This is a genomic window from Pseudogemmobacter hezensis (assembly GCF_013155295.1).
Lineage (GTDB): Bacteria > Pseudomonadota > Alphaproteobacteria > Rhodobacterales > Rhodobacteraceae > Pseudogemmobacter > Pseudogemmobacter hezensis.
The window spans coordinates 1-50,056 of the sequence record NZ_JABJXT010000025.1 but is presented as its reverse complement, the minus strand read 5'-3'; the positions used below and the strand labels follow the sequence as shown (position 1 = coordinate 50,056).

At 62.2% G+C, this 50,056-nt stretch carries 53 protein-coding genes, 1 tRNA gene and 1 pseudogene; 20 read left to right on the top strand and 35 right to left on the bottom strand.

The annotated features are described in order from the left end of the window. Positions 1 to 139: 139 nt before the first annotated feature. The 3 genes from olsA to HOY34_RS19375 all read right to left on the bottom strand — a co-directional run bounded on the left by olsA (position 140) and on the right by HOY34_RS19375 (position 2,207). Positions 140 to 1,009, bottom strand: a complete 870-nt coding sequence (olsA, locus tag HOY34_RS19385) for a lyso-ornithine lipid O-acyltransferase (protein WP_216654844.1) — start codon at positions 1,007 to 1,009, stop codon at positions 140 to 142. Then, positions 1,006 to 1,788, bottom strand: coding sequence for an L-ornithine N(alpha)-acyltransferase (gene olsB, locus HOY34_RS19380; protein ID WP_172365912.1), 783 nt, complete (start codon positions 1,786 to 1,788; stop codon positions 1,006 to 1,008). Before olsB ends, olsA begins: the two co-directional genes overlap by 4 nt. 245 nt (positions 1,789 to 2,033) lie before the next feature. Then, a complete protein-coding gene (locus HOY34_RS19375) occupies positions 2,034 to 2,207 on the bottom strand; it encodes a DUF3553 domain-containing protein (protein WP_172365910.1) in 174 nt (57 codons plus the stop codon). Positions 2,208 to 2,232: 25 nt separating this feature from the next. Here HOY34_RS19375 and HOY34_RS19370 point away from each other — a divergent pair, with 25 nt between their 5' ends. After that, a complete protein-coding gene (locus HOY34_RS19370) occupies positions 2,233 to 2,841 on the top strand; it encodes a histidine phosphotransferase family protein (protein WP_172365909.1) in 609 nt (202 codons plus the stop codon). A gap of 94 nt (positions 2,842 to 2,935) precedes the next feature. Here the strand turns inward: HOY34_RS19370 and HOY34_RS19365 are convergent, their stop codons facing one another. From HOY34_RS19365 to HOY34_RS19340, 6 genes are all read right to left on the bottom strand, one after another. Continuing rightward, entirely contained in the window at positions 2,936 to 3,655 is a 720-nt protein-coding gene (locus tag HOY34_RS19365; protein WP_172365907.1) for a sulfate/molybdate ABC transporter ATP-binding protein, read from the bottom strand. An 86-nt stretch (positions 3,656 to 3,741) separates the two neighbouring features. Next, positions 3,742 to 4,656, bottom strand: a complete 915-nt coding sequence (cysW, locus tag HOY34_RS19360) for a sulfate ABC transporter permease subunit CysW (protein WP_172365905.1) — start codon at positions 4,654 to 4,656, stop codon at positions 3,742 to 3,744. Further along, positions 4,649 to 5,581, bottom strand: coding sequence for an ABC transporter permease (locus tag HOY34_RS19355; protein ID WP_172365903.1), 933 nt, complete (start codon positions 5,579 to 5,581; stop codon positions 4,649 to 4,651). The genes cysW and HOY34_RS19355 overlap by 8 nt, the downstream gene beginning before the upstream one ends. Before the next feature lie 11 nt (positions 5,582 to 5,592). After that, entirely contained in the window at positions 5,593 to 6,675 is a 1,083-nt protein-coding gene (locus HOY34_RS19350; protein WP_172365901.1) for a sulfate ABC transporter substrate-binding protein, read from the bottom strand. A gap of 112 nt (positions 6,676 to 6,787) precedes the next feature. Continuing rightward, complete coding sequence (locus HOY34_RS19345; protein WP_172365899.1) at positions 6,788 to 7,045, bottom strand: hypothetical protein; 258 nt, start codon at positions 7,043 to 7,045, stop codon at positions 6,788 to 6,790. A gap of 310 nt (positions 7,046 to 7,355) precedes the next feature. Then, positions 7,356 to 7,808: an RrF2 family transcriptional regulator gene (locus HOY34_RS19340; protein ID WP_172365897.1), complete on the bottom strand. Its 453-nt coding sequence runs from the start codon at positions 7,806 to 7,808 to the stop codon at positions 7,356 to 7,358. A 213-nt stretch (positions 7,809 to 8,021) separates the two neighbouring features. Here HOY34_RS19340 and HOY34_RS19335 point away from each other — a divergent pair, with 213 nt between their 5' ends. Then, entirely contained in the window at positions 8,022 to 8,495 is a 474-nt protein-coding gene (locus tag HOY34_RS19335; protein WP_172365895.1) for an Lrp/AsnC family transcriptional regulator, read from the top strand. A gap of 68 nt (positions 8,496 to 8,563) precedes the next feature. On the opposite strand, the gene HOY34_RS19330 is transcribed toward HOY34_RS19335, so the two are convergent. Continuing rightward, positions 8,564 to 9,169, bottom strand: a complete 606-nt coding sequence (locus HOY34_RS19330) for a LysE family translocator (RefSeq protein WP_172365893.1) — start codon at positions 9,167 to 9,169, stop codon at positions 8,564 to 8,566. Positions 9,170 to 9,241: 72 nt separating this feature from the next. Here HOY34_RS19330 and HOY34_RS19325 point away from each other — a divergent pair, with 72 nt between their 5' ends. Together HOY34_RS19325 and HOY34_RS19320 are read left to right on the top strand one after the other, a co-directional pair. Then, a complete protein-coding gene (locus tag HOY34_RS19325) occupies positions 9,242 to 9,694 on the top strand; it encodes an Lrp/AsnC family transcriptional regulator (protein WP_172365891.1) in 453 nt (150 codons plus the stop codon). A 171-nt stretch (positions 9,695 to 9,865) separates the two neighbouring features. Then, complete coding sequence (locus HOY34_RS19320) at positions 9,866 to 11,182, top strand: O-acetylhomoserine aminocarboxypropyltransferase/cysteine synthase family protein (RefSeq protein ID WP_172365889.1); 1,317 nt, start codon at positions 9,866 to 9,868, stop codon at positions 11,180 to 11,182. A 105-nt stretch (positions 11,183 to 11,287) separates the two neighbouring features. On the opposite strand, the gene HOY34_RS19315 is transcribed toward HOY34_RS19320, so the two are convergent. Next, positions 11,288 to 11,992, bottom strand: a complete 705-nt coding sequence (locus tag HOY34_RS19315) for an SIMPL domain-containing protein (RefSeq protein ID WP_172365887.1) — start codon at positions 11,990 to 11,992, stop codon at positions 11,288 to 11,290. Positions 11,993 to 12,163: 171 nt separating this feature from the next. On the opposite strand from HOY34_RS19315, the gene HOY34_RS19310 reads away from it, so the two are divergent. Further along, positions 12,164 to 15,682 (top strand): hypothetical protein, encoded by a 3,519-nt coding sequence (locus HOY34_RS19310; protein ID WP_172365885.1) that lies wholly within the window; start codon positions 12,164 to 12,166, stop codon positions 15,680 to 15,682. Positions 15,683 to 15,757: 75 nt separating this feature from the next. Here the strand turns inward: HOY34_RS19310 and cobT are convergent, their stop codons facing one another. Further along, the gene (cobT, locus tag HOY34_RS19305; RefSeq protein WP_253944559.1) at positions 15,758 to 16,795 is read right to left on the bottom strand and encodes a nicotinate-nucleotide--dimethylbenzimidazole phosphoribosyltransferase; all 1,038 of its coding nucleotides are present in this window, start codon (positions 16,793 to 16,795) and stop codon (positions 15,758 to 15,760) included. A 122-nt stretch (positions 16,796 to 16,917) separates the two neighbouring features. Here cobT and cobS point away from each other — a divergent pair, with 122 nt between their 5' ends. The 3 genes from cobS to HOY34_RS19290 all read left to right on the top strand — a co-directional run bounded on the left by cobS (position 16,918) and on the right by HOY34_RS19290 (position 18,773). After that, positions 16,918 to 17,667, top strand: coding sequence for an adenosylcobinamide-GDP ribazoletransferase (gene cobS, locus HOY34_RS19300; RefSeq protein ID WP_366926984.1), 750 nt, complete (start codon positions 16,918 to 16,920; stop codon positions 17,665 to 17,667). Between the two features lie 112 nt (positions 17,668 to 17,779). Next, the gene (nusB, locus tag HOY34_RS19295; protein ID WP_172365883.1) at positions 17,780 to 18,244 is read left to right on the top strand and encodes a transcription antitermination factor NusB; all 465 of its coding nucleotides are present in this window, start codon (positions 17,780 to 17,782) and stop codon (positions 18,242 to 18,244) included. A gap of 100 nt (positions 18,245 to 18,344) precedes the next feature. After that, positions 18,345 to 18,773: an META domain-containing protein gene (locus HOY34_RS19290; RefSeq protein ID WP_172365881.1), complete on the top strand. Its 429-nt coding sequence runs from the start codon at positions 18,345 to 18,347 to the stop codon at positions 18,771 to 18,773. Between the two features lie 75 nt (positions 18,774 to 18,848). Here the strand turns inward: HOY34_RS19290 and HOY34_RS19285 are convergent, their stop codons facing one another. Further along, positions 18,849 to 19,814, bottom strand: coding sequence for an alpha/beta fold hydrolase (locus HOY34_RS19285; protein WP_172365879.1), 966 nt, complete (start codon positions 19,812 to 19,814; stop codon positions 18,849 to 18,851). A gap of 7 nt (positions 19,815 to 19,821) precedes the next feature. Next, entirely contained in the window at positions 19,822 to 20,109 is a 288-nt protein-coding gene (locus HOY34_RS19280) for an SCP2 sterol-binding domain-containing protein (protein WP_172365877.1), read from the bottom strand. 78 nt (positions 20,110 to 20,187) lie between these two features. Here HOY34_RS19280 and HOY34_RS19275 point away from each other — a divergent pair, with 78 nt between their 5' ends. The 5 genes from HOY34_RS19275 to HOY34_RS19255 all read left to right on the top strand — a co-directional run bounded on the left by HOY34_RS19275 (position 20,188) and on the right by HOY34_RS19255 (position 25,378). Further along, positions 20,188 to 20,760, top strand: coding sequence for a tetratricopeptide repeat protein (locus tag HOY34_RS19275; RefSeq protein WP_172365875.1), 573 nt, complete (start codon positions 20,188 to 20,190; stop codon positions 20,758 to 20,760). 19 nt (positions 20,761 to 20,779) lie between these two features. Then, a complete protein-coding gene (locus tag HOY34_RS19270; protein ID WP_253944558.1) occupies positions 20,780 to 23,767 on the top strand; it encodes a helicase-related protein in 2,988 nt (995 codons plus the stop codon). 3 nt (positions 23,768 to 23,770) lie between these two features. Continuing rightward, the gene (locus tag HOY34_RS19265; protein ID WP_172365873.1) at positions 23,771 to 24,148 is read left to right on the top strand and encodes an RNA-binding S4 domain-containing protein; all 378 of its coding nucleotides are present in this window, start codon (positions 23,771 to 23,773) and stop codon (positions 24,146 to 24,148) included. 52 nt (positions 24,149 to 24,200) lie between these two features. Further along, on the top strand, positions 24,201 to 24,539 hold the full coding sequence (gene fdxA, locus HOY34_RS19260; protein ID WP_172365871.1) for a ferredoxin FdxA: 339 nt from the start codon (positions 24,201 to 24,203) through the stop codon (positions 24,537 to 24,539). 329 nt (positions 24,540 to 24,868) lie between these two features. Continuing rightward, entirely contained in the window at positions 24,869 to 25,378 is a 510-nt protein-coding gene (locus HOY34_RS19255) for a CarD family transcriptional regulator (RefSeq protein ID WP_172365869.1), read from the top strand. Positions 25,379 to 25,506: 128 nt separating this feature from the next. Here the strand turns inward: HOY34_RS19255 and HOY34_RS19250 are convergent, their stop codons facing one another. Further along, complete coding sequence (locus HOY34_RS19250) at positions 25,507 to 26,103, bottom strand: riboflavin synthase (protein ID WP_172365867.1); 597 nt, start codon at positions 26,101 to 26,103, stop codon at positions 25,507 to 25,509. Positions 26,104 to 26,315: 212 nt separating this feature from the next. Between HOY34_RS19250 and HOY34_RS19245 the strand changes: the two genes are divergently transcribed. The 3 genes from HOY34_RS19245 to HOY34_RS19235 all read left to right on the top strand — a co-directional run bounded on the left by HOY34_RS19245 (position 26,316) and on the right by HOY34_RS19235 (position 30,912). Beyond that, complete coding sequence (locus tag HOY34_RS19245; protein WP_172365920.1) at positions 26,316 to 27,605, top strand: capsule polysaccharide biogenesis protein; 1,290 nt, start codon at positions 26,316 to 26,318, stop codon at positions 27,603 to 27,605. A gap of 90 nt (positions 27,606 to 27,695) precedes the next feature. After that, positions 27,696 to 28,832, top strand: a complete 1,137-nt coding sequence (locus tag HOY34_RS19240) for a polysaccharide biosynthesis/export family protein (protein WP_172365865.1) — start codon at positions 27,696 to 27,698, stop codon at positions 28,830 to 28,832. 7 nt (positions 28,833 to 28,839) lie between these two features. Next, positions 28,840 to 30,912, top strand: a complete 2,073-nt coding sequence (locus HOY34_RS19235) for a capsule polysaccharide biogenesis protein (RefSeq protein WP_253944557.1) — start codon at positions 28,840 to 28,842, stop codon at positions 30,910 to 30,912. On the opposite strand, the gene HOY34_RS19230 is transcribed toward HOY34_RS19235, so the two are convergent. Together HOY34_RS19230 and ppk2 are read right to left on the bottom strand one after the other, a co-directional pair. Continuing rightward, a complete protein-coding gene (locus tag HOY34_RS19230; protein ID WP_436645243.1) occupies positions 30,868 to 32,259 on the bottom strand; it encodes an MATE family efflux transporter in 1,392 nt (463 codons plus the stop codon). The two genes, HOY34_RS19235 and HOY34_RS19230, sit on opposite strands and share 45 nt — an antisense overlap. A 67-nt stretch (positions 32,260 to 32,326) precedes the next feature. Further along, on the bottom strand, positions 32,327 to 33,334 hold the full coding sequence (gene ppk2 / locus HOY34_RS19225) for a polyphosphate kinase 2 (RefSeq protein ID WP_172365863.1): 1,008 nt from the start codon (positions 33,332 to 33,334) through the stop codon (positions 32,327 to 32,329). Between the two features lie 337 nt (positions 33,335 to 33,671). Between ppk2 and HOY34_RS19220 the strand changes: the two genes are divergently transcribed. Together HOY34_RS19220 and HOY34_RS19215 are read left to right on the top strand one after the other, a co-directional pair. Then, positions 33,672 to 34,331 carry a glutathione S-transferase family protein gene (locus HOY34_RS19220; RefSeq protein WP_172365861.1) on the top strand — a complete coding sequence of 220 codons (660 nt, stop codon included), beginning with the start codon at positions 33,672 to 33,674 and terminating at the stop codon, positions 34,329 to 34,331. A 223-nt stretch (positions 34,332 to 34,554) separates the two neighbouring features. Beyond that, on the top strand, positions 34,555 to 35,574 hold the full coding sequence (locus tag HOY34_RS19215) for an LLM class flavin-dependent oxidoreductase (protein ID WP_172365859.1): 1,020 nt from the start codon (positions 34,555 to 34,557) through the stop codon (positions 35,572 to 35,574). Between the two features lie 70 nt (positions 35,575 to 35,644). Here HOY34_RS19215 and HOY34_RS19210 read toward each other — a convergent pair whose 3' ends face one another. Further along, a complete protein-coding gene (locus HOY34_RS19210; protein WP_172365857.1) occupies positions 35,645 to 36,847 on the bottom strand; it encodes a BaiN/RdsA family NAD(P)/FAD-dependent oxidoreductase in 1,203 nt (400 codons plus the stop codon). Positions 36,848 to 36,922: 75 nt separating this feature from the next. Here HOY34_RS19210 and HOY34_RS19205 point away from each other — a divergent pair. Beyond that, positions 36,923 to 36,997: transfer RNA gene (locus HOY34_RS19205), tRNA-Gln, on the top strand. 394 nt (positions 36,998 to 37,391) lie between these two features. On the opposite strand, the gene HOY34_RS19200 is transcribed toward HOY34_RS19205, so the two are convergent. The 14 genes and pseudogenes from HOY34_RS19200 to HOY34_RS19135 form a co-directional block, all read right to left on the bottom strand. Then, positions 37,392 to 37,754, bottom strand: coding sequence for a hypothetical protein (locus tag HOY34_RS19200; RefSeq protein ID WP_172365855.1), 363 nt, complete (start codon positions 37,752 to 37,754; stop codon positions 37,392 to 37,394). Then, on the bottom strand, positions 37,754 to 37,990 hold the full coding sequence (locus HOY34_RS19195; protein ID WP_172365853.1) for a hypothetical protein: 237 nt from the start codon (positions 37,988 to 37,990) through the stop codon (positions 37,754 to 37,756). Before HOY34_RS19195 ends, HOY34_RS19200 begins: the two co-directional genes overlap by 1 nt. A gap of 98 nt (positions 37,991 to 38,088) precedes the next feature. Next, the gene (locus HOY34_RS19190; protein ID WP_172365851.1) at positions 38,089 to 38,610 is read right to left on the bottom strand and encodes a hypothetical protein; all 522 of its coding nucleotides are present in this window, start codon (positions 38,608 to 38,610) and stop codon (positions 38,089 to 38,091) included. A 92-nt stretch (positions 38,611 to 38,702) separates the two neighbouring features. Next, positions 38,703 to 38,897 (bottom strand): hypothetical protein, encoded by a 195-nt coding sequence (locus HOY34_RS19185; RefSeq protein ID WP_172365849.1) that lies wholly within the window; start codon positions 38,895 to 38,897, stop codon positions 38,703 to 38,705. A 248-nt stretch (positions 38,898 to 39,145) separates the two neighbouring features. Then, the gene (locus HOY34_RS19180; RefSeq protein WP_216654843.1) at positions 39,146 to 39,352 is read right to left on the bottom strand and encodes a hypothetical protein; all 207 of its coding nucleotides are present in this window, start codon (positions 39,350 to 39,352) and stop codon (positions 39,146 to 39,148) included. 688 nt (positions 39,353 to 40,040) lie between these two features. Then, entirely contained in the window at positions 40,041 to 42,425 is a 2,385-nt protein-coding gene (locus tag HOY34_RS19175; RefSeq protein WP_172365845.1) for a phage tail tape measure protein, read from the bottom strand. A gap of 15 nt (positions 42,426 to 42,440) precedes the next feature. Continuing rightward, positions 42,441 to 44,069: a terminase large subunit gene (locus tag HOY34_RS19170; protein WP_172365843.1), complete on the bottom strand. Its 1,629-nt coding sequence runs from the start codon at positions 44,067 to 44,069 to the stop codon at positions 42,441 to 42,443. A gap of 2 nt (positions 44,070 to 44,071) precedes the next feature. Then, a pseudogene (locus HOY34_RS19165) lies at positions 44,072 to 44,464 on the bottom strand (P27 family phage terminase small subunit). Further along, complete coding sequence (locus HOY34_RS19160; RefSeq protein ID WP_172365841.1) at positions 44,461 to 44,772, bottom strand: head-tail adaptor protein; 312 nt, start codon at positions 44,770 to 44,772, stop codon at positions 44,461 to 44,463. Before HOY34_RS19160 ends, HOY34_RS19165 begins: the two are co-directional and overlap by 4 nt. Continuing rightward, a complete protein-coding gene (gene gp17 / locus HOY34_RS19155) occupies positions 44,772 to 45,194 on the bottom strand; it encodes a tail completion protein gp17 (protein WP_172365839.1) in 423 nt (140 codons plus the stop codon). Before gp17 ends, HOY34_RS19160 begins: the two co-directional genes overlap by 1 nt. After that, positions 45,191 to 45,649 (bottom strand): HK97-gp10 family putative phage morphogenesis protein, encoded by a 459-nt coding sequence (locus HOY34_RS19150; protein WP_253944555.1) that lies wholly within the window; start codon positions 45,647 to 45,649, stop codon positions 45,191 to 45,193. The genes gp17 and HOY34_RS19150 overlap by 4 nt, the downstream gene beginning before the upstream one ends. Further along, positions 45,649 to 45,951: a head-tail connector protein gene (locus HOY34_RS19145; RefSeq protein WP_172365837.1), complete on the bottom strand. Its 303-nt coding sequence runs from the start codon at positions 45,949 to 45,951 to the stop codon at positions 45,649 to 45,651. The genes HOY34_RS19150 and HOY34_RS19145 overlap by 1 nt, the downstream gene beginning before the upstream one ends. A gap of 165 nt (positions 45,952 to 46,116) precedes the next feature. Beyond that, a complete protein-coding gene (locus HOY34_RS19140; protein ID WP_172365835.1) occupies positions 46,117 to 46,956 on the bottom strand; it encodes a Cfr10I/Bse634I family restriction endonuclease in 840 nt (279 codons plus the stop codon). Between the two features lie 103 nt (positions 46,957 to 47,059). Continuing rightward, positions 47,060 to 48,148, bottom strand: coding sequence for a DNA cytosine methyltransferase (locus HOY34_RS19135; protein WP_172365834.1), 1,089 nt, complete (start codon positions 48,146 to 48,148; stop codon positions 47,060 to 47,062). 121 nt (positions 48,149 to 48,269) lie between these two features. Between HOY34_RS19135 and HOY34_RS19130 the strand changes: the two genes are divergently transcribed. Further along, entirely contained in the window at positions 48,270 to 48,422 is a 153-nt protein-coding gene (locus HOY34_RS19130; protein ID WP_172365832.1) for a hypothetical protein, read from the top strand. A 102-nt stretch (positions 48,423 to 48,524) separates the two neighbouring features. Here HOY34_RS19130 and HOY34_RS19125 read toward each other — a convergent pair whose 3' ends face one another. The 3 genes from HOY34_RS19125 to HOY34_RS19115 are packed head-to-tail and all read right to left on the bottom strand — an operon-like array spanning position 48,525 to position 49,950. Next, the gene (locus HOY34_RS19125) at positions 48,525 to 48,872 is read right to left on the bottom strand and encodes an HNH endonuclease (protein ID WP_172365830.1); all 348 of its coding nucleotides are present in this window, start codon (positions 48,870 to 48,872) and stop codon (positions 48,525 to 48,527) included. Continuing rightward, positions 48,872 to 49,510, bottom strand: coding sequence for a tail assembly protein (locus tag HOY34_RS19120; RefSeq protein ID WP_172365828.1), 639 nt, complete (start codon positions 49,508 to 49,510; stop codon positions 48,872 to 48,874). The genes HOY34_RS19125 and HOY34_RS19120 overlap by 1 nt, the downstream gene beginning before the upstream one ends. After that, on the bottom strand, positions 49,507 to 49,950 hold the full coding sequence (locus HOY34_RS19115) for a hypothetical protein (RefSeq protein ID WP_172365826.1): 444 nt from the start codon (positions 49,948 to 49,950) through the stop codon (positions 49,507 to 49,509). The genes HOY34_RS19120 and HOY34_RS19115 overlap by 4 nt, the downstream gene beginning before the upstream one ends. Between the last annotated feature and the right edge of the window lie 106 nt (positions 49,951 to 50,056).

Genomic DNA, 50,056 nt, shown 5'->3' with positions numbered 1-50,056 from the left:
AGAAGCGCCCAGGCTCAAGCAACTAGGGACAGAATCGCGGCACATCCCCTCTTCTTCCCTGTGCTCTGCCAGGCGCGATGACACGCGAAGCGCATGGACATTGCCGAAGCAAAAGGCCCGGACGATGCCGGGCCTTCTGTCAGTCCTGTTCTGTCTCTGAGAAGCGCGCCACCGGATGCGCCGTTCGGATCACCCGCTCGCAATAGAGCGCCAGCTCTTTGCGCGAGGCGAAGGCATCAACCGGGACCTCGGGGTGCCAGATCACCTCGACCCGGCCCTGACGCCAGACCGCCAGCACCTTCAACAGATGGCTGGCGAAATCCATATCCCCCCACCAGCCGTAAAAGCTCGGATCGCGGTTGACGGGCGCGTGCCAGACCACGGTCACCGGCTGGATATGCAGCACCCGATCCAGGCCATGCGTATAGAAGGCCTGAAACAGCGTCGATTTGAACGGCAGAACCTGCTGGCTGTCGGTCGAGGTGCCCTCGGGGAAAAACAGCAGCTGATGCCCGGCGCGAAGCCGATCCTCGAACACAGTCTGCTGACGCCGCGCCTCGCTGCTTTTGCGGGTGATAAAGACGGTGCCGGTGACTTTGGCCAGCAGGCCGATGCCAGGCCAGGTTGCGACCTCGGCTTTGGCGACGAAATAGATGCTCTGCCCGGCATTCAGGGCGAAGATGTCCATCCAGCCGGCGTGATTGGCGACCACCGCCCCCTTTTGCCGCATCGGCTGGCCTTTGGTGGAATAGCCGATCCCCATGATCCGCAGCGCATTGCGGCAGACAAACCTGGTGATCAGCGGCGAGACCGGACGGTTGCGCCCGGCCAGCGGCCATTCGATCAGGCGGATCAGCGAATGCAGGATCAGCCCCAGGATCAGGAAAAGGATCAGGACAGTGCCGCGCAGCGCAATCAGCAGCCAGCCCGGCGCGGTGATGCGCGGATATAAGGGCCTGTCCCCATCGGGGCCGGGCGCATCGGCGTTAAGCTTTTCTGGGTCGTTCAATTTCCGGCCTGTTTGCGGGTGTAGAAATCGCGGTGGCGGGCCGACATCCGTCCGGTATCCATCAAGAGGCAGACATCGGTCGTATTGAAGGGCCGGTCGATAAAGGCACCATCCCCCACCATGCCGCCCAGCCGCAGATAGGCTTTGATCAGCGCAGGCATCGCCGCCATGGCCGAGGCACGGTCAAGCCCATCAGCGGGGATCAGATCCATCTCGGCCCGCCCGGGGGGCAAAGCCCGCACCCGGATCGCAGGCGGGGCCAGATGATGATGCCACAGCCAGGACAAAGGTTTCGCCAGCGCCGCCGTATCGGTGCCGTGGAAAGAGGCGGGGCCGAACATCACCTCGATCTCGCGCTCGAGCACATATTCCGCCAGCCCGTTCCACAACAGCAGCATCGCCGCCCCGCCCCGGTGATCGGGATGCACGCAGGTGCGGCCCAACTCCAGCAGGCGCCGCCCCGTCGCCCTGAGCGGCGAAAGATCATATTCGTCTTCCGAGTAGAAACGCCCGCCCTGGGGCAGCCTGTCATCGGGCAAAAGACGGTAAGCCCCCACGACATGGTCGCCACTGGCAGGCGGCACCCGTTTGTCGATCAGCACCAGATGATCAAAAAGCGCATCAAAGGAGTCGGTTTCCAGGCGCTGCGCATGGTCGATCAGACCGCCGCTTGCCCCCAGTTCCTCAACAAAGACCCGGTAGCGCAGGCGCTGCGCGCCGCGAATATCCGCCTCATCAACCGCAAGGCGCAATGTATATATGGTATCGTCAGCAAGCATATCGTCAGAAGGCGACTTTTATCTGAAGGAACGTCTCTGGCGCTGATGAACAGGCGCCCCCAGGCAATCGCGGGCCCCCGGTCATACTGATCCGGCTCTGCCTCAGACTTAGTCATGCAGCCGCCGCATTGCAAACGAAAGCTCTGTAACGGGCAGAACGCGCCTCCACCCCGGATGACGCGCCCTGCTGTTGCGCGAACGCTGCCGTTAAGCCTTGATATATCGAAAAAACAACTGCAGGTTGTTTATATAGTGAAATCAGGAAGCAAGTCGACATTACGGCTGTCAATCACCTGCTTTCCGGCATGTTCAAAGTTTACGGTAACGCGTCCACCGATATTCGACTGCACCTGCCCCAGCCCCCAGTCAGGCCGCGAAGGGCAGCGCACAAACATTCCCGGTTCCAGAAGTGAGTTCATCAAAAGCAATTCCTGAGGCTGTAAAATGCAAGACAAAACCGATCTCGCCGCGCTTATCGGATCACGGATCTGCCATGACCTTATCAGCCCAATAGGCGCGATCGGCAACGGGGTCGAGCTGATGCTGATGGATCGCGGCGCGGCCACCCCGGAACTGGCGCTGATCGCCGAAAGCGTCGCCAGCGCCAATGCCCGCATCCGCTTTTTCCGGGTGGCTTTCGGCATGGCGGGCGCGGATCAGCGGATCGCCCGCAGTGAGGTGACGGCGATCCTGGCCGCGATATCCATGGGCGGCAGGCTGCGCACCGAATGGAGCAGCGCCGCAGAGATCGACCGCCGCGATGTAAAACTGGCCTTCCTGCTGCTGCAATGCCTGGAAAGCGCCCTGCCCTATGGCGGCCGGATCCGCATCAGCCAGACAGAAACCGGCTGGCAGATAGAGGCCGAGGCCAGCCGCTCACGGATCGAGCCGCATTACTGGCAGATGCTGGATACAAACACCTCTGCCCCGCAGGATAGAGCAACCGTTCCCGCCTCTCATGTGCAATTCGCACTGGCGGTTGAGGCGATGCAGGCGCGCGGCCTGTCGGTCCGGCGCAACTTTGGTGAGACGTCTCTCTCCCTGGAATGGTGAGACAGAATGCCAATGGGGCCCCGGTTAAAGGGGCCCCATTGCAAGAAAGCCAGACCGCGCAGGCATGTCGCCTGACAAAGACCCGTTTTACCGCTTATGCCGCGATGAAACTGCGCACGAAATCTGTCGCCGGACGGGCGCGGATATCGGCGGGTTTGCCGATCTGCTCGATCCGCCCCATCGACATCACCACCACCAGATCGGCAAGTTCCATCGCCTCTTCCTGGTCATGGGTGACGAAAATCGTGGTCAGGCCGGTCTCGTCATGGATGTCACGCAGGCCCTGGCGCAGCTCTTTGCGCACTTTGGCATCCAGCGCCCCGAAGGGCTCATCCAACAAAAGCATGCGTGGCTCGATTGCCAGCGCCCGCGCCAGAGCCACGCGCTGACGCTGCCCGCCCGACAGCTGCGCCGGATAGCGCTTGCCGATATCGGGCAGCTGGATCAACTCCAGCAATTTGGTAACGCGGCGGGTGATTTCGGGATTTGAGGGGCGTTGCTGGCGGGGCCGGGCCCGCAGCCCATAGGCGATATTCTCAAACACCGTCATATGGCGAAACAGCGCGTAGGACTGAAAGACAAAGCCCGCCCGCCGTTCCTGCACCGTCAGATTGGTGGCGTCCTGCCCCTCAAACAGCACCCGCCCGGCGGTGGGAAATTCTAGCCCGCCCAGGATGCGCAGCAAGGTGGTCTTGCCCGAGCCCGAGGGCCCCAAAAGCGCCACCAGCGCCCCCGAGGGGATCGACAGCGAAACCGGGGTCAGCGCCGCGGTCGAGCCAAAATCTTTCGAGATCTCATCAATTTCAATTTTCATAACACATTCCCTGTCTCGGGCCCTGTCGGGGGATGGCGGGGGGCAGATACGCGCCCCTGTCCACCGGAAAAATGGATCTGGCGGATCTAGTGACCGCGCCGGCTGGCCGAAAGCGCGTCAGCGTGGCGGCTTTCCAGCCAGGTTTTCAAAAGCAGCGTCAGCAGCGCGAAGAAGGCCAGAAGCCCCGCCAGCGAAAAGGCCGCAACCGAGAGATATTCGTTGTAAAACATCTCGATACGCAAAGGCATCGTGGTGGCAGACTCTCGCTTGCCCGAGACGACCGCAACCGCGCCGAACTCGCCCATGGCGCGGGCATTGCACAAAAGCAGCCCGTAAAGCAGCGCCCAGCGGATATTGGGCAGGGTGACGGTAAAGAAGGTGCGCCACCCCGAGGCGCCCAGCGTCAGCGCGGCCTCTTCCTCGGCTCGGCCCTGCTCGATCATCACCGGGATCAGCTCGCGGGCGACGAAGGGGAAGGTGACGAACACCGTCGCCAGCACGATGCCCGGCAGCGCAAAGACAATCGGGAAACCATTGGCGACCAGCCAGGCCCCGATGGCGGTATTCGCGCCGAACAAAAGCACGATGCAAAGCCCGGCGACCACCGGCGAGACCGAGAAAGGCAGGTCGATCAGGGTGATCAGAAAGGCTTTGCCGCGAAAGTCGAATTTGGTGATGAACCAGGCGGCGGCGATGCCGAAAACCGCATTCAGCGGCACCACAATCGCCGCGACCAGCAGGGTTAATTTGATGGCCGAGATCGCCTCGCGGCTTTGCAGGCTTTTGACGGCCGCACCCCAGCCCTTGCTGAGGGCTTCGGCAAAAACGGCGGTCAGTGGTGCGAATACCAGAAGGATCAGGAAGAAGGCGGCGATGGCAATCAGCGACCAGCGCAACAGCAGCGGCTCATCGGTCGGGGCCTGAAAGCGGGCCTCATTTGGGTTGATCCCCGGCTGTGGCTGCGGCCGGTTTGCGGGGGAACCCGCTGCGAAATCAGACATATCCGATCCTCCGACGGCTCCAGACCTGGATCAGGTTGATCACCAGCAGCATGGCGAAAGAGATCACCAGCATGGCAATACCGATTGCGGCCGCATTGTCATAATTGAACTGCTCAAGCTGGATCACCACCAGCAAGGGCGCGATCTCGGTCAAAAGCGGCTTGTTTCCGGCGATGAAGATCACCGAGCCGTATTCGCCAACCGCCCGCGCCAGCGAAAGCGCGAACCCGGTCAGCGCCGCGGGCATCAGCATCGGCCAGATCACCCGCGCCAGCGTATAATAGCGGCTGGCCCCCAGGGTGGCCGAGGCCTCTTCGACCTCGCGCTCGATCTCATGGATCACCGGCTGCACGGTGCGGGCAACGAAGGGCAGCCCCACGAAAACCAGCGCGATAAAGATGCCGGGCGTCGCATAGGCGATGCGGGGCGGCACCTCAAAGACGAAGGCCTCAAAGCCCAGCGGCACCGCGACAAGGTTCAGAATATAGGCCGGAACCTCAAGCGCGATATTCAGCGCAGGCGCGATGTGATCCTTCCAGGCCGCCCCGAAAAGCCCGTTCGGCGCATAAAGCGCAGTCAGGGCGATCCCGGCCACCGCCGTCGGCAGCGCGAAGGGCAGATCAACCGCAGCATCCAGGATCCGCCGCCCCGGAAAGCTGTAGCGGGCCAGCACCCAGGCCAGGATCACCCCGAACACCAGGTTGAACAGCGCCGCATAAAGCGAGATGCGGAAGGACAGGAACAGCGCCTTCCAGACCCGCTCGCGGTGGATGGTGTCCCAGATGCCAGCGATGCCAAAACTGGCGCCCTGCAAAACCAGAGCGCCAATCGGCAGGATCACCACCAGAGACAGCATTGTGAGGGTGATCCCCGCCGACAGGCCAAGGCCCGGCATTGGGGATCGGTGAACCAGTGGCCTGCCCATGAGGTCGGTCCTTATTTGGCGGTATAGATCTGATCGAAAGTGCCGCCGTCACCGAAATGCTCGGGCTGTGCTTTTTCCCAGCCGCCGAAATCGGCAATCGTCACCAGGTCAAGTTTCGGGAAACGGGCCACATCCTCGGGATTTGCGGCTGAATCGTCCCAGGCACGGTAGAAGTGCTTAAAGGCAATCGCCTGGCCCTCGGGGGTGTAGAGGTAATTCAGATAGGCCTCGGCCAGCTTGCGCTGCTCATCGTTTTTGATGTTGCCCTCGACCAGGGCGACGGGCGGCTCGGTCAAGATCGAGACGCTGGGGACCACGATGTCAAAGGCGTCATCGCCCAGCTCTTCCAGCGCCAGATAGGCCTCATTCTCCCAGGCCAGCAGCACGTCACCGATCTCGCGTTGCACGAAAGTGGTGGTCGAGCCGCGCGCCCCGGTGTCGAGAACCGGCACATGCTCATAAAGTTTCTTCACGAATTCCTGCGGATCCTGGCCGTTCTTTTCCGCCCAGGCCCAGGCCGCCAGATAGTTCCAGCGCGCCCCGCCCGAGGTTTTCGGGTTCGGCGTGATCACCTCAACGCCCTCTTTCAGCAGATCGCCCCAGTCGTTCAGACCTTTGGGATTGCCGTTGCGCACCAGGAACACGATGGTCGAGGTATAGGGCGACGAGTTATGCGGCAGTTTCGCCTGCCAGTCTTTCGGCAGCTTGCCGGTCTCGGCCACGCGGTCGATGTCACCGCCAAGCGCCAGCGTCAGAACCTGCGCCTCAAGCCCCTCGACAACCGAACGCGCCTGAGCGCCTGAGCCACCATGCGAGGTCTCAATCGAAGGGGCTTCATTGCCCTGCTCGACCCAGTATTTCGCAAAAGCCTCGTTGAACTCGCGGTAAAGCTCGCGCGTCGGGTCATAAGAGACGTTCAGCAGGGCCTCTGCCTGAACAGGCGCAGCGCTGACCACGCCAGAGACCGCCAGCGCAATCGCCGCAACGGCACCGCGCAGAAAGCGGGCATTGCCAAGAAAACGCGAGACGCTAAGGCCGAAACCAGAGTGTTCGCCATCAAAGGTGGCTGCCGGGCGGGCGGTGGGATTGGTCATCGTAATCTCCTGAATATCATTCGATTCAACTGACGCAGCGCTTTGGCGCGGCAGGGGCATAAAAGGCGCGAGGCCAAAAATCGTATGCGGAAAGGTCATTCTGGTCCTCGGCTTAAGGCTCGATCGGGTCGACGCGGGCTTCCCAGATGCTGCGGTCACGTCCCGACAGCAGCTCGGCCACCGCCTCAGCGGGGCGACGGGTGAAGATGACCAGCGGCGTGCCGTTGACGCGATGCGTCATCCCGGTGCGGCGGTCGATCAGACGAACGACGCAGGTGCCCGACATGCCCTGGCCCTGGGCCAGACGGCCGATGGGGGTATATCCGGGATTGCCCGTTGCGGGCGTTCCGAAAGCGAATGCTGCGGTCATCCTGCAATCTCCTTGCGTCATTTGCCCGACACCCTGTCGGCCAATACCCATAATAACGACAGGATTACTCGTTATTTGCAAAGGAATATATCTGGCGAAATCCACCCCTGCGGGGGATGAAAATTCTACGGAATCCGGAAATCGGGGCGAAAAACCATCGTCTGCGGGAACTGCCCGGCCGTCAGGGCGCAGGAATCGGGTGCGCGGCCTGCAGCCTTACGCGCGGCGCACTGGCTGATTTTCAGGGGCCAGGGCGGCACATCCGCCGGGGGGGCTGTGAAACCTGCCCCAGGGCGTCTGGCGTCTGGCGTCAGGCGCCCATCACCTGCTCGGCCACCCGGTCAGAGCGCAGCATATCTTCCAGCGTCAGCGATTCGATGATCAGCAGATAGGACCAGAACACCTCGGCAAAGACCTTGCGGATCCGGCAGCTTGCCTCATCGGTGCAATCCTCGCAGCGCTGATAAGCGCGGCGCGACAGGCAGGGCAGCGGCGCAATGGGCCCGTCAATCAGCCTGAGCAGCTCTGATATAGAGACCTCGCCCGGCTTTTTGATCAGCGAATAGCCCCCCGAACGCCCGCGGGTCGAGGCAATCACCCCGGCATTTCGCACCTCAAGCAGGATATGCTCAAGAAACCGTTTCGGCGTGCCAGAGCGGCGAGCGATCTCTTCGATGGTCAGCGCCTTCGGCTCGGGCTGGCGCACCTCATCACCCAGGACGAGAAGGGCCTTCAGGGCATATTTCATCTTCTGGGTAATCATATGGGCAGCCTATGGAACCAGTCAGCGCGAATCAATCCGTCAGCGCGAGGATTTCCCCGGCCAGGCGCTTCATCTGGAATGATTGCCCGCGAAAAACAAGGGATTCCGGGTCAGTTTCCTTTGCTGGAATTAAAGACGATTTAACCAGTAGACAAAAGAGTATTTTTGCACCCAGAATGAGAACGAACCCACTGCCCTATGCCGGAGCAACAGATGGACAATCTCGATCTGATCGACCGTAAGATCGTCGCCGAGCTGATGCGCGACGCCACTTTGCCTGTGGCGCAGATCGCTGATCGCGTCGGCCTGTCGCAGACGCCGTGCTGGAAACGCATCCAGAAACTTGAGGCCAATGGCGTGCTGACGGGGCGCGTCGCGCTGGCCAATCCGGCGCGGCTGGGCTTTGGGCTGACGGTGTTCATCGGCATCGAGGCCCCCGATCACTCGGCCGCCTGGCGCGATGCCTTCTCAAAAGCCGTCGGCCAGTTCGCCGAGGTGATGGAGGTTTATCGCATGGCAGGCGAGATGGATTACCTGCTGCGCGTCTCGGTCGCCGATATGGAAAGCTTTGACCAGCTGTATAAGCGGCTGACCGATGCGGTGCCGATCAAGAACCTGACCTCGCATTTCTCGATGGAGCGGATGAAATTCTCGACCGCCTATCCGGTCGACACGCGCAACAGATAGGCCGCGAAACACCCCCGGTGAAAAACCAAAAGCCCCCGTGAATAGCCCTCGGCGCCGGGGGCTTTTCCTTATGAGGCCAGCTTCATGGTGATCACCGGCCAAAGCGACAGGATCAGCAAGACCGCCATCCCCCAGTTAAAGGCCCGCAGCCGTGCAGGCTCTGCCAGCCAGCGCCGCAACCCCTGCCCCGCTGCCGCCCAGAAAGATGTCGACGGCACCGAGACCGCCGCAAAGACCGCCGCCGCGATCAGCAGGGACGCCAGATCGGGATGCGGGATATAGGCCGCGACACCCCCAAGCGCCATCGCCCAGGCCTTGGGGTTGACCCATTGAAAAGCCGCCGCCTGCAAAAGCGTCATCGGGCGCGCCTTTGCCCCAGCCTCGCCGGGCGCTGCGGCATTGGCGATCTTCCAGGCCAGCCACAGCATATAGGCCACCGAAAGCAGTTTCAGCACCGTCAGCGCGGGCGGCCAGGCATGGAACAGCCCCGCAACACCCAGCCCCGTCAGCAGCACCAGGCTGACCACCCCCAGGGTGATTCCCAGCATATGCGGCACCGTCCGCCGCAGGCCGAAATTCACCCCCGAGGTGATCAGCATCATATTGTTCGGCCCCGGCGTAAAAGTCGTGGCAAAGGCAAAGCCCAGCAGGGCAAGGATCGCATCATATGTCATGGCGCATTTATTGCGCAGCTTACCCGGCACAGGATTGCAAATCAGCGGCAATCGCCGCATATTTCACAACAAATGACGAAAATCGATCTTACAGACGAGAAGATATTGCGCAGCCTGACCCGCGACGGGCGGCTGACCAATCTGGCGCTGGCCGATGAGATCGGCCTCTCGCCCTCGGCCACGCTGCGCCGCGTCCAGGAGCTGGAGCGGATCGGCCTGATCCGTGGCTATCGCGCGGTGCTTGACCCGGAAAAGCTGGGGATCGGCTTCATCGCCTATATCACCGTCGGGCTGAACACACACACGAAAGCCTCGCAAGAGGCCTTTGAGCGGGCGGTCATCCTCGCGCCGCAGGTGCGCGAATGCCATAATATCACCGGCTCTTTTGAATATCTGCTGCGCGTCGAGACCCGGGATCTGGCCAGCTATAAGCACTGGCATACAGAGATCCTCGGCACCCTGCCCCAGGTGCGCTCGGTCACCACCTATGTCGTGATGGGCAGCCCAAAGGATGACCGCGCCTGATGCGGCCGAACCCGGACCCGAAGCCCCAGAACACCCGGAAAAATCACCGCAAAACCGGCTTATGAAAACGGCACATATATATAGTGCGGATTTTGCCGCTTATCGCTGCTTACATCCCGTTGCCGCTGCTGCCGCCCTTGCCTAGTCTGCGCCCGGAAAAGGGAGGACGACATGAGCGACACAGAAACAGCAAAGGCCCAGGGCTTTGACACCCTGGCGGTGCATGCGGGCGCAAGCCCCGATCCGGTGACCGGCGCGATCAATCCGCCCATCTACCAGACCACCGCCTATCAGTTCAAAGATGCCGATCACGCGGCGCGGCTGTTTGGTCTGGAAGAGGTGGGCTATATCTATTCGCGCCTGACCAATCCGACCGTCTCGGCGCTGGTGGCGCGGGTGGCGGCACTTGAGGGCGCTGCGGGCGGGATCGCCTGCTCGTCGGGCCATGCGGCGCAGATCATGGCGCTTTTCCCGCTGATGGGGCCGGGCAAGAATGTCGTCGCCTCGACCCGGCTTTACGGCGGGACCATCACCCAGTTCAGCCAGACCATCAAACGCTTTGGCTGGTCGGCGAAATTCGTCGATACCGATGACCTGGCCGCAGTGGCGAAAGCGGTCGACAAGAACACCCGCGCGATCTTTGCCGAGACCATCGCCAACCCCGGCGGCTATATCACCGACATCCCGGCGCTGGCGAAGATTGCAGACCGCAAGGGCATTCCGCTGATCATCGACAACACCACCGCGACGCCTTACCTGTGCAACCCGATTGCGCTTGGCGCCACGCTGGTCGTGCATTCGGCCACCAAATATCTGACCGGCAATGGCTCGGTCACCGGCGGCATCGTGCTGGATTCGGGCAAGTTCGACTGGTCGGCGAATGACAAATTCCCCTCGCTTTCGCAGCCAGAGCCCGCCTATCACGGCCTGACCTTCCACCCGACGCTGGGCGGCATGGCCTATACCTTCCACTCGATCGCCGTTGGCCTGCGTGATCTGGGCATGACGATGAACCCGCAGGGCGCGCATTACACGCTGATGGGGATTGAAACCCTGGGGCTGCGGATGGAGCGTCACGTCGCCAATGCCAAAGCCGTCGCCGAATGGCTGGAGGCGGATCCGCGGGTCGAATTCGTCACCTGGGCCGGGCTGAAATCCTCGCCCTCCTATAAGAAGGTGAAGAGAATCACCCCGAAGGGCGCAGGGGCGCTGTTCACCTTCGCGCTGAAGGATGGCTATGACGCCTGTGTCAGCCTGATCAACAATCTGAAACTGTTCCGCCATGTCGCCAATCTGGGCGACACGCGCTCGCTGATCATCCATTCGGCCTCGACCACCCACCGCCAGCTGACCGAAGAGCAGCAGATCAAGGCGGGCGCCGCCCCCAATGTCGTGCGCGTCTCAATCGGGATCGAGAATGCCGCCGATATCATCGCCGATCTCGATCAGGCGATCACGGCGGCAACCGGAAAGACGCGCAACGCCTGAGCCGCAAAGCCAGATCCCCCGCTGCAACGGCATGCGGGCCGCATAAAACAAAGGGCGGCGGGTTCACACCGCCGCCCTTTGGCTTTGCGTCAGCCGCGCGGCTGATCAGTCTGCGATTTCCCAGGTCATCGAAACCGTGGCCTGATAATCAACCTCACCGCGCTGGACAGGGACAGAGGCCGCATCCATGCGGAACGCCGGCGACGGGCCACCGCCATAGCCGCCAACCTCACTGATCGAGACCAAATCGCCCAGCTTCACCCCGGCCGCTGCCGCCATCAGCTCGGCCTTGGCGCGGGCATCGACAATGGCTTCCTTGCGGGCTTCATCCAGCACCGGGCGCGGGTCGATCAGACCGAAATTGACGCCATTCAGCGTATTCGCCCCATCAGCCACCACCGCATCCAGCAGCTCACCCAGCTTGTCGAGATCGCGGATCCCCACACGCAGAGAGTTCATCGCGGTAAAGCCCTCAACCTCAGACGTGCTGGAATAGTTGCTGTTGCTCCAGTTCGGATTGACCGAAAGGCCGCTGGTCTGCATCTGCGCATCGCCAACACCCGAGGCTTTCAGGCGGTCGATCACCTTCTGCATCTCGGCCGAGTTCTGCGTCAGCGCCTCGGCTGCGGTCTTGCCGGTCGTGGTGACCCCGACCGAGATCGTCGCCATATCAGGCGCACGCGAGATGCTGGCCTCGCCATTCACGCTAATCGTATTTGCACGATCCGCCAGCGAGGGCGTGGCAGCCATCAGGGCCGCACCCAGGACAAGCGCAGACAGGCTGTTGTTCAGAAAAGAACGCATAAGCATAGGAAAACTCCTCATCATCGGGACTGTTTACCGCTGTTTGACGCGTCAGCGAAACCAATCCTTGGTGCGTTCACGGGTCTTTTTCTTTTATTCGGCAAAAAGCTGCTATAGGTAAGGTTAAACCGCCCGGGTGCGTTTCCGCGCCCCGTTGTCACATGCTAGGCCTGTGGAATGAAACCAGATTTTGCCCTTAATTTCACCGATACCAGCATCGCGCTTCTGCACCGGACGGCGAAGGGCTGGCTGAAAATCGGCGAGACCCCTTTCGAAGCATCCGATCTTGAGGATGCGCTTGACTACATGCGTAAAACCGCCCAGGGCCTGGCACCGGGCGGTTTCACGACCAAGCTGGTGATCCCGGCCTCGCAGATCCTTTATACCGAGGTGGATATCTCCGGCGGCGATGCTGATCGCACCCGCCAGGAAATCACCAATGCGATTGAGGCCCGCACCCCCTATAAGGCGCATGAGGTTGCGCTTGACTGGGTGCCGGGTCGGGGCCGCACGGCCCGGGTCGCTGCCGTCGCGCGTGAAACGCTGGAAGAGGCCGAGGCCTTCGCCGTCACCCATAAATTCGGCCCGGTCTCATTCGTCGCCATCCCGGCGGAAGGTGCCTTTGAGGGCGAGCCCTGGTTTGGCGTAACCGCTGAGTCGGCCAGCCTTCTCGCCCCCGGTGAGACGGTCGAGCGTGACCAGGACGCGATCATGCTGATCGACGAGGCCCGCGCCGCCAGGCGCAAGGCCCGTGCCGCCCGTAAGGCCGAGCTTGAGGCGGACGCAGAGCCCGAGACTGACGCAGAGAACGAGGCGGGGGCCGACGCCCCGGCTGCGGCAGATGCGGCAGATACGGGCGCAGATCTTTGGGACAAGGCTGCACCGACAGAGCAGCTGGCAGAGCAGCCCACAGAGCAACCCGCCGAACCGGAAAGCGAATCAACGCCCGCAGAGACTGCGGCGCCCGCATCTGCCGTTGCGGCTGCGCCGTCGGCCGGCGCTTTGGCCCAGACGGCCACAACTGTCGCCCAGCCTCTCGCCCAGCCAGAATTGCCCCTCTCTGACGCCGCCGGCAAATCAGATGCCGGCCTGAAGAGTGGTCAGGAAGAGGGTCAGGCCCATGATTTTGACGCCCCCAGCCCGCTGACGCCCCAATCCGACACGCTGCCAGGCGCGCCCCGGCCCGCACCGCAGCCGGGCCCGCGCGTCGCCATCACCGAGATCGCCCCGATTGGCAACAAAATCGGTGCCACGCAGGCCGGGACCAGCGCGGCCGCCAGCAATGCCGCGGCCCCCGCCGCTTCGGCTGCGCCCCATAATCCCCAGCATAACGCGCAGCAGAGCAAAGCCGCCCCACAGGCAGCCGAGACCGACATCACGTCCTCGGCCGCAGCGGCGCTGGCAGATGCGCTCAATGGGCCTGCAGGCGCAGCCCCGGCACCGCGCGCAGCCGCCAGCCCATCCGTTAGTGCAGCCGTAAGCGTCCAGCCCTCGCAGGTCCAGCCAGCAGATGGTGATCCGGATGAGGCTCCTTTCGCGCATGTGCCCGAAAATACCTCATTCCCGGATGCCGATGAGGCCCCCGACCTGCCGCCCCTGCCCCATCTGGCACGGCGGATGGCAGGGCTGCCCCCATCCGGCACGGTGGCCGCACCCGCATCAGCTGCAGCACAGCCAAACAAGGCACAACCGGGCAGCGCACAACCGGCCCCCCCGCAGGCATCCGTCGCAAAGGCAGCAGCGGAACAGCCTGCCGCCGCTGAAGACACAAAGAGCGATGACGATCTGCCGCCGCGCCCCTCAGATGCGACGCTGAATGCCTATAACCGCAGCGCCCGGGCCACAAATACCACCGCTACGGCGCAACCTGCAGCACCGGCACGCCCGGCTGGCGGTCTTGCCGGGGGCCATGGACGCGCTGTTCCAGCTGCAAAACCTGCCGCGCGCGGTCTGTCGGGCCTTGTCACCGCAGCCTCAATTCCGGGCACGCGCAAGACCAGACCGCAGCCCGCTGCTGCGGCGCAGCCGCGCGCCACTGACAGCAACAACGACGAGGCTGCGCGCAGCCTGGGCCAGCCCGCATTTGCCAATCGGCCAGGCCGGGGCAAGCCGCGCTTTCTGGGCCTGATCCTGACGGCGGTGCTGTTGCTGTGCCTGGCGCTGGTCGCCGCATGGTCCTCGCTTTACCTCTCGTCAAACCGCGATGCCTCGGAAGAGGAGACGCAGTTTGCAACCGCAAACCAGCCCAGCCCTGAGCAATCCGTCAGCCAGGATGACGAGATGCTGGCCGATGGGATCGACCCCGAGGCCGCAGCCGACGGCGTAACGGGCGAAGAGGCGCTGGCCACGAATGAGGCGGCCCCAGCCACCACCGCCCAGGCCGAAGCCGCGCCAGAGACCAGCCCAGAGACAGCCACTGACAGCGAAAGCCCGGCATCGGTCGCGCTACTGGGCAGCGAGGATGAGATATTCCTCTCTGCCGCCGACGCGCCGCCCCCCGCTTTTGACGCCCTGTCGCTGCCCGGCCCCGAGGCCACGGCAGAGGCCCCGCCAGGGGCGCCCATGCCGCCTCCGCCCTTTGGCACCGTCTATCAGTTTGATGAGAACGGGCTTTTGCTTCCGACCGCTGCGGGCCTGCCAACCCCCGGCGGTTTTATGCTATATGAGGGCAAGCCGCCCCGCGTGCCCCCGGCCCGCAGTGCCGTGGCCGAGGCCGCCGCTGCTGCAGCCCGGGCGGCCCAGGCTCCGCAAGAACTCCCGCAAGAAACCCAGCCGGAAAGCGCGCCCGCCGGGCAGGCGCCCGTGGCCACCGTCCCGGGTGCCACCACCCCGGCTACAGAGGCGGCGGGAAATCCCTCGCTGGCAGGTGACACGCAGATCGGCGCCCCCCCTGTTGCAGCCCCGGTTGCAACCAGCCCTGCCGAACAGCCCAACCCAGAGCTGGCAAATCGCCCGCCACGGCCCCGTCCCGAAGGTCTGACCCCGCCCGCGAGCCCCTATGATGATGCCTCCCTCGGCGGTGAAGCAGCCTCGGATACGCAATTTGCAGGGCTGCGCCCACGCGCCCGCCCGGCGGCGATCGAGGCCGCAAGCGCCCAGGCACGGGCCGAAACCGCAACCGCCTCGCTTGCCAGTGAGGCAACGCTGCAGCTGGCTTCTGCAGCACCGGATGCAGCCCAGCCCGGCCTTAGCCCCGAAGAGGCCGCCAACCCCTCGATCATGACGATTTCGCGTCGGCCAGCCGCAAAGCCGAAGGATTTCAGCCGCGCCGTTGAGGCCGCCGTCGCGGCAGCTGTCCGCGCCCCGGACCCGGTCCCCGAAGCGGCCCCCGAGCAAGTGGCATCGGCAGCGCCCGCCCCGAAGTCCAACAGCAAATCGGCCGCCAAACCAGACGAGCAGGACGAGATTGACGAGCCCGAGGTCGCCTCGAAGCCCGCGCCCCAAATTCCGACCAGGGCGAATGTGGCGAAACAGGCAACCTTTGCCAAAGCCATCAACCTGTCAAAGGTCAATCTGATCGGCGTCTATGGCACCCAGTCCAAACGCCATGCTTTGGTGCGGCTGGCGAATGGCAAATATCGCAAGGTGAATGTCGGCGATAAGATTGACGGCGGCCAGGTCAAAGCGATCACCCAGAATGAGGTGCGCTATCAAAAGGGCGGAAGGCTGATCGCCCTGACCATGCCCAAAGGCTGAGCAATGTTGCAAAAGTGAAAAAGGGGTCGGATTATCCGGCCCCTTTTTTCATTGAAATGTTGGATATGGGAAAGCCTAGGCCTCGCTGACCCCGGCATCGGCAAAGCTGGCCATGCCATTGTGACAGGCCAGTGCGGCCCGGATCAGCCCAAGCGCCACCCCTGCGCCAGAGGCCTCGCCCAGGCGCAACCCCAGCGAGAGCAGCGGCTCTTTGCCAAGCGCGGCCAACAGGCGGCCATGCGCGCCCTCGGCGCTGAGATGGGCCGCCATGCAATGATCCAGCGCCCCGGGTTTGGCCCGCTCCAGCACGCCCGCTGCGGCGCAGGCGATAAAGCCGTCCAGCAATACCGGGATCTGCAACAGACGCGCATGCAAAATGGCCCCGGTCATCGCGGCCACCTCGCGCCCGCCAAGGCGGCGCAGCGCCTCGAACGGCGCCTCCAGGTGGCCGGCATGGGTTTCCAGCGCCAGCGCCACGGCCGCCTCTTTGCGGCGCAACCCGGCATCATCCAGCCCGGTGCCGCGCCCACACCAGCCCTGAACGCCGCCCTCATGGCCAAACAAAGCGGCCGACAGGGCCGCCGCCGACGTGGTATTCCCGATCCCCATTTCGCCCGCGACAAACAGATCAAGCCCCGGGCGCACCGCCTGCCAGCCTGCTATCAGGGCCGCAAACAGCTCGGCCTCGCTCATCGCGGGGGCGGCGCAGAAATCGGCGGTCGGGCGATCCAGATCCAGCGCCACGACATCCAGCTTTGCGCCAAAGGCATGCGCCAGCTGATTGATCGCCGCCCCGCCGCGGCGAAAATTCTCAACCATCTGCACCGTGACCTCGGCCGGAAAAGCCGAGACGCCCCGCGCCGTAACCCCATGATTTCCGGCAAAGACCGTGATCTGCACGGCCTCGGCCTGCGGCTTTGCCCGCCCCTGCCAGCCCGCCAGCCAGCGGGTGATCTCTTCCAGGCGGCCCAAAGCGCCCGGCGGCTTTGTCAGCACGGCGTCATGCGCGCGCGCCCCGGAAATCGCCGCCATATCGGGAGGGGGCAGCTGCGCAAGCGTAGCGATCAGTTCTGACAGGGAAAGCGGCGCATCAGGCGGCATCGGTATCGGCATCTCCGGACATCTCCTGGCATAGGAACGGCCCGGATCGGGCCGGGCCCCTCGGGCGGCGCTTGATCCCGCCCCGATCCGGGGTTACCCCAAGCAAATGCCCCGTTCCAGACGGAAACGCCCTGATGACGCCTGTCGGACCCGCCATGAAACCCATCCTCAGCGATCTGCCTTCGGCCTTTTCGCTGCTGACGCGCATCCCGATGCCCGCCCATCCTCACAGCGGCGCGGCCAGCGCCTGGGCCTGGCCGCTGGTCGGGCTGGTCATCGGTGGCTTTGCGGCGGTGCTTTTGTGGCTGGGCGGGCTGCTGTCCCTGCCGCCGGGCATCCAGGCCGCAGCGGCACTGGCGCTGATGGCCATGCTGACCGGGGGCCTGCATGAGGACGGGCTGGCCGATACCGCCGACGGGCTTTTTGGCGGGCGCGATCCAGAGCGGCGGCTTGAGATTATGAAAGACAGCCATATCGGCAGCTTTGGCACGCTGGCGCTGGTGCTGGTGACGCTGGCCAGCTGGTCGGCGCTGACATCCCTGATCGGGTCCGGGCGGGCGATGCCTGCGCTTTTGATTGCCGCTGCGATTTCGCGCGCCCCGATGGCGATGATCATGGCTGTGCTGCCGGCCGCGCGCAAAAACGGGATTTCGGCCACCAGCGGCAGACCGGCGATTGCCACCGCACTGCTGGCGGTTGTCCTGGCGCTGACCCTGACCTTCAGCCTCGGCGGCCTGGCCGCGAGCCCGGTTCTGCTGGCCGTCTTGCTGGTCACCGTGCCACTTGCGCTGAGCGCCCGGGCGCGGATCGGCGGTCAGACGGGCGACATCCTGGGGGCCAGCCAGCAGCTGGCTTTCGCGGCCGCTCTGGCCGTGCTGGCGTAACAGACAGCAGCCCCGCTTATTCGGCCCTGCGCATCTCGGGGCCTTGCGTCGGGGCGCACATTGGCGCAAATGGGCCGCCAGTGACCAAAGCCAGCAACAGCGGACCGATGCCATGACCTCGCGCGAAGAAAAACGCCAGATGAAATCGGCCGCCCGGCTTTACGCGGTGCAGGCGCTCTATCAGATGGAGATTTCCGGCCAGACCGTCAAAGCCGTCACCCGTGAGTTTGAGGTGCATCGCTTTGGGGCCACCTATGAGGAAGGCGAGTTTGCCGAGGGCGAGCCCGAACTTTTCCGCGCCCTGATCGAGAATGCCGTGAACTGGCAGGCGCTGGTTGACCAGATGACCGACCGGGCGCTGGTGGCGAAATGGCCGATCGACCGCATTGATCCGGTGATCCGGGCGCTGTTTCGCGCCGCCGGGGCAGAGCTGACCCAGCTGGACACCCCGCCGAAGGTGGTGATCAACGAATTCGTCGATATCGCCCGCGCTTTCTTCCCCGAAGGGCGCGAGCCCGCATTCGTCAACGCGGTCCTGGACCATATGGCGCGTGAGGCGAAACCCGCCGCCTTTTGACCAATAGCTGCACGGGGGGCTTTCCCTGGGCCATAGCTCCTGCCAGACTGTTCTCTGCCCCGGATTGCGCCAGGGCATAATCGTTTCAGGAGTAAACTGAATGCGCCTGTTGTTTTCCTTGCCCCTCATCCTTGCTGCCGGAGTCGCCATGGCCGCCTCTGAAACCACCGCCGAGACCATCGATTCGGGTGAATGGCAGCTGATTGCCCAGGACGGGGTGCGCGTCTCATACCAGGCCAGCTTTGCCATCGACGCCGAGGGCATGATTACCGGCAAAGCACCGTGCAACCGTTATTTCGGGCCCAATGGGGCCACCCTGCCCGCGCTTTTGCTGAACAGCATCGCCTCGACGCGGATGTATTGTGACCGGATGGCCGATGAAAGCAGCTATCTCAGCAGCCTGGCACTGATGACCGCCAGCGAGATCCGGGGCGAGACACTGGTTCTGACCGGGCCGGATGACCGCAGCCTGGAATTCGCCCGCGATCCCGGCTCAAAATCGCTGATCTGCGACACCTGCGGCGGCTGATACAGGGCGGCCAATACAGGGCGGCCAAAGCCTGGTCGCGCCAAAACCTGATTGCAAAGACTGGCCAGTGCGGCACTATCCTTCGCGCTGGCCAAAAAACAGCTGATGCGCCGCGTCGTAAAAGCGGCTGCGATGGGGGGCGGCCTCCATCGGAACCTCATGGCGGGCCCCCGGATAAAGATCCAGCCGCCCCTGCGGCCAATGCGCCATCCGCTGCCGGATGGCATCGGGCCTGACGATCTGCTCCAGACTGCCCAGCGAGGTCTGCACCGGCAGCGCAGGCGACGGCATCCGCGCCAGCACCGCACATTCGCGCAAAGCCGCCCGCAGCCAGCCCAGTGACGGGCCGCCCAGACGGAAATCGGGCCTCTCCTGCAGCTGGTGATGCAGCCAGGACCAGATCTGCGCGTCGCCCGTCAGCTGGTTGCCTTCAAATCCCCGGCGCAGAATATAGCTTTCCCCCGAGGTCGAGGGCGCAAACCTGCGATCCTGCGGCAGCGCCAGCGGCAGCCGCCGCAGCGCCGAGGCCAGCGGCCTGCCCCAAAGCGGGATGCGAATCCCCCACATCGGCGCCGAAAACACCGAGGCCCGGAAGGGCGCGCCCCGCATCAGGCTGCGCAGCCCGATCAGCCCGCCCATCGAATGCGACATCAGCATCAAAGGGCCCGAAAGCCCCAGCCCAGCCCCCTGCTGCGCAAGCCAGGCCAGGGCCGCATCCAGATCAAGCTGATATTCGCTAAAATGCCCGACATGCCCCAGCATAGGATCAGCCAGAGCGCGGTCAGACAGGCCCTGGCCACGCCAGTCCAGCGCGATCATCGACCAGCCGCGCTGCCCCAGCTCTTTGGCGGTGGGGCCGTATTTCTCTATATATTCCGTGCGTCCGGGCAGAAAAACCACCGTGCCCAGCGGCCCGCCCGGCCTGTAGCACGGCCAATACCCCAGCCTGATCCGCACCCCATCAGCCGTGCGCAGCCAGACGGCCCCGCCGCCTTCGGGGCCATCCGCCAGCTCATGGTGAAGGGGCGCGGGCGTGGTCATTCCAGCGTCACGACAGGGCAGAGCCCAGCTTCATCGCCACCCCCATCGCGCCGTCAACCGACAGTTTTCCGGTCATGAAGGCCGAGGCCGGGTTCAGATTGCCCTCAAGGATCGCCTGGAAGGTGGCGACGCTGGCGGTCAGCGTCACATCGGCCTCTTCATCGGCAGCGCGCACGCCATTTGCGTCCAGCATGATCGCGCCCTCACCCTCGAGCACGAATTTGGCGATACCGTCAAAACCGCCCGACAGCCGGGCCGACAGTTTCTCAACCGCCTTGTCGATGATTGCGCTCATGTCACGTCTCCGTTTCGTTACCCGATCTGCGCCCGATCCCCGCTGGCAATTCCCCGGCAATCGGTTACGATCCTTTATATGAAAGCGCCCTCTCGGTTTCACAATCATATCGTCGCGGCAATAGCGCCGCTGGTTTTCTCGCTTTTTGCGGCGGGTGCGGGTTTTGCCCAGGACGCGGCAAAGCTTGATGACCTTTATACCCGTCTGAAAGACGCGGATGAGGGGGCGGCCGCGCGAATCGAGACCGAGATCCTGATCGAATCGGGCAAATCCGGCTCGGCCACGGTTGATCTGCTGGTGCGGCGTGGCAATGAGGCGCTGGCGGCCGGCAATACCGCCGCCGCGATCGAGCATCTGACCGCCGCCGTCGATCATGCCCCGGATTTCACCGAGGCCCGTTCTGCGCGGGCGATTGCCTATTACAACGACGGCGAGATTGGCCCGGCGATGGCGGATCTGGCCACGGTCCTGCAAGATGAGCCGCGCGATTTCGTCGCCTGGTCGGTGCTGGGCACCATCCTCGAAGAATCGGATATGCCGGAAAAGGCGCTGGCCGCCTATCGTGCCGCAGCCGAAATCCACCCCCATTACGCCGAGGTGAATGAGGGCATCAAACGCCTTGGCAAGCAGCTTGAAGGCCAAAGCCTCTGACAGCGGGAAACCTGAACTGATGGATACCCGTCTGAAGGACATCGCCCTGCGTGGCGAGCGCGGCCATGTGACGGCCGTGCTTGGCCCCACGAATACCGGCAAAACCCATCACGCGATTGAACGTATGCTGACCCATCGCACCGGGGTGATTGGCCTGCCATTGCGGCTGCTGGCGCGTGAGGTCTATGAGCGTGTGGTCGCCAAAGCAGGCGTCAGCCGCGTTGCCCTGGTCACCGGCGAAGAGCGCATCATCCCCGATCGCGCCCAATACTGGGTCGCCACCACCGAGGCGATGCCGCTGGAAATCGGCGCCGATTTCGTCTGCGTCGATGAGATCCAGCTGGCCTCTGACCCAGAACGCGGCCATGTTTTCACCAACCGCCTGCTGCATGCGCGCGGCCTGCATGAGACGCTGTTTCTGGGATCAGACACCATGCGCGGCGCGATTGCGGGGCTGGTGCAGAACCACTCTTACGTCAAGCGCGACCGTTTCTCGACTTTGACCTGGTCAGGTTCGAAAAAGATAAGCCGGATGCCTGAACGCAGCGCAATCGTCGGCTTTTCTGTTGAAAATGTATATGCCATCGCCGAGCTGATCCGCCGTCAGAAAGGCGGCTGCGCGGTGGTGATGGGGGCGCTTAGCCCCCGCACCCGCAATGCCCAGGTCGAGCTGTATCAGAACGGCGATGTCGATTACCTGGTCGCGACCGATGCGATTGGCATGGGGCTGAACCTCGACATCAAACATGTGGCCTTTTCCTCGACCTCGAAATTCGACGGGCGGCGGATGCGGTCTTTGTTGCCGCAAGAGATCGCGCAGATCGCAGGCCGCGCCGGGCGTCATACCGAGAATGGCACCTTTGGCGTGACGGGCGAGGCGCGGCCCTTTTCGTCCGAGCTGATCGACCAGATCGAGGCGCATAAATTTGCCCCGGTGAAGAAACTGATGTGGCGCAATGCCGATCTCGATTTCGGATCGGCGGGCCATCTGATCCGCTCGCTGGAACAGCCCACCTATAATGACTGGCTGTCCCGCGCCCGTGACGCCGATGATGTGGTGGCGCTGAAGGCGCTTTCGGCCATGCCCGAGGTCCAGGACAAGCTGACCAACCCCAAGCGGGTGATGCTTTTGTGGGATGTCTGCCGCATCCCCGATTTCCGCGGCATATCCGAGACCGATCACCACACGCTGCTGGCGCGGATTTTCGACTTTCTGGTCGGGCGCGGCATCGGCGGCGGGCGGATCCCGTCCGACTGGCTGGCGAAATCCATCGCGCGGATCGACAAAACCGATGGTGATATCGACCATATCTCGCGCCGGCTCGCTTTTATCCGCACCTGGACCTATGTTGCACAGCGCAAAAACTGGGTCGATGACGAATCCCATTGGCGGGGCGAGACCCGCGCTGTAGAAGACCGCCTGTCAGATGCGCTGCACCAGCGGCTGACGCAACGATTTGTCGATCGGCGGACGAGCGTATTGCTCCGCCGGTTGAAGCAGAAGGAGGACCTCGTGGCCGAGGTGAACGACAAGGGCGAAGTGACGGTCGAGGGTGAATTCACCGGCCGTCTTGAGGGGTTCCGCTTCCAGCAGGATGCAAGCGCCCCGACGGATGAGGGCAAAACGCTGCGCCAGGCTGCGATCCAGGCGCTGAAGCCTGAGTTCAGCCTGCGTGCGGACCGTTTTTATAACGCCCCTGACACCGAGATGGATTTCACCGAGCAGGGCGGCCTGATGTGGGGCTCGTCTGCGGTGGGCAAGCTGGTGAAGGGTGCCGATCCGCTGAAACCCTCGGTCGAGCCTTTCGTCGATGACGAAGCGGGCGAGGATGTGATCGAAAAGGTCCGCCGCCGGTTGCAGCATTTCATCGACCGCAAAGTGGCGGCGCTTTATGACCCGCTGCTGGCTTTGGGCCGCGACGAGACGCTGCAGGGCCTGGCACGGGGCTTTGCCTTCCGCCTGACCGAGGCGCTTGGGGTGATCCCGCGTGAGCAGGTCGCCAATGAGGTCAAGGAGCTTGACCAGGAAGCCCGTGGCGCGCTGCGCAAACATGGCATCCGCTTTGGTCAGTATACGATCTTCCAGCAGGCGCTGCTGAAGCCCGCGCCGACCCGGCTGCGGCTGGTGCTGTGGTCTTTGTGGAACGGCCTGTCAGATTTTCCCGAAAGCCCGCCCCCGGGCCTCGTGACCATTCCCAATATCGCCGAGGTGCCGAAAGAGCATTACACGCTTTCGGGCTATCGCCCCGCAGGCAGCCGCGCGATCCGCATCGATATGCTTGAACGTCTGGCCGATATTTTGCGCCAGAAAGACAGCCGCGCGGGCTTTGAGGCGACGCCGGATATGCTGTCGATCACCGGGATGACGCTTGAGCAATTCTCGGATCTGATGGGCGGCCTTGGCTATAAGGCCGAAAAAGGCGAGCGCGCCAAGACAAAGGCAGCCCCCACCGAGGTTGCCCCCGCTGCAGAGGTCGCCGCAGCCCTTGAGGCGGCGGCAGCTTCGGGCCAGCCGATCCCGGAAGAGGTCTCGCTTCTGGCCCCCCCGCCAGAGCCGGAACCCGTCCCCGAGGCCGAAGCCGCCGCTGACGGCGAGGTTGCTGCCCCCGAGATGGAGGTGTTCTACACCTTCACCTGGGCACCGAAGCCCCGCTTCCAGCGCCCCGAGCGCGGTGCGCCACGTGGTGATCGTCCGCAGGGTGACCGCCCGCAGGGTGAGCGCCGCGAGCGTTCCCAGGGCGAACGTCGTGAGCGTGCGCAAGGTGATCGCCCTCAGGGCGAGAAATCCGGCGAGCGCGGCCCACGCAAAGAGTTCGGGAACCGTGAAGGTGGTCGGGAAGGCGGGCGTGACAACCAGCGTGGCGGCAAGCCCGGTGGCAAGCATGGCAAGCCCGGCGGCCGCAATGAGGGCCCGAAGAACTTTGAGGCCCGCCCGCCCAAACGCGAGCGCCCCATCGATCCGGACAATCCCTTCGCCGCCCTGATGGCGCTGAAGGGCAAGGTCTGAGCCTTGGCCAAAACCGGCGGCGGCAGAGGTAAAGAGGGCCGGGGCGGCAACGCTCCGGCCGCTTCTGTTACCAGCGCGGCCAACGGCGGCCCGGGCGCAAAGCTGCGGCTGGACAAATGGCTCTGGCAGGCCCGATTCTTCAAAACACGCACTCTGGCGGCCCTGGTGGTGGGCGAAGGCCACGTCCGGGTAAACGGCACCCCGGTCTCGCGCCCATCGCGCGAGGTTGGGCCGGGTGATGTGCTGACATTTCCCCAGGGAAGAAATATCCGTCTGATCCGCGTTCTGGGAACGGGCGTTCGCCGTGGCCCCGCCTCAGAGGCACAGACGCTCTTTCTTGACCTTGATGCCCCGGATCAGACACCCCAATGCCTTGAATGATCCGCGTCTCTGGCTTAACTGACGCCCCAGAGAGTGTTCCGGAAGCGCCCCAATGACCTATGTCGTCACCGATAACTGCATCGCCTGCAAATACACAGACTGCGTCGAAGTCTGCCCGGTGGACTGCTTTTATGAGGGCGTGAACACGCTGGTCATTCATCCCGACGAATGCATCGACTGCGGCGTCTGCGAACCGGAATGCCCCGCTGACGCGATCCGCCCCGATACAGAGCCGGATATGGAAGAATGGGTCGCCTTCAACCGCAAATATGCCGAGGTCTGGCCGGTGATCACCGAAAAGCGTGATCCGATGGAAGGCTATGCCGAACGCGATGGCGAGACCGGCAAGCTTGAGAAGTATTTCGACCCGGCCCCGGGCGAAGGCAGCTGAACCTCTCGCCGGCATCACGCGCGGTCGCTTTGTCGTGAGAACACCCGAGTTCCCCCCGTTCCGGGCTGGCTAAGCAGGCTGGGCTTTGCTTACGACAGTTGGAATCGTGGTGATTCTGTGTTATGGTTTGTTCATAAACCAGCATGGATGCCTGATTCTGCCTCAGGACTGCTCGCCTGAGACACTTATTCTTGTGACAATCCCGGAACATTCGCCGCAGGCCCTCTTCAGAGGTATTGCCTGGGTGGGTGTTGCTTGTCGGGCATTGCCTCTGAATACGTGGCCCTCTGCGGCATATGGGCTGGGCATCTGACCGAGGAAGCGCCTGAATGACCAAGTCGAAGAAGCCTGATTTCCGCCCCAACGAGTTCGTTGTCTATCCTGCACATGGCGTTGGCAAGATCATCTCCATCGAAGAGCAGGAGATTGCCGGTTTCAAACTGGAACTGTTCGTCATCACCTTTGAAAAGGACAAGATGACGTTGCGCGTTCCAACCAATAAAGCGACCGATGTCGGTATGCGCGCCCTTTCGGCCCCCGATGTGGTGACCAAAGCGCTGGAAACGCTGAAAGGCAAGGCGCGGGTCAAGCGCGCGATGTGGTCACGCCGGGCGCAGGAATATGAGCAAAAGATCAATTCCGGTGACCTGATGGCGATTGCCGAGGTCGTCCGTGATCTGCACCGCACCGATGATCAGCGCGAGCAAAGCTATTCAGAGCGCCAGCTCTATGAAGCCGCGCTGGAACGCCTGACCCGCGAAGTCGCCGCAGTTTCAGGGGTCGACGAGGCTGGCGCCCAGAAAAAGGTCGAAGAGGTTCTCATGCTGCGCGCAGCCTGAGACTGATACCGAGTAAAAGAAAACGGCGGCCTTTGAGGCCGCCGTTTTTCATTCGCGCAACCCGAAATCTTGGAAGATTTCGGTCCGGTTCCTTTGAAGGAACCGGGGCCCTGCTCCAAAGATATCTGTCACTTCCACTCGGCCAGCCGCGCCACATAGCGGGCCATGGTATCCACCTCGAGATTGATCTGGTCGCCGACAGCCAACTGCCCCCAGGTCGTCACCTTGCGGGTGTGAGGGATGAAGTTCACCCCGAAATCGCGGCCATCAACCTCATTCACCGTCAGAGACGTGCCGTTCAGCGCAACCGATCCCTTTTGGGCAATGAATTTCGCCAGCGCCTCAGGCGCACGGAAGGTCACCCGCAGGCTGTCGCCCTCGGGCTCCATCCGCACCACCTCGGCGACGCCATCGACGTGGCCTGAGACAATGTGCCCGCCCAATTCATCGCCAACTTTCAGCGCCCGCTCGAGATTAAGGCGCTTGCCGCTGTGCCAGCCCCCCAAATTGGTTTTAGAAACCGACTCGGCGCTGATTTCGACATCAAACCAGTTGCGCGGGCTGTCGCCCTTTTCGACCACCGTCAGGCAGACGCCCTCACATGCGATCGAGGCCCCGATATCAATCCCCGTAACCGGCCAAGACGTCGCGATTCGCGCCCGCAGATCACCGCGCTGCTCAAGCTCCAGGATTTCGCCAATGTCGGTCACGATTCCGGTGAACATGCTCGCCCCTCTTTGTCCCAGATGATCTTCTGATCTATGCCCGCCTCATATGATATGACAAGCCCCGCCCATGCCGCAATAATGCCGCATCGCCGCACTAGCCTTGCGAAATCATAAGCCGGAATTGGCATCAGACCAGCGAGCCGCTATTGCTGCTCGCGGGCGGTGTGCCTGGTAAAACCGCTAAAACCAAAGCCAGTGTGTTGAGTGCGATGATACGGTCAGGCGAAACGAAGAATTTCCTGCTGCTGCAAGGGCCACACGGGCCGTTCTTCTCGCGGCTGGGGAAGATGCTGTCCCGCTCTGGGGCCACCGTCTGGCGCATCGGCTTTAACCGGGGCGACCGGGCTCTCTGGCATGATGGCGCCAGCTATATCCCGTTCCGCGGCGCCCCCGAAGACTGGCCCGCAACCTTCGCCGCGCTTATCGCGGAGAAACACATCACCGATATTGTGCTTTACGGCGATACCCGCCCCATCCACGCCAAAGCGGTCGCCATCGCCCGCGCGGCGGGGCTGACGATCCATGTCTTTGAAGAGGGCTATCTGCGCCCCTATTGGGTCACCTATGAGCGCGGCGGCTCGAACGGCCATTCGCGCCTGATGGAGACCAGCGTGCCGGAAATGCGCGAGGCGCTGGCCCATACCGATATCGACCTGCCTGATGCCCCCGCCCGCTGGGGGGACATGCGCCAGCATATGTTCTGGGGTGCGATCTATCACTGGTTCGTCTGGGCCGGATTCTGGGATTATCGCAATTTCCGCCCCCATCGCGCCCTGACGGTGCGCCAGGAATTCATGCTTTATGTAAAGCGGCTGTTCCTCTTGCCCTTCCACGCGCTGGAACGCAGGCTTGCCACCTGGCGCATCCGCTATGGCGGCTTTCCCTATCATCTGGCGATCCTGCAGCTGGAGCATGACGCCAGCTTCCGCGACCATTCGCCCTTCACCACCATGAGCGAATTTCTTGAGCTGGTGATGCAGGGCTTCGCCGAGGGTGCGCCATTGCATCACCACCTGGTCTTTAAAGCGCATCCGCTGGAGGATGGGCGCGTCGCGGTGAAATCGACCATCCGGCAGCTGGCGCAGAAATACGGTGTCGCAAAGCGCGTCCATTTCGTGCGGGGCGGCAAGCTGGCGGCGCTTTTGAACCATGCCCGTTCGGCTGTGACCGTCAATTCCACCGCCGGGCAGCAGGCGCTCTGGCGTGGTCTGCCGCTGCGGGCCTTCGGTCGCGCGGTCTATTCTAAGCCTGAATTTGTCTCTTCGCAGCCCGCGAGCCAGTTCTTTGCCGAGGGAAAACGCCCCGACACCCGCGCATATCGGGATTATCGACATTATTTGCTGGAAACCAGCCAGGTGGCCGGTGGCTTCTACTCCTCGCGTGCGCGGCGCGAGCTACTACGACAGGTTGTGGATATGCTGCTTTCAGAGCAGGATCCCTATGACGCATTGACCGATGGAAACGCGGCTCCACGGCAACAGTTGCGGCTGGTGACCTGATTTTTTCCAAAGCAAAGACTTTCAATTTCCGTGTTATTCCGTATTGTTGCAGGCAAAACTTGAGGCAAATCCGCTAAAGGAGCCCGAGCAGTGATCGGACATACCACAAGGGGGGCGAAAGCCCTGGCCTTGCTCGCCATTGTTGCAGTAACCGCAAGCTGCGGTCTGCCGCGACCAGGGCCGAACAAGAAAGAGATCTTCGCGGGCTCAGTGCTGCGGGGCGGTGATGCATTCATCGTAAGCGTCAATTCACGCGTCACGCGCGCCACGGCTGTGATGCCGTCTTTCGGCTTCACCGATGCCTTCCAGAAGGCCGGAAAGCTGGGGTCTGACACGATTGCGGCGGGCGATGTGCTGGCCGTCACCGTCTATGAAAACGTCCGCGACGACCCGCTTTTGGGCAATACCGGCCAGCGCGTCTCGCAGCTGACCGAGGTCCAGGTCGACGGGCAGGGCTTTATCTTCATCCCCTATGCCGGGCGGATCAAAGCAGCGGGCAATTCGGTTGAGGCGGTTCGCGCCTCGATCACCCGCAAGCTGGATGCGCAGACGCCTGACCCGCAGGTGCAGGTGGCACGTGTGGCGGGTGACGGCTCGACCGTGACGATCAACGGCTCGGTTGCGACGCCCGGCGTCTTCCCGATTGAACAGCCGACCCGCACGCTGGCCGCCATGCTGGCCCGCGCAGGCGGTGTCGCCATTGAACCGGCCACCGCTTTGGTGCGGGTGACGCGCGGCGGTGAGACCGGCAAGATCTGGCTGAAAGACCTCTGGGCCAATCCGGCGATGGATATCGCCCTGCGTCCGGGCGACCGTATCGTGATCGAAGAGGATGAGCGCAAGTTCACCGCGCTTGGTGCCACCGGCGCCCAGACCGTGGTGCCGTTTGCAAGCGAAAGCCTCTCGGCCATCGAGGCGCTGGCGACGGTTGGCGGCCTGCAGACCATGGCGGCCGATCCGACCGGGGTGTTCGTGTTCCGCAATGAACCGGCGGCGATTGCCAATGCGGTTCTGGGGCGCTCGGACCTCTCAGGCGATCAGCGTGTGGTCTATGTGCTGGATCTCACCGCGCCGACCGGCATGTTTGAGGCCCGCGACTTCCTGATCCGCGACGGCGACACCGTTTATGTCACCGAGGCCCCCTATGTTCAGTGGAACAAAACGCTTTCGGTGCTGACCGGCTCGGCAGGGGCGGCGGCAAGCCTGAACTCGGCCGCCGGCAACTGAGGCTGGCTTGGCTGTCGAACGCGATCCGAAACCAGAGGCCGCCGTGGAGGTTCCACGGCGGCTTTTTCATCAGAACCTCTCTTTTCTGCGTGACCGCAGGCTGAAGCGGATCCTTGCACTGGCCGGGCATGAGCTGCGCTTTGGCAAACCCGGCCCCGAGGACGGGATTGTCGTCTGGGGGGCCAGCCCGACCGCCTGGCGCGGCGAGCGGATGGCCGCGAAAACCGGGCGGCCGCTGGTGCGACTGGAGGATGCCTTTATCCGCTCAATCAGGCCCGGGCGAATGGGCGATGCGCCGATCGGGCTGCTGATCGACGCCGAGGGGATCCATTTCGACTCCTCGGATCCCTCACGGATCGAGCGGATCCTGGCGACTGATCCCTTAGACAATTCGCACATTCTGGCCCGCGCAAAGACCGGGATAGAGCGTATTCGTGCGCTGGAGTTGTCTAAATACAACCTTCATGACCTCTCACGCCCTGCACCCGCCCCCGGCTATGTGCTGGTGGTCGATCAGACGCTGGGCGATGCCTCAGTCACGGCCTCTGGTGCGGATCGGGGATCGTTTGAAGAGATGCTTGAGGTCGCCCGCCGCGATTGGCCGCATGCAAAGATCCTGATCCGCAGCCATCCCGAAAGCGCGAATGGGTTGCGCCAGGGCCATTACGGCCCCGAACATCTGCGCGACCCTGACGGGCCGGGGATCAGCTTTTCCGACCCTGCCATCCCGCCCTATGCGCTGCTGGAAGGCGCGGTCGCGGTTTACACCGTCTCATCCCAACTGGGGTTCGAGGCGATTCTGGCCGGGCATCGCCCGCGCGTCTGGGGCTTGCCCTTCTATGCGGGCTGGGGCCTGACCGAGGATCGCACGCCGCCCTCACGCCGCAAACGCAAACTTACCCGGGCGCAGCTTTTCGCGGGCGTCATGATCCTTGCGCCGCTTTGGTATGATCCTTGCCGGGATCGGCTTTGCAGCTTTGAAGAGGCGCTGGATCAGATGGAGGCCGAGCTGCGGGCCTTTCGCCAGGACCGCCATGGCCATGCCGCCTATGGCATGCGGCTGTGGAAGCGCGCCCGCCTGCAGGCGTTCTTCGGGGCTCAAAAGCCGCTGCGTTTTATCAGGGATCCGGCCGCGGCGAAGGGGCAAAGCCTGCTGATCTGGGCGGGCCAGCAGCCCGAGGCCCTAAGCACCCCCGCCCTGCGGGTCGAAGACGGCTTCCTGCGCTCGCGTGGGCTGGGGGCGGAACTGGTGCCGCCGCTGTCGCTGGTCGCCGATGATCTGGGGATCTATTACGACCCCAGCCAGCCCTCACGTCTTGAGGCGCTGATCACCGCCCCTCTGCCCCCTGGCGGCCATGCCCGCGCCACCCGCCTGATCGAGCGGCTGCTGGCGGCGAATTTAACAAAATACAACATAGACGGCGCGATTCCGGCGCTTCCCTCGCGTGAGACCGACCAGAGATCACGCATTCTGGTGCCAGGCCAGGTCGAGGATGATGCGTCGATCCTGAAGGGCGCAGGCGCGGTGCGCACCAACCTGGCGCTCTTGCAGGAAACGCGGGCGCAGAACCCTGACGCGCTGATCCTTTACAAGCCGCATCCCGACGTTGAGGCGGGCCTGCGCCCCGGTGCTTTGCCCAGGCAGCAGGCGGCGGATTATGCCGATCTGGTGCTGGATCGCACCAGCATCGCCGCCGCGCTGAATGAGGTGGATGAGGTCTGGACCATGACCTCTCTGACCGGGTTCGAGGCGCTGATCCGCGGCAAGCGCGTCACCACCTTTGGCGCCCCCTTCTATGCCGGATGGGGGCTGACCCACGATCTGGGAGAGATCCCCAAGCGTCGCCTGCGCGGCCCTGACGGTGCCCTGCTGCCGCGCCCGGATCTGGCGCAGCTGGTTCATGCCAGCCTGATCGCCTATCCGCGCTATTGGGATCCTGTCTCGCGCCGTCCCTGCCCGGTCGAGGTGGCGCTTGACCGGCTGGCCAGCGGCGAGATCCCGCATCCCGGGCGGCTGAACCGTCTGATCTCGAAGTTACAGGGCCGCTTTGCCAGCCATGCCCGGCTTTGGCGCAAGTAGCCAGAAGCGGATCATCAGGCTGACTGCTGCCGCAACCAGCCCGATCACCAGCCCCACCCACAGCCCGACCGCGCCATAGTCCAGCACGAAGGCAAGCAGATAGCTGGCGGGGATGCCGATCACCCAATAGCTGATCGCGGCCAGCCACATCGGCACCGTCGTATCCTGAATGCCGCGCAACAGCCCCAGCGCCATCACCTGCATCGCATCGGCCAGCTGGAACAGCGCCGCCAGCGTCAGAAGCGTCACCCCCAGCCCCAGCACAAAGGCCGAATCGGGCTTGGCTGCATCCAGGAACTGGCGCACCAGCAGCTCTGGCACGCTCACGAACACCAGGATCACCGCCACCGCGATCACCACGGACAGGATCAGCGCTGCCCAGGCCGCCAGCCGCAGATCAGCGGGCTCATTGCGCCCCGAGGCCGCCGCCACCCGGATCGTTGCCGCGTTTGAAAGGCCGACGTGGCACATGAAGGCCATCGCGGTGATCTCAAGCGCAATGCCATGTGCCGCCAGATGGCTGGTGCCGATCCAGCCCATCATGATCGCGCTGGCCTGGAACAGCCCGCTTTCGGCCAGGCCCGTCAGCCCGATGGGCAGGCCCAGCCACCAGACCTGGCGCAAAGCCGGCAGATCCAGCCGCCAGAAACGGCGAAACAGCTGGAAGGGCCGCAGCGCAGGCAGAAACCCGGCATAAAGCCCCAGCACAACCAGTGAAAACACCTGCACAAACAGCGTCGCCACCCCGGCACCGGCCACGCCCATCTCTGGTGCGCCCGCATTGCCGAAAATCAGGAACCAGTTGACGATGATGTTCAGCCCCACCGCAATGACCGTCACCCAAAGCACGATCTGCGTGCGCCCCAGTGCCGCCAGCCAGGCCTGCAGCACCGCCACCCCCAGTGCGGGCACCATGCCAAGCCCGGCAATGCGCAGATATTTTTGCGCCTCAATCGCCACTTCGGGATTTTGGCCCAGGGCCAGCATCACCGTCTCGGCATACCAGAACAGCGGATAGACCAGCAGGCCAAAGCCGATCGACAGCCACAGCCCCATTCGTGCGGCGCGCCGCAGCTCGGCATCATCGCCCTTCGCCCGTGCATTGGCCGCCAGCGGCATCACCGCCCGCGCAAAGCCGGAACCGATCACGAAGATGATGAAGAAGCTTGAGGCCGAAATCACCAGCGCCCCTTGCTGGACCACCCCATACCAGCCGACCATCGCGGTATTGACCACATGCAGCGAAAACTGCGCGATGGAAGAGCCTGCCAGCGGCAGACCCAGCATAAAGGTTTCACGCAGATGCGTGGCAAAGGACTGGCGCGGGGCCTGGGACATCGTATTCATGCCCGACCTCTATCCTTTGGTCAGAATCCGGGCAAGCGGCCCAATTGTGCGGCAAAGCGCAGACGGATCAGGCCCCGCCCGCACGGCGGGCGGCAGGGGCCGCAGGATGTCTGGCGGTTTCCAGCAGCTGACCGCTGCCCCGCAGCACCTGCGCCGCCGAGCCAACGATCAGCGGATCGGGCTGCCCCACCAGCGCATGATCCTTACCCGGATAATCCAGCGAGGCCAGGAAATGGCGCATGCAATTCAGCCTGGCGCGTTTCTTGTCATTGGATTTGACGATGGTCCAGGGCGCATCGGCGGTATCGGTATAGAAGAACATCGCCTCTTTGGCCTGGGTGTAATCCTCCCATTTATCCAGGCTGGCTTTGTCGATGGGGGAGAGCTTCCACATCTTCAGCGGATCGGTCTCGCGGGCTTTGAAGCGTTTGAACTGCTCATCCTGGGTGACCGAGAACCAGTATTTGTAAAGCCGGATGCCGGATCGCACCAGCATCCGCTCCAGCTCGGGGGCCTCGCGCATGAACTCCAGATATTCGGGGGCGGTGCAAAAGCCCATCACCCGCTCAACGCCTGCGCGGTTGTACCAGGAGCGGTCGAAGAACACGATCTCGCCTGCGGTGGGCAGATGCTGGATATAGCGCTGGAAGAACCACTCGCCCTTTTCCTTGTCGGAAGGTTTGGTCAGCGCCACCACACGGGCATAGCGGGGGTTCAGATGTTCCATGAACCGCTTGATCGTGCCGCCCTTGCCGGCCGCATCGCGCCCCTCCATCAGAAGGACGAATTTCTGTCCGGTCTCCTGGGCCCAGATCTGCACCTTCAGCAACTCGGCCTGCAACAGCGCCTTTTCACGCTCATAGGCGATGCGGCCCATCATCCTGCCATAGGGATAGCGCCCGCTTTCAAAGGCCTCGCGGATCTCATCGGCGGTCACCGCCGGGAAATGGCGCGGCTGGCCGAGGCTGTCGCCCCGGGCCGGGCCGTCGAACGCGGTGGGCGCGGCGGGCGCGGCGGCAGGCTGCGCAGAGGCCTCGGGCGCCGGTGATGGGACGGCTTGCAGCTCTGTTGTCATCGAAAAACTCCTGTTACGGGCAAAAACCAGGGTTGCGGGGCATGGCCCTGCCTAACTGCGCCCGCGCAATCCCGCCTTGATCCGCATCAAAACAAAGAGATTTCGGCGCGCCTCATCCCGTTCTGCCCTGGTGGCCAGGACCGGATCCCCTGCAGCGCGGGGACGATGCGAAAATCCCTCCTGCCTGCGATTGTATTTGGGGAACAGCCTTCCCATTATGCCAGTCAGGCCGTGAAACAGTGGAATCCCTCTGTGCTTCTGCTATGGATCGGCGCGGAATTTGCGGCCCCATTTCCTTCGCATATTCCGCATTTCTCTTTGGCATCGAGGCCCGGCCATGATCACCCTTTACGGCGTCTACCGCTCTCGCGCATCGCGCCCGCTCTGGCTGTTGGCCGAGATCGGCGGCGAATTCACCCATGTTCCGGTGATCCAGGCCTATCGCCTGGCGGATGCGAAATCCCCGGATGCGCCGCTGAACACCGCATCGCCCGACTATCTGGCGATCAACCCGCAGGGGCTGATTCCGGCGATGGTGGATGATGGGCTGCTGCTGACCGAATCAATGGCCATCACCCTGCATATCGCGCGGCGTTATGGCGGCCCGCTTGGCCCCGCAGATGGGGCCGAGCAGTCGCTGATGGAGCAATGGGCGCTTTTCGCCGCCACCGCAGTCGAGCCGCCCGCGCTTGAGATCCTGCTGGCGGTCGAGGCCGGGGGCGATACCCTGCCCGAGACCCGCGCCGCGATCCGTGTCAGCGCCGAAAAGCTGCGCCGCCCGCTGGCCCGGCTGGAGCGTCACCTTGGCGCGCATGACTGGCTGGTGGGGGATCGTTTCACCGCCGCCGATATCAATACCGCCGAGTGCCTGCGCTATGCCCAGGGGTATCCCGCCCTGCTGGCCGAGTTTCCCCATGTCAGCGCCTGGCTGGCCCGCTGCCAGGCCCGCCCGGCCTTCCAGGCCTTCTGGGCACGGCGTGAGGCAGAGCCGGTCTGACGCCCCCTATCTGAAAACCCCGGATCAGCGGCAGCCGTCAGGATCGCTTGCCGCTGACCGTGCATCGGATCGTGCGTCTGATCGTGCGTCCGCGCCAGGTGGGGCTGGCCGGGATGCACAGAGTTTGCGCATCGCTGATGCTGGTTTTCTGCCTGATCCCGCCCCATCTTGGCTGCAACGCCCCGGTATTGGTCCGGGGCCACCAGATCAGGGATATTGAACCATGAAAAAGATCGGCTTTCTTTCCTTTGGCCACTGGTCGCCCCAGCAGGGCTCTGCCACCCGTTCGGCCCAGGATGTCTTGCTGCAATCGATCGAGCTGGCCGAAGCCGCCGAGGAACTGGGCGCTGACGGTGCCTATTACCGCGTGCATCATTTCGCCCGCCAGCTGTCCTCGCCCTTCCCGCTGCTGGCCGCTGTTGGCGCCCGCACGAAGAAGATCGAGATCGGCACCGGCGTCATCGACATGCGCTATGAGAACCCGCATTACATGTTCGAGGATGCAGGCGCCGCCGATCTGATCTCTGGCGGGCGCTTGCAGCTGGGGATCTCGCGCGGCTCGCCCGAGCAGGTGATCGATGGCTGGCGGCATTTCGGCTATACCCCCGCCGAGGGCGAAACGGATCAGGATCTGGCCCGCGATCACGCGCTGACCTTCCTTGGTCTGCTGGAGGGCCAGGGGTTCGCCAAACCCAACCCGCGCCCGATGTTCCCCAATCCGCCGGGCCTTTTGCGGCTGGAACCCTATTCTGAGGGGCTGAGGAACCGCATCTGGTGGGGCGCTGCCTCGGATCAGACGGCGATCTGGGCAGCGCAGCTGGGGATGAACCTGCAAAGCTCGACCCTGAAATGGGATGAGACGGGCGAGCCTTTCCACGTCCAGCAGGCCAATCAGATCCGCAAATACCGGGCAGCCTGGAAAGAGGCCGGCCATAAGCATGAGCCCCGCGTCTCGGTCAGCCGCTCGATCTTTGCGATCACCACGGCGCAGGACCAGATGTATTTCGGCCAGTCGCGCCCGGATCAGGATCAGGTCGGCGTGATCGACGATCAGCGCGCCGTCTTTGGCCGCTCTTACGCCGCCGAGCCGCAAAAGCTGATCGAAGAGCTGCGTCAGGATGAGGCAATCGCCGAGGCCGATACGCTGCTTCTGACGGTGCCGAACACGCTGGGCGTCGATTACAACGCCCATGTGATCGAAAACATCCTCAAACACGTCGCGCCCGCCCTGGGTTGGCGCTGAGGGTTGGTGCTGAGGATTGGCGCGAAGAAAACCGCCCGGCCCCTTATCCGGGGCCGGGCGGTTGCGCGGCTTAAGCCACCTGCCCCGCCGCCCAACCCGATGACCAGGCCCATTGGAAATTATAGCCGCCCAGCCAGCCGGTGATATCGACCAGCTCGCCCACCACATAGAGGCCCGGCACCGCCTTTGCCTGCAGGGTTTTCGCATCCAGCCCATCGGTATCCACGCCCCCCAGCGTGACCTCGGCGGTGCGATAGCCCTCTGATCCGACCGGCGTCAGCTGCCAGTCATGCAGACCCGCCGCAATCGCCTCAAGCCTCGCATCAGACATCTCGGCCAGCGGCCCGGTCTCAGCCTGGCCCAGATGTTTCGCCAGCCGTTCTGGCATCACCTGCGCCAGCGCCGCCGTCAAAGACCCGCGCCCGGCCCGCTTTTTCGCCTCACGCAGCCAGCCATGCCCGGCCTGGGCTTTCGCGGGCAACAGATCGACCGAGATCCGTTCCCCCTCGCGCCAATAGCTTGAGACCTGCAGGGTCGCCGGGCCGGAAAGGCCGCGATGAGTGAAAAGCATCGCCTCATCAAACTGACCGCGCCCGCCGGCCACGCCGCCGCTGTCTGACCGCAACCGCACCGGCAGTGCAACGCCCGCCAGCGGTTTGATCCAGGCCAGCTCCTGCTCGGCAAAGGTCAGCGGCACAAGACCGGGGCGGGTCTCTGTCACCTGCAGCCCCAGGCTTTCGGCAACCCGGTAGCCCCAGGGGCTGGCCCCCATTTTCGGAATCGACTTGCCGCCGGTTGCCAGAATCAGCGAGCGCGTCTCCTGGACACCGCGCGGCGTGGCGATTCGGAAACCTGCGCCTGCGCGGCTGACCTCGCCCGGCTCTGTCGAAAGCCAGAGCACCACGCCCGCCGCCCGCATCTCATCGACCAGCCAGGCCACAACCTGTTTCGCCGAGCCATCGCAAAAAAGCTGCCCAAGCGTCTTTTCATGCCAGGCGATTCCCGCCTGATCAATCCGCGCCACAACATCCCATTGGGTGAACCGCTTCAGCGCCGAAAGCGCGAAACGCGGATTGCGGCCCAGATAATTCTCAACCCCGATGCCGGTATTGGTGAAATTGCAGCGCCCACCGCCCGAGATCCGGATTTTTTCACCCGGCTGGGCCGCGTGATCAATCACCAGAACACGTCGCCCACGCCGCCCGGCCTCAATCGCGGCAAGCATTCCGGCCGCCCCGGCCCCGACCACGATCACATCCCAGATTTCGGCCATTTAAACTCCTGCCAAATTTCCTTCACATCCCCCCTTGCGGCGGGGAAAAGGCTTCGCTAAACACCCGCTCACGGTTGGGGCGTCGCCAAGTGGTAAGGCAGCGGTTTTTGGTACCGCCATTCCCAGGTTCGAATCCTGGCGCCCCAGCCAATCGTTTTATTCCCATAAAATCAAAGACTTAGCAAGACGCCTCTCGCGTCATGTGTTACAGTCATGTGGGTGTTCCACATGGTGCATTCAGCACCTTAGCGACTCGTCCGACATGCAGAAAGGGCGAGGCTTGCGGCCCCGCCCCTTCCATTCGCTAAGTAAGGGTCACCCGGCACCGCGTGGCAGGAGTCGCGCCACCGTGCCTTGTCGGGGTTGATAGGTGTTCTGAACCTGCGCACTCACCGACAAACCGCAACGCTTTCGGCAGCCCCTTTGCAGCCAAGGCGCGTCAGCCCTCTATCTGGTTATACCCGCGCAGCCGGTGAAGTTCTCATGGGACGGGGAAGAAAAGCGGGCGCTGGTGATGCGCCCGCTTTGGTGGTCGTGGTGCTGGTCAGGCTGCCAGCGAGAAGCCTTCACCCTTCTCCACGCGCTGCCAGTGCAGCCGCGCTGCATCGTGACGGGTCACGGCGCGGCGAACCTTGGCATCGCAGCGGATTGCTTTCAGTTCGGCATCCCGAAGCGCCAGCAGAGCTTTCAACTGTTTCAGCTTGTGCTGGTCGTCGGGGTGATAAACCGGCATCTGGACTTCACGGTTGGCAAGCCGCGCCGCTTTCAGCTTCACCCTTGCAGCCGCATGCTTTGCCTTGGCAAGATCCATCTGCGCCCGTGCAGAGTTAAGGGCTGCGATGGCCTCGCGCTGGTGGTCCAGCCAGTTCGCGCTGCTTTCTTCAACGGCGGCGAGAGAGAAAGCCATTATGCTGCCTCCCCTTCCACGACTTCGGCTTCACCGCCACGATAGGCGTCAAAGAAGTCGGACGCACACTGCAGAGCAGCCATGCGGATCAGCTCTGCCTTCTGCTCAACCGGCGTTTCCGCATGGATGTCGAAGCCAACCGGAATGGTCAGGCCACGGTATTCAATCGTAACCGTGCCGTGGTCAGTGGCGGACGTTGCCGCCGGGGTGGTGATGGTGGTAGTATCAACGGGCATTCCGATGTCCTTCTATTATCGGAGTTCTAGACGACAGGGGCGGAAGCCTTCTCGGCCTAGGAAACTTTGACGGTTTCCGCCCTACTGTCAGGGGCTGTTCAGCCCGTTACCTTCCACTGGGGGAAGGTCCAGCGAACCTGCTTGTCCAGCTGATCCAGCATCTTTTGCAGCCTTGCGGCCTCTTTAAGCGCGGCTTTCTTGGCCTCGGGTTCCGACAGGTCGGAAGCCTCTATCTCGGCCATGCGGGCCGTGATCTCGCGTTGCTTGTAGTTGTTCACCATATCGGCAAGGGAACGGGCCGCATCAATCAGCGCCCCGACCATCACCTCAGCCCTGCCAAGCGAACGAACTTCATCGCTGAAACTTGGGCTGCCCGCGTCCAGCACCTCATTCAGCGCATGGTGAGCCGGGCCGCGATCATCTTCAAATTCCGGCATGGGGATGCCCGCCATATCAAGGCAAAAGTTGAACTCACTTTCATACGGGTTGTTGGCATAGAACTCAAAGAACGGCGTCCTGAACACGTCCGAGGGTGTTGACGCCTCTGTGAGCCCGGCCTGCCGCTTTTCCTTCTGACGTTGCCGCCAGCGGCGCTGCGCTTCTGCATTGGCGTTTGCCATGTGATGATCTCCTTTCTGCATTTATAGATATTACTATCTACATAGTAATGTAATTAGTAATATCGCGCAGAACATCACGAAACCGTGATCTCTCACGCCGCCCGCTTCACTGCCACTTCATCCATGTAATCGGCCCGGCAGGACTCTGGCAGCAGATCGGCGCAGGCCAGCGCCTCAATCAGCTTGTCGTGCAGGTCGGTGCCGGTGCTGGTCGCGGCTGCCATGAACGCGCCGGTAAGGTCGGCCATGAGGCGGTCAAAGGTTTCATCTGTGAGAAAGTGCGGCATCGGTCGGCGCTCCTGATTTGCTCGATAGCAGGAATCTAGGACAGCGCCGGAATCCCGGTCAAGCCGAAAATGAACATATATTGTTTATTTTCAATATATTAGTAAGTGCTTACTTACTTCGGGGCGGGGTAGCTGTTTAGCTATTTGGCTAAGAGCAGACAAAAGAAAACGCCCTGCCGGTCAGGATCACCGGCAGGGCGTCTGTGCTTTGGGGCGTGATTGGAAGCCATCCCCTCTATGCTTGGTTGTTATATTATAACATTGACATGACCTGCAAGCGGTTTCTGCGCCCGGATCATCACCGCGTTCAGGTGCTCTTGGCGTTCAGCAAAGGCCACAACCTGCAGCGCCTCTGCCGGAACATGGTCTTTCATGTGAAGTCGCGTCCCGAGGTGCTGCCCCTCCGGCAGGCCACCGAAAGCACGGGCAAGGCTATGCAGATCAATCTTCATCATCACTCTTTCTATACTCGCCGCCTCTGGCGGCTCCCTGCGCCTCGGCCTTCGGCCTCGTTGCTGGCCTCCGCTTCGCTTCGGCTCGATCTCTTTCATGTCTGGATCCGCAGAAGCATCATCTGATCTTGCACAGAATGAATATTACCTGCGGAAATAGGTCTTTCCCCCCATGACGACACACAAGCTAATCTGTGTCGTCATGGGGGGAATGTTCTGCGTCTAACAGGTGGTGGCGGGCTTCTGACACTAGGTGGCTTCCATTGACCTAGCAGCGCCCGGATTCCCGATCTTACGATCAAGCGGTTGCAGCCTCTCGGCTGCGCATCACGTCCGACTTTCCTTCAATCGAACCGTGATCGGTTGTTGTCGCCCTGAACCATAAGGTTCGCCCGACAGAGCAACCGTCTTTCTGTGCCATATCGTCCGAAGACCGGCGGCAACCGTTTGGGGCGTCCGGTGATTTCCACCGGGGAGCGATCCAAGACGATCTTTCCTGCACCTTCCAGCTAGGCGACTCGCTGCCCGGTCATGTTTCCCGGTGCTGGCGTTCAATTTGGGGCTGGTATCGCGGTGTCGGTGAACGTCATTCCCATCTGGGTATCGGTTCAAACCTGACTGCTTTGTGCTTGGTGCTGCCGTTCCGGCCAGATGAACCTAACCGGAACGCGCAGAAGAATCAAGGTGCTGGTTAGCGCAGCATCCCGCCCGGCCTCATCTGCCGTATAAGTTCGGTCTGGATCAGCGCCCGCATCCCGGCTTCGGTTTCCCGCGCCACCTGTTTCGCCAGATCGGCGTTTTGCTCGGGCGTTCCGGCGCTGCCGTTTACCGTGATCGGGCTGTTGATCGTGATAGCCGGTGCCGATGCCCCCGCAGACTCGCGCAGAGACTCACCAGAGGCCCTTGCGATCTTTCCGCCATCCCCGACAAGGCCACCCGAAGCATAGCCCTTGCGGGCGCTCTGGTGGAGTCTGTCAAGGTTATCAGCCCCGAGGCGCTTCACCGTCTCGGCAGAAAACACATACTCGCCCTTATGGACCACGCCAGCCGGTTCATATTTGCCACCGGCCCCGGTGAACCCGCCATCTGCGAAGCCCAAAAGGCCACCGACAAAATCACCCACGCCGGTTCCCGAGAACAGCCCGAGAAGCGCCTTCTGCATTTGAACTCGCGCCATCTGTAGCAGCAACTGGCCCAAGGCTTCCTCGGCGGACATGCTGCCATCCAGAACGGCAAGGAACACATCCGAAAGGGCTTCTGCGCCTTTCTTTCCGCGTTCCTGAACCTGTTCAAGGTCTTTGGCTGCCTTGTCGGCAGCGTTCCCGGCCTGAACCTGCGCCTGCGCAAGCCGGTCGATTTCGGCGGTCAGTTCGGGCGTGATCTGCTTTCCGGCCTGTTGCGCCGCGTTCAGCAGTTCAGCACGGGTGCGGGCGTATTCCAGAGCATCGCCGTATTCGGTGCCTGCCTCTTTGGCGGCGATCAGCGCGACAGCTTCCGCTTCCAAAGCAGCCCGTTCCCGGTTCAGACCCTCAACAGCACGGGCGAACTCATCCTGCGAACGCCCGCCGCCGCCTTTCTTCCCGCCGCCGCCCTTGTCGTCTTGCAGGGCATCGGGGATGCCATCGCCATCCATATCGGCCTGCCAGTTATCAGGACGTGCGCCGGGCCTCGGGCTGGTGGCGATGCCGCTATCAAAGGTCGGCGGCATGTTCGCGCCCGCGCCACCCTGAATGGGCGTTCCGGTGGTCACGCCCGGCCCGGCACCCGGCAGGGTATTGCGAAGCGTATTTGCCAGGGCGATCAGACCACCGATCACCGTGCCAAGCCGGTTCATTTCGGCAATGGCACCCGCGAAGGAAACGCCGTCCACGTCCTGCAAGGCACCAAAGGCGGTTTCAGCATCACGCTGGACGGCCTGAATCTTATCCGAGAACTCTTCGGCGTTGATTGCGCCGGTCCCGTAATCCTGCGCCACGCCCCGCAGGCCATCGGCATAGTCGCGGATGATAGCGGCCTGATCGGCCATGCCCATCCGGTCCAGTTCATCGGCAAACGCCGCCATCTGGTTCGCGGTGCCAATGGCCTCATAGCCCAAGGAATCGTATTGGCCTTTCAGGGCCTCGACATCATGCGCTACCTCATCCAGCGCGTCACGGTCCTGTTCCAAGGCATCATAGACGCTATCGCCCAGAACCGAACGCCCCTCGGCCTCATCGGGGAACAGTTCATCCATACGCGCCCGCAGGTCCGCCAGTTCCGCGCCCGCCGCCACAAGCCCAAGGATGGTGGCTTTGGCCCAGTTGGACGCGGTGCCGATCATGGCGTTCCACTTGGCGTCAACCTCGGCGGCTTTGCGGATCAGTTCCTCATCCATAACAGCCCCGGTTTCATGGGCGCGTTGGATGGTCTGGCGCAAAGCGGCTTCACCCTGCCCGAGAAGGGCAGAGAATTGTTCGCCACCGGCACCGCCAAAGATTTCTTCCAGCAAGAAAGACTGGCTGGCCTGATCCAGCTTTCCAAGACGCCCGAGGATTTCCACCATCAGCGCGGAAGGGTCTTTCAGCTTCTCTTTCAGTTCCTCGGCGGAATAACCAAGTTTCTTGAAAGCCTCGGCACCGGCCCCGGTGCCATCAAGGAAGAACTCGCCCGCCCGGATATGCAGTTCTTTGAAACCATCGGTCAGGGCATCAATGCCGATGCGGTTCTGTTCCGCAACGAACTTCCATTCCTGAAAGGCTTCAATGCCAATCCCGGCGCGTTTGGCTTCATTGGACAGTTCCGCCATCTCTTTTGTAAGATTGCGCACCGATGCGACAGCACCGGCCACGCCGATGCCTGCACCAATCCCAAGCGCCCCGGCCACTTTGGGAAGGTTGATAGCCTTGAAGGCATTGCCGATCCGCCCGCCCATGCCCTCATAGGTCTTGGCGATCTGATCGGCGGAACGCTTGGCCTTGGCTTCCATCTGCTTTGAAGCCTTGGCCTGAATGGCATTGGCGCGGGCAAAGTCGCGTTGCAGGTTGCGCGTTTGCGCTTCCAGCTTGATAATCAGCCCCATCATATCGGCGTCGGACATACTCTTTACCTCAGATCAAATACAGGTCAGCCCGATCACATCGGGGTCGTCATAGCGGGATTTCTTGTTATGGGCGGTCACGGCACGGGATACGGCCATTGCAGAAGCCACCGCCGCGTCAATCCGGCCATTGCTGCGCTGTTTGTGCATACGGATCAGCCCCGATTGCGGGTTGCTGGATACGGCCACATTGTCAAAGTGCTGGCGCAGAACCGGGTCGCCATCATGGCGGATCAACTCGCCGTTCACCGTGCGCACCAGATTGCCGGTCGCCTCGGACATAATCACCGCGCTTTGCGGATGGGTGAACACCGGCAGCCCATCATCGGAAAGATTCTGCGACAGGACGCGGGCAAGCGCCGGGTCCACCGCGATCTCTTGCACGTCATAGGTGGCGCAGAGGTTGCGAATGTGATCCTCCACCTGTTTCTGGTCGATCACGCCACCGGGGCAAAGCTGGATCAGGTCGCGGTCGGCCCATTGCTGATAGGGGGCGCGGTCGCGGTGCGCCCGGCCTTCCAGATCGGCAGCAGGCACAAAGCAGGTATTGCGAAGCGTGATCTGGCCATCCCCATGCCGGAAGGCCACGGCAACGGCAGTCAGGTCGCCGGTCTGTGACAGGTCCACACCGATATAGGCCGGAAGCTGTTCGAGGTCTGGTTCGTCGTCGTCCAGCTTGCGCCGGTCGTAGGTCGGCATATCAAACAGAGGGTCGCGGCTGTTCCCGTGCCATTTGTTCAGGTGGTATTGCTGGAACCCATATGCCGCAGAGGGCATGTTCTTCGCCCGCTGCGCCTTGTTCCGAAGGTCTTTGATGTCTTGGAACCCATATTGCAGGCCGGGGTTGCAGCGGTGCCAAACTGCCTCATCCGTCCAATCGTCTGAGTCCTGAATTTCAAAGAGGATCGGAAGGAAAGAAGGGGCAATAACCTTGCCGCTGGCAACGTCACGGGCATAGGCGTATTCATTCGCAGCGAACCCATCAGCACCGCGCCCCGCCGTGGTGGCGATCACCATCAAACCGTTCGGGCGCTTTGCAAGGCCGGATTCCAGAACTTCCATCATTTCCGAACCGCTGGCCTCTTTCCATGCGTGAATCTCATCGCAAAGAACAAAGCTCGGGGTGGTGCCGTTCTGGCGTGACCCATCCGAGGAAACAACTTCCAGCTTGGATTCAAAGCCGGGCAGCAGGCTTTCGATCTCACGGGCGGCGTTGCGCTGGTTCACAATCCGGGTGGCCTTCACCAGCCTCTGGTCAAGGGTGAGGATTTCGCGGGCCTCTTTGAACGCGATGGAAGCCTGCCGCTTGTCACCGGCTGCAAAGACGATTTCGCCGCCCGGCACCCGCTCTGGCCCGATCAGGTGCAGCAGGGACATAGCCGCAGACAGCGTGGTTTTCCTGTTCCCGCGCGGGATGCCGAAGAACGCTTTCCTCACAAGGCGCTCACCATCAGCATCACACGGGCCATAGATTCCGCGAATGATCCGCTCTTGGAAGGGGTGGAGAGTGAAGGCCCGGCCAGCAACCGTGCTTTTGACGTGCCGAAGGGCGCGGATAAAATCCACGGCCCGCTGGCCCTTGCCAAACGGGTCAGGAATCGGACTGTTATCGAAAATCCATTCCGGGAAGGTGGAAGCTGGCATTGTCAAATCTCCAGCGGGTTCGGGCTGGTGTCGGCAGGCGGGGCATCACCGGCAATTCCCATCCTTGCGCGGCTGGTCGGGGTCAGCCCGTATTCGGCGGCAAGCTGGCGGGCGGTCTGCGCTGCCCGGTTTCAGATGCCGAACATCACCTTGTCGATAAGGCCACCGGCCCGCTGTTCCTCAATCTGGCGACAGATGCCGACTGCCGAAGCGTAAGCCTCCACCCCTGCCAGATCGGCCCGCACCAGCGTCTTGCGGGCGATGAGTTGCGGCATAACCCGCTTCCATTCTGCCTTGGCCTGCGCCGAAAGATAGGCAGGCGCAGGCGGTGCTTTGGTCAGTGCCTCGGCATCAACAGCAGGTGCAGGCTTTACGCCCCGAAGGTGCTTGCTCATGCCGCCACCGCCCGCAGTTCAATGCCTTTCCTGCGCCCAATCTCGGCAATGGCGACAATGTTCCAGACCTTGCCGCCGTGCAGGATGCGGTCAGAGACAGCCACACCCGGCACCCACCGCAGCAGGAAAACAGCGTTGTTGCTCACACCCTCGCCGAAGGTGGTCAGGAACTCGGACAGGCCAGATTGGCGCAGTTCTGCCTTGCCGCTGGCGTAGGTGGTCCAAGTCTGAACAACATGCCGATGCGGGCCGGGGGTTTCTGAAAGCCGTTGCAGTTCAATGCGGTGTTGAAGTTTCCCGGCCTGCATCACTCGGCCCTCCACCGCAGCACCGCCCGCAGGGCAATCGTGCCATGCGTATAGGTGCGCTCGGGCGCAGGGTCGCGCATCCAGACCAGTTCCGGGCGCTGCCAGTCATCAATGGCGAAACCATCGGGCCGGGGCGCATCCATCAGCGCCAGCATGGCAGCACCGGCCACCGCCTGCGCCACCGTGGAACCATCTTCCACGGCCCAGAGGTGCAGCATCATGCGGACCTCGGCCACGACATAGCCGCCCGAGGCATGGCCAAGGATGGACACGCGGGCTGGTGCCAGGACGATTGCAGGCAGGTTGTCGGGGCGGATGGAACCGGCGCGGATATTCACCGGGTCAACATGGGCAGCAATCCGAGGATCAGCCGCTAGCAGATCACCGATCAGCGTTTGCAGGGAAAGGCTCGGGTCCATCATTGGCCTGCCGCCTTCCTCGCCTCGGCGCGGATCACCCGGCGCAGGCGGTTCTTCACGCGGGTCATATTCAGCCGCCAAGCGGGCAGCAGGAAGGGTTCGGCGGGCATGGTGCCCGTGCTGGTGCCATCCTTGTGCTGGCGCTCGCTGGTGCCGAACTCCACGAGATGCCCGTGGCGGGCGTCAGGGCTGCCAGCGGTGACAAATGCCTGCCCGTCTTCGGCGGTGCGCCTGCCGCCATTGGCTGCATAGGCGGGCGTGGTTTCGCCGGGGCCGGTGGCATCAATGGAATCTGCAAGGCTGCCCGTGCGCCGCGATGCCTCGGCCAAGGCGCGGGCATCGGCTGCCACTTCCTCGGCGGAACGCTTCAAGGCGGGGTTCAGGGCAGCGGCAACGGCAGCCGGAAGCGCTGCCAGCTTGCGTTTCAGGGCATCAGAGCCTTGGACATAGCGGGCCATTATGCTGCCTCCGGCTCGGGCCGGTAGCCGGTGACGCGCTCTTTCAGGGGCGACAGCAGATCATGGACGCCGAAGGGCAACTGGTGCGGGCTGGCAAAGGTCACGCCCTCGCGGCTTTCATACTGGTGCGCCACCAGCAGAAGCGCGGACTGCACCATCAGGGCGTTGTCAGCTGTGAAGGGCTGGCCGGTATAAGCCGCCACCCACATCGCAGCCACATTGGCGTAATGGGTCAGCAGTTCCGGGTCGCGGTCGTCGTCAAGGTTCAGATGCGCCCGGATCAGGGCAGTTGGCAGGGACATGGCAGCACTCATAACAAACAAAGTTGTTATAATATAACACCGCCATGCCGGGCTGTGAATCGTGAAAAGTTATATTCCGGCGTATCTTGCGCGAAGGACCACACGCCGGTTCCCTGAAAGGGACGAAAGTTCAGAGATACCCCCTCTACCAAAATTCATAAAGTCTCATGGCAGTAGAATCTGTTCAAAAACTGCACGAGCTTCAACCGGGGAATTTGCGGCAAAAAGTTGATCTACAGCCGCCTGAGGAACACTCGAAACAGTGGTGATAGAATGTGTTGCTACGGTATTAAGGGCTTCGATATCAGAGTCGTTAATCGCAGTAGAAATCGCATAATACTTGATCCCGTTCGGATTTATGATCCATTCTCGCGTCTGAATATGAACATAGACTGCTTTCATTAAGCTTCCCTCGTGCGGTATTTGCAGTCGCCTGTCAGGTCTCAGCGATGATTTAACGGAAATATAACCTTTAATCTCTTCAAATGAGCACTGATCGGCGAACTCAAGATAGCTATTATCAAGTGTGTCTATCGCGTCATTTGAAAGCATATTAATGGGATTCAAATGAGGTATTACTCGATCAACTACAGATCTTCCCAGTATAACGAAGTCTGGATTTGAACTAACAAAACTGATGTTGCCAGTTTGCAAAACTTTGTTACGCAGATCAGTAATGATACCACAAATGCGGGGACTGTAGAGCCGGGATAGATCAAATCGTCTTTTATTCGGAAGAAGAAGTGCCAAGTCGGCATCTGGATTATTAGCTGCGGTATTCCATGCCTCTAAGGCAAGCATCCATTCATACCAATCTCCATGTGCGTTGCTCAACGCACCTTGACCAACGCCCCGTGGGCGTATTGTGTTATCTAAACTTTCCAGAATGCCCGTATAGGTTTCGTGGTCGGCGGGCAGAGCTTGTCCCCGAATATGGGTGATCGCGTCACGCTTGATAACCTCAGCTCTACCGCCATTCATCCTGATATAGGGCACGTTCTGCATCTCCATCACATCCGGTCCCGCCAGTGATGGTCTGATACATCGTCATTGGCAAGGCTACCCAGCCGCTCTGCAAGACGTTTATTGGCTTTAAGTGCCTTGCCCCCTACATACGGGCCGCCTTGATATGCCGCTTGACGGTCAACGCGATACCTTGAGCAGCCAAGAACGGGACACCATTCCCTACCGTTTTGAACATCGCGCTCAAGGTCATGGACGCAGGCAGTTCAAAGTCACGTGGCGCAGACTGAATCGCCAGAGCCTCAGCCACCGAAATGCGCCTCGCCTTGTATGGGTGAACGTGAACCTCATTATTCCCATAAGCTGCCGTGGGGGAGTAGCGCCAGCGGTGAAGCCGTTTGTATGATTTCTTGCTGTCATCACCCTCATCAAGGGTAAGGAACCTTTTCAGGCCAGCTCTGGGTTGGAATACGTGCCTTGCGTTCGGATGCTCGTTCACTGCATTTTTATCAAACCAATGCTGCACTGTAAGTTCCAGCGGAACATTGTTTGGCTTAGGAACACTCCCATTTTCATTGAACGGATGCGTGTCTGGCCATTCGTAAGAGAATGCGGCCCTTTCAGGATAAATAACGCCATCCCAAGTCAGATCGCACCCGGAAAACTTGCTATTGTGGAAACCCATCAGAATAATACGGTCCCGATCCTGCGGGGCACCAAATTCGATGGCATTGATGAGGCGTTCGTGCAGATGATAGCCTGCTTTCACAAGATCGACCTTGAGGGATTCATAGAACGCGCGGTGCTTCTTCGTTCGCCACAAACCCTTGACGTTTTCAAAAACAAAAAAGTCAGGGCGGGCAGCGCACACGAGGTCAATATAGACACGCGACAGCTTACCATTGTCTCCCTCTTGGCCCCTATTTTTTCCACCTACCGAAAAATCAGGGCATGGAGGGCCGCCAATGAAGCCAATAAGATCACCATCATTTTTGGCGAAATCAACCTTCGCCTTCATTTCAGATGAGGCAACGTCTACGATGGATGCGCTGGAATATCCATATTTTGGTTCAGGAACACCTAACTTCTTTCGGGAATAACGGTATCCATCTAGAAACGGTTCGTAATATTCATTGACGAACCGAGTGTGGAAGCCAGCTTTTTCAAAGCCGAGGTCAAGCAGCCCGCAGCCTGAAAAAAATGAAAATATTCCGAGGTTGGTGTTCTGCGTCATAACGTCTTCTTTGGTATCGCTGCGCTGCCACCTCACGGGTAGCTGCTTGTTGTTTGTATTCGATTGTAGTTACATGCGCAGACGCGGTGCGTCAACTACATTTTACTACAAAAGGTGGCGCATGAGTAAAGGTCTGCCAGTTTCATTCCGTTTGGATGAGAATGACAAGATGGCATTGGAGGCGGCGGCAAAAGCTGATGCGCGTTCAGTATCCAGTCTGCTGACGGTGATCGTTCGTCAATGGCTTGCGGCTCGTGAAGATAAGGCCCCGTAGAGCATTCTTCTAGCAAAGAACAGAACCACTGCATGCAGGTGCGGGGATTGATGCCGAAGCACGGTCCCATACTTCTCACACGACTCTACTTCTTGCCACAAGTCACGTTCTGACATTGGCCCGTTCCTGCCTCTGCTTCTCGGAATCGTGGCAGCGTTTGCAGAGGGACTGCAAGTTGTTCCAGTTCATCACCAGCGCCACGTTGCCGTGGTGGCGCTGGATATGGTCCACAACCTGCGCCTCAGCACCGCAGAACGCACAAGTCGGGTGCAGGCGCAGGAACTCGGCCCGCAGGGCTTCCCATTGGCGCGTATAGCCGCGCTGGCGGCTGTTCGGACGGGTTGCGTCATACCGGCGTTTGCGGACGCGGATGGTGTCACGCTGGCAGGCGCATAGATCACCAGCCGGAACAATGGCACCGCAGGAACAGAGACGGGGCGGCGCTGGCATTACTTCCCGCCGATCTGCCTGAACAAGCCGCCTGCATCGGTGCTGGTCGTGCTGCCCTTCTGGCTGATACTCAGCGCCCCGTTAATCAGGGTGCCACCCGTCCAGACGCGGCCATAAGCAATGGGGATGATACCGCCCTCGCGGGTGGTGTTTTGCGGGCCGGTCATGGTGAAGGACTTTTCTGTTTCCTCGGCTTTCAGTTCCGGGGCCAGCATGGTCGCCACGCCGGTAAGCATGAGGCTGGTTCCCATCGCACCAGCAATGGAACCCACGCTCATGCTGCCGCCCGCGAACAACGGGGAAGCAAGGGCCGCACCACCGAAGGCGGCAAGCCCGATCAGCGCAACGCCTGCAATGATCTTACCAACGCCGCCACGCTTTGAACCCTTGATAACCGGGATAACGAACAGATCCTGATTGCCAAGTTTGAAGCCCGGCAGCATGGCTTCATCCAGTTCCATGCCGTTCTTTTTGGTCTTTCCGACGATCACCCGGAAATGGCCGTTGCGGATATAGTTGAAGAACTTGGGGAAGTTCGCTTGCAGGGCCTGAATGGCTTCTTCCACGGTATCAACCGCCAGCCTGACCTTGTGGCCGAACTCTTTCCCCAGATTGCCGTGAAGGTGAATCGTTCTCATTGGTGCCTCGCTTTCAATGCCTGAAGCGCGGCGCGATCAAAGGCCGGGTCAATTCCATCGGCTTCAATCTCGCGCAGGCGCTCAGGTGTATATACCTCTGGCCCCTTGCCCTTGTCGGATGGGATGCCAGCAAGGCGCAGTTCGCGCTCTGCCTGCGCTTCAAGCGCCGTGACAATCTCGGCCACCGATGCGTTCCAGACCTCGGACGGGGGCCAGTGCAGCCAGCTTGTGGCGCGGCTGAACAATTCAGTGAAGAACCGGGAAAGCGGCATCGGGTCAGATGCGGGTGCTGGTGATGGGGTTCCCTCGCCCTGCGCTGGTGCAAGGATAGCAGCGAACAGGGCGAGACAGGCCGCTTGTGCGAGAGGTGCTATCTGCGCAAGCGGAATGGTGGCGGCATATGCCAGGGCGATTTCTGCCGCCAGCGTGTTGAATCTCACGCGGAACTGAGCCGGTTTTGTCACCGAGAAGTGAGCCACCTCTGATTATGGATTTTGGTTCAAGCTGGGGTCAAGGTTGGGTGTGTCTCCTTCTTTTTTCTTACTG

Coding starts and splice junctions, on each gene's coding strand:
- HOY34_RS19145 (WP_172365837.1), bottom strand. CDS start 45,951: ATGTCCCTGCCAACTGCCCTGATCCGGGCGCATCTGAACCTTGACGAC.
- HOY34_RS19365 (WP_172365907.1), bottom strand. CDS start 3,655: ATGAAAATTGAAATTGATGAGATCTCGAAAGATTTTGGCTCGACCGCG.
- HOY34_RS19340 (WP_172365897.1), bottom strand. CDS start 7,808: ATGATTACCCAGAAGATGAAATATGCCCTGAAGGCCCTTCTCGTCCTG.
- HOY34_RS19210 (WP_172365857.1), bottom strand. CDS start 36,847: ATGGCCGAAATCTGGGATGTGATCGTGGTCGGGGCCGGGGCGGCCGGA.
- HOY34_RS19370 (WP_172365909.1), top strand. CDS start 2,233: ATGCAAGACAAAACCGATCTCGCCGCGCTTATCGGATCACGGATCTGC.
- ppk2 (WP_172365863.1), bottom strand. CDS start 33,334: ATGACAACAGAGCTGCAAGCCGTCCCATCACCGGCGCCCGAGGCCTCT.
- HOY34_RS19230 (WP_436645243.1), bottom strand. CDS start 32,259: ATGAATACGATGTCCCAGGCCCCGCGCCAGTCCTTTGCCACGCATCTG.
- HOY34_RS19335 (WP_172365895.1), top strand. CDS start 8,022: ATGGACAATCTCGATCTGATCGACCGTAAGATCGTCGCCGAGCTGATG.
- HOY34_RS19125 (WP_172365830.1), bottom strand. CDS start 48,872: ATGCCAGCGCCGCCCCGTCTCTGTTCCTGCGGTGCCATTGTTCCGGCT.
- olsB (WP_172365912.1), bottom strand. CDS start 1,788: ATGCTTGCTGACGATACCATATATACATTGCGCCTTGCGGTTGATGAG.
- HOY34_RS19285 (WP_172365879.1), bottom strand. CDS start 19,814: ATGACCACGCCCGCGCCCCTTCACCATGAGCTGGCGGATGGCCCCGAA.
- gp17 (WP_172365839.1), bottom strand. CDS start 45,194: ATGATGGACCCGAGCCTTTCCCTGCAAACGCTGATCGGTGATCTGCTA.
- HOY34_RS19160 (WP_172365841.1), bottom strand. CDS start 44,772: ATGCAGGCCGGGAAACTTCAACACCGCATTGAACTGCAACGGCTTTCA.
- fdxA (WP_172365871.1), top strand. CDS start 24,201: ATGACCTATGTCGTCACCGATAACTGCATCGCCTGCAAATACACAGAC.
- HOY34_RS19150 (WP_253944555.1), bottom strand. CDS start 45,649: ATGGCCCGCTATGTCCAAGGCTCTGATGCCCTGAAACGCAAGCTGGCA.
- HOY34_RS19185 (WP_172365849.1), bottom strand. CDS start 38,897: ATGCCGCACTTTCTCACAGATGAAACCTTTGACCGCCTCATGGCCGAC.
- HOY34_RS19215 (WP_172365859.1), top strand. CDS start 34,555: ATGAAAAAGATCGGCTTTCTTTCCTTTGGCCACTGGTCGCCCCAGCAG.
- HOY34_RS19275 (WP_172365875.1), top strand. CDS start 20,188: ATGAAAGCGCCCTCTCGGTTTCACAATCATATCGTCGCGGCAATAGCG.
- HOY34_RS19170 (WP_172365843.1), bottom strand. CDS start 44,069: ATGCCAGCTTCCACCTTCCCGGAATGGATTTTCGATAACAGTCCGATT.
- cobS (WP_366926984.1), top strand. CDS start 16,918: ATGACGCCTGTCGGACCCGCCATGAAACCCATCCTCAGCGATCTGCCT.
- HOY34_RS19280 (WP_172365877.1), bottom strand. CDS start 20,109: ATGAGCGCAATCATCGACAAGGCGGTTGAGAAACTGTCGGCCCGGCTG.
- HOY34_RS19130 (WP_172365832.1), top strand. CDS start 48,270: ATGAGTAAAGGTCTGCCAGTTTCATTCCGTTTGGATGAGAATGACAAG.
- HOY34_RS19180 (WP_216654843.1), bottom strand. CDS start 39,352: ATGATGAAGATTGATCTGCATAGCCTTGCCCGTGCTTTCGGTGGCCTG.
- HOY34_RS19175 (WP_172365845.1), bottom strand. CDS start 42,425: ATGTCCGACGCCGATATGATGGGGCTGATTATCAAGCTGGAAGCGCAA.
- HOY34_RS19135 (WP_172365834.1), bottom strand. CDS start 48,148: ATGACGCAGAACACCAACCTCGGAATATTTTCATTTTTTTCAGGCTGC.
- HOY34_RS19245 (WP_172365920.1), top strand. CDS start 26,316: ATGATACGGTCAGGCGAAACGAAGAATTTCCTGCTGCTGCAAGGGCCA.
- HOY34_RS19290 (WP_172365881.1), top strand. CDS start 18,345: ATGCGCCTGTTGTTTTCCTTGCCCCTCATCCTTGCTGCCGGAGTCGCC.
- HOY34_RS19255 (WP_172365869.1), top strand. CDS start 24,869: ATGACCAAGTCGAAGAAGCCTGATTTCCGCCCCAACGAGTTCGTTGTC.
- HOY34_RS19195 (WP_172365853.1), bottom strand. CDS start 37,990: ATGCCCGTTGATACTACCACCATCACCACCCCGGCGGCAACGTCCGCC.
- HOY34_RS19330 (WP_172365893.1), bottom strand. CDS start 9,169: ATGACATATGATGCGATCCTTGCCCTGCTGGGCTTTGCCTTTGCCACG.
- HOY34_RS19250 (WP_172365867.1), bottom strand. CDS start 26,103: ATGTTCACCGGAATCGTGACCGACATTGGCGAAATCCTGGAGCTTGAG.
- HOY34_RS19200 (WP_172365855.1), bottom strand. CDS start 37,754: ATGGCTTTCTCTCTCGCCGCCGTTGAAGAAAGCAGCGCGAACTGGCTG.
- HOY34_RS19345 (WP_172365899.1), bottom strand. CDS start 7,045: ATGACCGCAGCATTCGCTTTCGGAACGCCCGCAACGGGCAATCCCGGA.
- HOY34_RS19310 (WP_172365885.1), top strand. CDS start 12,164: ATGAAACCAGATTTTGCCCTTAATTTCACCGATACCAGCATCGCGCTT.
- HOY34_RS19120 (WP_172365828.1), bottom strand. CDS start 49,510: ATGAGAACGATTCACCTTCACGGCAATCTGGGGAAAGAGTTCGGCCAC.
- HOY34_RS19320 (WP_172365889.1), top strand. CDS start 9,866: ATGAGCGACACAGAAACAGCAAAGGCCCAGGGCTTTGACACCCTGGCG.
- HOY34_RS19220 (WP_172365861.1), top strand. CDS start 33,672: ATGATCACCCTTTACGGCGTCTACCGCTCTCGCGCATCGCGCCCGCTC.
- nusB (WP_172365883.1), top strand. CDS start 17,780: ATGACCTCGCGCGAAGAAAAACGCCAGATGAAATCGGCCGCCCGGCTT.
- HOY34_RS19140 (WP_172365835.1), bottom strand. CDS start 46,956: ATGCAGAACGTGCCCTATATCAGGATGAATGGCGGTAGAGCTGAGGTT.
- cobT (WP_253944559.1), bottom strand. CDS start 16,795: ATGCCGATACCGATGCCGCCTGATGCGCCGCTTTCCCTGTCAGAACTG.
- HOY34_RS19270 (WP_253944558.1), top strand. CDS start 20,780: ATGGATACCCGTCTGAAGGACATCGCCCTGCGTGGCGAGCGCGGCCAT.
- HOY34_RS19375 (WP_172365910.1), bottom strand. CDS start 2,207: ATGAACTCACTTCTGGAACCGGGAATGTTTGTGCGCTGCCCTTCGCGG.
- HOY34_RS19325 (WP_172365891.1), top strand. CDS start 9,242: ATGACGAAAATCGATCTTACAGACGAGAAGATATTGCGCAGCCTGACC.
- HOY34_RS19315 (WP_172365887.1), bottom strand. CDS start 11,992: ATGCTTATGCGTTCTTTTCTGAACAACAGCCTGTCTGCGCTTGTCCTG.
- cysW (WP_172365905.1), bottom strand. CDS start 4,656: ATGTCTGATTTCGCAGCGGGTTCCCCCGCAAACCGGCCGCAGCCACAG.
- HOY34_RS19355 (WP_172365903.1), bottom strand. CDS start 5,581: ATGGGCAGGCCACTGGTTCACCGATCCCCAATGCCGGGCCTTGGCCTG.
- HOY34_RS19350 (WP_172365901.1), bottom strand. CDS start 6,675: ATGACCAATCCCACCGCCCGCCCGGCAGCCACCTTTGATGGCGAACAC.
- HOY34_RS19190 (WP_172365851.1), bottom strand. CDS start 38,610: ATGGCAAACGCCAATGCAGAAGCGCAGCGCCGCTGGCGGCAACGTCAG.